Source organism: Salipiger sp. ABF4_146, from assembly GCF_056161345.1.
In genome coordinates this window covers 1-57,671 of record NZ_JBSWYX010000016.1, presented here as the reverse complement: position 1 = coordinate 57,671, position 57,671 = coordinate 1, and the positions used below count along the sequence as shown (strand labels likewise).

Genomic DNA, 57,671 nt, shown 5'->3' with positions numbered 1-57,671 from the left:
GGCAACAGAATGGGTGACCAGCACCGAGGTCGCGCCGCGCGCCTCCCAGAGCGGTGGCAGTTCAGCGTTGAGCCGGTCGCGGGTCAGCGCATCCACTGCCGCGAAAGGCTCGTCGAGCAGCAAAAGCTCCGGATCGCTGGCCAAGGCGCGGGCGATGGCGGCGCGCTGGCGCATGCCGCCCGAAAGCTCCGCCGGACGCCGCCGCTCGAACCCTGAAAGGCCGACCCGCGCGATCAGATCGGCGATCACCTCGGGGGCGCGCGGACGCCGCGCCAAGGCCCGTCCCAGCGCCACATTGCCCTCGACCGTGCGCCACGGCAGCAGCGCCGCGTCCTGAAAGGCCATCGCCAGCCCGGCGCGGCGGCGCAGCGCATCCGGGGTCTCGTGGCCGATGGTGATCCGCCCCTCCGACGGCGGCTCCAGCCCGGCGATCAACCGCAGCAAGGTCGATTTGCCACAGCCCGACGGGCCGACCAGCGCGGTCATCTGCCCGCCCGCCAGCACCAGATCGACGGGCGCGACCGCCTCGAGCGGATGCCCCGAGGCGTCAAAGCTCTTGGCGACGCCGGCAAGGCGGATGTCGGGCCGGGCGCTCATCCGTCGCGCGGCGCCCGCGCTGTGGCCGTCGTTCTAGCCATGCACCTCTTCCAGAATGGAGCGGTCCCACAGATCGGGCGAGACCGGCTTGCCCAGCAACTCCAGCGTCTCGACATTGGCGGCGATGGTCTCGTCGGTGAACCAGCCAAAGCCCTCGGCCTCGGTGAGATCCGAGAACATCAGCGGCACCTGCCGCGCGGCCTGCAGCTTTTGCGTGGCAAGGTCGAGCCCGGCGTCGGGGAACATCTGCACGGTCAGTTCGGCCGCGGCCTCGGGGTCGGCGTGATAGTCCTGCCAGCCCATCACCTCGCCCTTCATCAGCGCCACCAGTTGATCGCGGCGGTTCGCAAGGCTGTCCTCAGTGGCGATATAGGTCTGCGAGTGCACGGCATATCCATGGTCCGCCAGCAGCATGGTCACGCTCTCGACACCCTGAATTTCCATCGCCACCGGCAGATCGGTGGCCCAGCACAGCAGGCAATCCACCTGCCCCTGCACCAGTGGCGCGGCGTCATATTGCGTCGGCACCACCTCGATCTGGTCGATGTCGACATCGTTGACCGTGCACAGCGCCTCGAGCACCGGCGTGTTGGCCAGCGCCATGCCGATGCGCTTGCCCACCAGATCGGCGGGGCTGTTCACCGGGTTCTCGGGCAGCGAGGCAATGGCGAAGGGGTTCTTCTGCATCGCGACGCCGATGATCTTGAACGGCGCGCCTTGGTTCACCGCCGCGGCGGTGTAATCCGCCGCCGAGATGCCGACCAGCGCCGTGCCCGCCACCACCGGCGGCTCGACCGGGGCGTTGGGCCCGCCCGGCAGCAGCGACACCTCGAGGTCCGCATCGCTCCAATAGCCCTTGTCCTGCGCGATGTAGCTGCCGCCGAACTGCACCGAATGCAGCCACGACAGTTGCAGTGCAACGGCGTCCTGCGCCATGGCGCGGCGCGGCGTCAGCAGCGCGGCGCCGGCGGTGGACAGGGCGCCGCCGAGGAACAGGCGGCGTGTGGGTGTCAGAAATGGCATGGGACCCTCCCGGTTTGAAATGAGATTAGGCTATTCACGCGATGTGGCAATGCCGGCGGCGGCAGGCGGCGCATGCGGGGCGCGGCGCAGGAAGAACGCCCCCGGCAGCGCGGCGATCAAAGTGGCAAGGCCGAAGGCGATGCTGGCCGCCAGCCCGGCCTCGGCGCCCAGCCCCGCCAGCGGGAACAGCGCCGCTGCCGCGCCCTCGCGCCAGCCCCAACCGGCGACCGAAGCGGGCAGCAGCATGGCGGTTAGGATCAGCGGCACGATCAGCGCGGCGCTGCCCACCGGCAGCAGGCTGCCGCTGGCGCGCGCAGCGCAGACAAAGGCCGCTACCGTCAGCGCGGCGATGGCCAGCGACAGCGCCGCCTGCAGCGCAAACTGATCCCAAAGCGCCCGGCGTGCGGCGTCGCGCCAGCCCCCGGCCCGCCCCCTGCGCGCAGCCAGCAACAGGCCAAGCGCCACCAGCAGCAGCGCCAGCAGGGCCCCCGCCGCCCAGACACCGGCGGGGATCTGCGCCGTGATGGAAGGGCCGAAACCACCGAGCAGCAGGCCCAGACCCACCAGCGCCACCGACGCCATACCCGCTTGCCCCGCCGCGCGCTCCAGCACGACGGCCTGCGCGGCGCGGCTCAGCGGCCCGTCTTGGCGGCTGCGGGCGGCGCGCGCGGCATCGCCAAGCACGCCGCCCGGCAAGGTCTGGTTGACGAATTGCGCCATGTAATACTCGCGCACCGCCGCGCCGCGCGGCAGCACGAGGTCCAGCGCCGCCGCGGTCACACGCCAGCGCAGCGCCGACAGCAGCGTCACCGCGTGCAGCAGCGCCAGCGTTGCCAGCAGCCAGCCCGGCGACAGATCCGTGAGCCGCCGCAGCGCCGCGCGGCCATCGGCCAGCACGAGGCAAAGCGCGATCAGCGCCAGTGGCAGAACGAGACGCAGCGCCCTCATGACCCGTCCGCCCGCATCTGCCCCGCCGCGTCGCTCGTGGCGCTCAGGAACCGGTCTCGGAAGGCGCGCATCGGCCACGCCTGCAGCGCCGGATCGGGGGTCAGCCCCTCGGTCCAGCCCCAGCCCTCGAAGAGACGCAGCGCCTCGGGCGGGCCGATAAGGTGGATCGGCACCTGCTTGCCGCCCGCCTGCGCCACGAACTCGGCGGGCTGGTGATCGCCCAGCACGATGATCAGCGGCCGGTCATCGCGCGGCAGCGCTGCCCAAGACAACACCGTGCGCAGCGCATAGTCGAGCGAGCGGCCAAAGTGGTCGCGGATCCGGTCGGGGTCGGCCCAGACCTGCTTGGGTGTGGGGCCCGAGGTGGCCTCGGCGTCAAAGATGCTGCCATCGCCAACCGCCTCCCAAGGCACCATGCGCGGCACCGGGGTCCAGGGCGCGTGGCTGGAGATGAGCGCGATCTCGGCCAGCACCGGCCCCTGTTCGCGCGGCATGCGGTCGAAGGTAGACAGCGTGTATTGGTCGGGCATGGTCACCCAGTTGAACGGCTGGCCGGCATAGCCGAGATCGGCGGCGGCGCGGACCTCCTGAAACCCCAGCGCCGGGCCTTCGGGCCAATCCATGACGATCGCCGGAGCCACCGCCATCGTCCGGTACCCGGCCCCGGTGGCGAGGGTGAACAGCGTCTGCCGCGTGCTGGCCAGCAGCGCCCGATAGCGCCGCTGGTCACTGACCTCGACGCCGGCGGCCAGCGTCGCATGCGCCAGCCAGCTTTGCCCGCCCTGCACCGGCGCGCGCAGCCAGCCCGAGCGCATGGCCAGCCCCGCCTCGGCCAGCGCCGCCTCGCCTGCCGCCAGCGTCTGGCGCGTGCGCGGGCCGTAGAGCGGGTTGTCAAAGGCGGCGCGGCCATAGCTTTCGACAAAAACCAGCACCACATCGCGCCCGCCCAGCCGTGCCATCAGACCGGGCCTGTCGCGCCACGGGTCCGAGGCGGCGGCGCGCTCGAACTCGGCGAGCGCGGCGCGGGCGCGTCCGAAATCGCGGATGTTCTCTGCCGCCAGCCGCGCGGTGAAGGCACTGCCCGGCGGGCGCCAGCCCTGCCAGCCGTTGAGCGCGGTGCGGATCTCGGCGGCGCACAGCCCGGCGAAGACCAGCGCGACGCCCCCCGCGGCGATCCGCCAGCCGCGCGGCAGCCCCTGCCCGCTTCGGCCCCAGAGCCGCAGCGCCCGGTAGAGCAGCGCCATCGCCCCAAGCAGCACCGCCGCCGCCGCCGCGCCGACCAGCAGCGCTCCCGCCAGCCCGGCACTGCCGCGCAGCAGATGCGCTGCGGCGGGCAGCAGGTGCATGTCGGCCAGCGGATCGAAGCCGCGCCCGAAGGCCGTATAGGCGGCGAGATCGGCCAGTTTCAGCACCGTCACCGCGATCAGCGCCAGCGTCGCAGCCAGCGCCAGCGGGCGGGCACGACTCCCCAGCGCCAGCATTCCCAGTAGCAGCACCGGCAGTTCCAGCGGCACCATGGTCAGCGCCGGCCAGCGCATCGCGCCGGGGTGGTTGGGAAGGATCAGCAGCAGATCGACGAGCAGCGCCGAGAGGATCAGCGCCAGCCCGTGCTGCAAACCATGGCGCGCCGCCCGGTTCATCGGTGCCTCGCCAGCCAGACCACATCGCAGGCGAAGGACCACAGCAGCAGCGCCAGCGCCAGCAGCGCCGCCCATTCCGACCACGGTGGCGCGACCATCGGCACCAGCAACCCGGCCAGCACCGCGATCTGCACCACGCACACCAGCTTGCGCCGGAAGCGCTGCGGCAGCGGCGCGTCGAGCCATGGCCAGAGCCAGCCGGCGATGACGAAAAGATAGCGCAGGCTGCCCAGCAGCAGCACCCAGCCGCCCGCCGCGCCGCTGCGCCACGCCACCAGCGCCAGCAGCAGCGCGAAGGCGCTGTCGACCTCCATGTCGAAGCGCGCGCCCCATGGGCCGTCCAGCCCGCTGCGCCGCGCCAGCGGCCCGTCAACGCCGTCGAGCGCCAGCGTCACCAGCGCGATGCAGAAAAACACCCAGCCCGAGGCACCTTCGGTCAGGCCCGGCTGCGCCAGCGGCAGCAGCAGCAACGCCGCCAGAGCCAGCCGCCCAAGCGTCAGCGCGTTGGCATAGCCGAGGCGCGGCGCGCGCCAATGGCGGCTCAGGCACAGCGCCGAGACCCCAGCCCCCAGTCCGAAGCCCAGCACCGGCAGAAGCACGGGCAGCAACACCCCAGCGCCCGCCAACCACCAAGACAAGCCGAAAAGCGCCAGCGACAGCCCAAGCGACAGCAGCACCAGCGAGGCGACCGGGGTTCTCGCGCTGGTCCTGCCACGGCTCAGGGCCACGCCATGCGGCGAAGGATCGGACTGCAGGCTCATGCCAAATGAGATGTCGCCGCGCCGGCGCCTGTCAAGCGCAGCGCTTTACGCAAGGGCATGCGATGACTAGGCTGAACGGGCTCATCAGGGAGGATGGCGCATGGTCAGCACGTCTCGGGCACGCCAACCGATCCGCTATTCGCGCGCGGCGCGTCTGCTGCACTGGCTGACGGTTGTGCTGGTGCTCACCACCATCCCCGCCGGTCTGGTGATGGTGCAGGAGGGGCTGTCGCGGCCGGTGCAGGACAGCCTGTTTCTCTATCACAAGAACATTGGGCCGGTCGTCCTGCTGATCGTCATCCTGCGTTTGGCGCTGCGGCTGATCAGCCCGCCGCCACCGCTGCCGCAGAGTGTGCCCGCCCTGCAGGCGCTGATCGCCCGCGCGGTGCACTGGCTGCTGTATCTGACGCTGGTGGCGCTGGTGATCTCGGGCATCGTGCGGGTGCAGGCCGGTGGCTTTCCGATGGAGGTCTGGGACCCGCTGCTTGGCGGGATGATCGGCAAGGACGAGGCGCTGGCCGACACCGCCAGCGGCCTGCATGACCAGTTGAAGACGGTGCTGCTGGTGCTGATCACGGTGCATGTGGGGGCGGCGGCGCTGCACGGTCTGGTCAAGCGCGACGGCGTGTTCAGACGCATGTGGCCACCCGCCTGACCGCGCCCCGCCGCTTCGGCTTGCCAAGTCTCGCCCCACCACTGCGCCCCACCACTGCACCCTGTTATTGTTCGCGGAACGCTCGCGACATGCTGTCGAGGATCGGCTTGCTGATATAGGCGGCAAAGCTGCGCGACTGGGTCTGGATCATGATCTCCACCGGCATCCCCGGCGTCGGCGCGAACCCCGGCACCCGGCCCAGTTGCTCGGTGGGCAGCGCGACCCGCGCGATATAGATTTCCTGCCCGGTGTTCATCTCGGCGTCATGCAGCGAGTCCGCCGAGATATAGGTCACTTCGCCCTGCAGCACCGGCGTGGTGCGCTGGTTCAGCGCGATCAGCCGCACCGTCGCCTCCTGCCCGAGCATGACGCTGTCGATGTCGGTGCGGGGGATTGGCACCTCGATGATCAGCGGCGCATTGGAAGGCAGCAGCTCGACGATCGGCTTGCCGGTTTCGATGACCCCGCCGGAGGTGTGGTAGTGCAGCCGCACCACGGTGCCGGAGACCGGCGCGCGCACCACCGAGCGTTCCAGCACGTTGCGCGCCTTGCGGGCCTGTTCGGTGATGCTTTCCAGATCGGCCTCGATCGGCCCCAGCTCATCCAGCGCGGTCTGCCGGTAGACGGCGCGGGCAGCGCTGATCTCGCTGGTGTAGCGCAGCACCATCTGGCGGATCTCGTCGACCTCGGCCTCAAGCCGCGCCAGCTGCCCCTCGGCCTCGGCCTGTATCCGGCGGATGGCGTTCAGTTCGGACTTCTGCACCAGATTGCGCTCGAAGAGCTTGTTCTTGTCGGCGAACTCTTCCTTCAGGATATCCGCCCGCAGCCGCAGGAACTCCAACTGCGAGACATAGCCGCTTTCGCGCACCTTCAGCGCATCGATCTGCCGCCGCAGCAGGGTGACGTCGTTCTCCAGCGACTTGCGCGAGACGGCGTGGGCCAGCCGCTGGCTGTCGAGAATGGCGGCAAACTCGGGATCATCGGCTGCCTCGGTCAGACCTTCGGAAAACACCATCTCCGGCTCTTCGCGATACTCGGCGTAAAGCCGTTCGGCGGTGGCCTTCAGGCGATAGCGGCGCAGGTGCAACTCCCGCTCGCTGGCCTGCGCGGCGGTCCGGTCGAGGCTGAGAAGCTCTTCGCCGGCGCGCACCAGCTGGCCTTCGGAGACGTAGATCTGCTCGATGATCCCGCCCTCAAGGTGCTGCACGATCTTGTTGCGTCCGGTGGCGACGAAACTGCCCTGCGCGATCACCGCCGCCGCCAGCGGCGCGCCAAAGGCCCAAACCGCAAAGCCGCCGAAGGCCGCGACCATCAGGCTCAGCCCGAACACAGCAAGCTTGCCGATCTTGCACGGCACATCGGCGTACCACGGCGCTTCGGTTTCGATCAGGTCACTCATCGCGGCCTCCCTCGGTGCCGGGCACCGCTTTCGGCGGGGCCTTCGGGCCGTTGATCTTCGCCAGCACCGTCTCGCGCTCGCCGAACAGCGCGACGCGGCCATCGGTCAGCAGCATGATCTTGTCGACCACGCTCAGCAGGGTCGGCTTCTGGGTGATGACGACGACGGTGATGCCCTTGGATTTGGCATGCTGCAGCGCCTGCGCCAGCGCCTTGTCACCGGCGACATCGAGGTTCGAGTTGGGCTCGTCGAGCACCAGCAGGCACGGGTTGCCATAAAAGGCGCGGGCCAGCGCGATGCGCTGCTTCTGCCCGCCCGACAGCGGCGCGCCATCGGCGGCAACCACCGTCTCATAGCCCTGCGGCAGATTGGCGATCATATTGTGCACGTCGGCCAGAACCGCCGCCTCGTGGATCGCCGCGTCGGTGGCATCGGCGCGCATGCGGGCGATGTTGTCCTTTATCGAACCGGGGAACAGCTGCACGTCCTGCGGCAGATAGCCGATGTTCTCGCCGAACTGCCGCGGGTCCCAGTTGCGGATGTCCATCAGATCAAGCCGCACGCTGCCCGAGGTTGGCAGGATCGAGCCCACCAGCATCTTGCCCAGTGTCGTCTTGCCCGCGCCGGAATTGCCGATCACCGCCAGCGTGTCGCCGGGGCTGAGCGCGAAGGTGATGCCGTTGAGCACAACCTGCTTGGTGCCGCCGGGCACGTAGAGCAGCCGCTCGACGTCGAGCCGCCCCTGCGGATGCGGCAGGCGCAGCTTTTCGTATTTGGTCTGCGCCGACAGCAGCAGCCCGCGCACCCGGTCGCTAGCACCGCGCGTCAGCAGGAAGTTGTTCCAGCCCTCGATCGCCCCCTCGATCGGGGAAAAGGCGCGGCCCGCGATGATCGACGCGGCGATCACCATGCCGCCGGTGATGTCGCCCTCGATGGCAAGGAAGGCACCCCAGCCAAGCAGCGCGATCTGGGTCATCAGCCGCACCGCCCGCGAGATCGAGGCGAAGATCACGTTGCGGTCCTGCGCCCGCACCTGCGCCGACAGCGAGTGCGCGGTGTCGCGCCCCCAGATCCGCACTGCCTCGGGGATCATCGCCAGCGCGTTGATGATCTGGCTGTTGCGCGACATCGACTCGAGATGCTGGTTGGCCTTGGATTGGGCGATGTTGGCCTCGGCGAACTGGCGCGAGGTGGCGCGCTGGTTGGCGAGCGCGATGCACATCAGCAGCACCGCGGTGACGATGACGATCAGCCCCAGATCGGGATGCACCATGAAGATCGCCAGAATGAACAGCGGCGCGAAGGGCACGTCGAGAAACGAGATCAGCGTCGAGGACACCAGAAAGCCGCGCATCTGCTGCAGATCGCCAAGCGTCTGGTATTCGCGCCCGGTGCCGTGCAGCGAGGCATGCGCCGCGGCGCTCAGCACCGGCGCACCGAGGCGGGTTGCCACCAGCACCGCGGTGCGCATCAGGATGAACCGGCGGATGGCATCGAACAGCGACTGAAAGAGGATCGCGCCGGTGATGATCAGGGTCAGCATGACCAGCGTATCGAGCGACCGGCTGGTCAGCACCCGGTCGCTGATCTGGAACAGGTAGATCGGGATCGCCAGCAGCAGCACGTTGGTCGCGAAGGTCAGCAGGCCCACCACCGCGAGGTTGCGGGTCACCGCCCGGCGCACGTCGCGCAGGATCTTGTCGAACCGCTCCGGGTCCTGCCGGCGGTGAAATTTGGCCGGGGGTTTGCCGTTGCCGCCGCCCGCACCGGCCCGGCGCGGCAGCGGCGCATTGGCGCGCCCCTCGATGGTTGCGCCGAAGCCGCGCGGCGCGGCGCCGGACGCGGTTCCATCGTCGCGCATGACCGGCTCGGTGGGGTCGTCGTGCAGGCGCTCGGGCGGGGACTGCTTCGCCTGCCCGTCCTGCCCCGCGCGACCCGCCTGTCCGGTGTCGGGGCGCTTGGTCCCGGCCCGGATCTCGGCGGCCCGGCTCTCGTCGGCCCGGAACTTGTTGGCCTGCGTCTGGTCAGCCTGTGTCTGGTCGGCGGTCGCCTCGGGCGCAGCGTCGAAGGAACGGCGTGGCTGGGCGGTCATGCGCCCCTCCCGCAGGGGAAAATGCCTGCCGGGTCGGAAATGAAAGTCATGCCAGTCAAATCACTTGGTCCTTTTGAAAATACGTCGGTCTGGGGCGGAAAATCTCCCTTGGGACCTGCGCGAAACCGCGTCAGGTCATTGCCGCCGAAAGGTCGTCCAACTGCATCGCGGTCTTGATCTGCCCCATCTCGGCGGCGAAATCCTCGGCCTGCTGCTCGGCGGCGAATTCCTCTTCGGCAAGAAAAGCGATCGCCTCGGAAACCAGCGCATCCTTCTCGATCATCGGGTCTTCGATCACTGGCTGGTCGATCACTGGCTCGTCGATCAGCGAGGCCTGATGGATCAGCAGGTCCGAATAGGCGCCCTCAGCCGCCTTGATCTGCGAGTCGACACCGATGTCGTCGATCCGCGCCATGTTCATCAGCGCGTTCTGACCGATCACGATCTCCATATCCTCGGGCAGCGTGTCGGGCAGGCTAATGTCGTCATTGTCGCTCAGCGCCACCTGCTGCTCGACGATGCGCGACTGGATGAGATCGCCCTCGATCATCAGCACGCGGGCGTATTCGAGCCCGGCCAGCGCCGGATCGTGCAACAGTGTGTCGCGCACCGCCTCCATGTCGTCGTCCATGCCCGACACGATGTCCGACAGGCTCTCGGTGATCTCGGCAGAGGTGTCGAGCCCGGTCTTGGCGATCCGCGCCTCGTTCAGCAGCATGTTTCCCAGCGGCGCCTCTGCGCCCGTCTCGGCGGGCGCGGCGACACCCGGCGCAAGCGCATCCGACCCATCAGGGTCGGCGGGATCGGGCGCATCCGGCGGCTCCTCTGCATCGGGCGCGTCGGGCGCAGCACCTGCCTCCTCTGCATCGTCGCGGCTGGCCGGACCCTGAGCTTGCGGCTCCGCCTGCCGCTCGGCTTCGGCGCGGATATCCTCCGCGGTCGGCGTCTCGGCGTGCTCTTGCATCTCAACGCCGGCGGTCGCGGCGGCCTCGGCCCGCTCCGCCTCCAAAGCCTCTGCCGTCTGCGCGACGTGCGCTTCGGCCTCAACTTCAGCCCTGCCCACTTCGGGCGGCGCGGCGCTCTCCTGCGGCACCAAGGGCGTCTCGGAAACCGGCTCGGAAACTGGCGCGGCAGTGCCCTCGGTTGCGCCCGAGGTCTGTCGCTCGGAGATCTGTTCGGTCTCGGCCTGCGCCGTGCCGGAAGGCCCCTCTGACGTGATCGGCGTGCCATCCACCGTCCCGGCAAGCCCCGCCGGCGCTGCCTCCGGCCCGGCGGCAGAGGCATCCTGTGCGGCGGCTGCAACCGGCGCAACCTCGGAAACGGCGGGATCCGCAACCGGCGCCACCTCCGGCACGGGCGGGGTCTCGGGCGGGGACTCGGGCACCGGCTCCGGAGCCGGCAGCCCGTCGACCCGATCATCATCCTCGAGCGACAGGGTCTGGCTGATGGCGTTGATCTCGATGAGATCGCCGCCAATGAGGATCTGGTCGTAGGTGAGGCCGATGGCAAGCACGTGGCTGGCGTTGAACAGCGTGTTGTCGCCCAGCACAAAGGCGCTGGAGGCTGCCGAGATCGCAACGCCGAACACGTCGTTGTCAAACACCTCGATCTGCTGGTTGAGATGGTGCGAGACGATCAGATCACCCTCGATCCGGTCGATATAGAGCCACATCGGCGCCGTGGCCCCGTCGGAGAGTTGCTGCGCCTGCCGGACGATCGGCGCGGCGGTTTCGCTGATCTCGGCGATCTGGGTGACCGTGGTCTTCTCGATCTCTTCGAGGTGGGTGCCAATGTCGGTGTTCGACACCGCGGCGACCTGCTCGATCTGGTCCAGCTCGATCCACGTGCCGCCCGCGGCGATCACCGGCGCATCCACCCAACCGACCGAGACCGCCGCCTCGTTCACCGCCTGATTGCCGCCGGTGACGAGGCTGTGGCCATCTTCGAAATCGGGGTTCACCCCGGCCTCTTCCGGCAGATCGCGCGGGTCGAGCCCGCCGGGAAGGTCTGCATCCTCCTCCTCCGTGCGATGGTGCGCGGGCAGCAGTTCGGTCCAGTCGGGCGCTTGCTCGCTGCGCGCGCCATTGACGAACTGGCCCACGGCGTCCTCGCCATAGTGCACGGCCCGCTCGACGGTCGCGGGTTGCGTCTGCGCATCTTCCGGCTCCGGCGGGAGGTCGGACGGGGTTTGCACGGGGGCGATGTTTTCTACCGGCGCCCCGTCTTGGACGACGCCTGCCGGTGATGCGTCCTCGGCGGTCGCCAGGTCTGGCGTGTCTGGCGTGTCTGGCGTGTCGGCCTCTTTCGGGGGCGTCTCCGCTTCGGAAGAGCCCGCGCTTTCAGCGGTCTCCGATGGGTGCGGCTCCGCGTGCACGAGGGCGCCGTCAGGCGCTGACTGCGCCGTCTCAACCGGGCCTGCACTGACCTCTGCGGGCTGTGGGGCCGCCGTCTCTGCCGCCTCCGAAACGGCAACCACGGTCGCGGCGGGCGCATGCGGCGCGGTCTGCGATGAGGCTTCCCCCTCGGCAGGCGCCGCTTCGGCGCGCGCAGCGAGCATGGCTTCGGCCATCGCCTCGGCCTCTTCCAACCGGGGCACCTCGCCAAGCTCCGGCAGGCTGTCCGTCACCAGTTCAAGCTCTTCGGCGAGCGCCGCCATGGGCGGGCCATCGGGCAACCGCGGCGCAAAATCGGTCTCGCCCAGCACGTCGTTGTCGCTCAGATGGATCTGCTGGTCGATGATGTTCAGCACCGAGCCGGGAAACGGAAGCTGCGGCGGGAGGATCGGGCCTGAGACGATATGCACCGGCGGCATCTCGAGAGCGGGCAGACTGGGCGCATCACCGGCGATCTCGACGGTGGCGGTCTGCAGCGGCGGCTCGGGGCTTTCTGGCTCGAACGGCAGCACATAGGCCAAGGGGATCGGCGGCAGGTCCAGATCGAAGGCATAGCTCAGCGGCGCGACAGTGCTGCTGACCAGCTCGAAGCTGTGCTCGATCACCGGAGAGACCTCTTCCAGCCCTTCAAGATCGATATGTTTCGCGCGCAGTTCGAATTCTTCGTAGATGTCCCGGATGCGGGCTTGCTCGGATGCCAGACCGAACAGGCCGATGAAATGCGCGATGGTTTCCGTCGTTCTGTCTGCAAGCATCGATCCGGCCTTTCAAAGAACGCCGGGACCGCAGGGCTGCGGTCCCGGCAGGGGTCGCTCTTGGCGATCAGGCGTCGTCCTCGCCGACGTTGGTCGCGGTCATCGCGCCGCCGACCATGGTCATGTCGACGGTGTTGCCCAGCACGTTGGCGCCCATCACGATGGATTGGTTGAACGCACTGGTGTCGACGACCGAGGCGGCCGACGCGTAGGACTCGCCGGTGACGAAACCGTCATCGCCGTTGCCCGAGCCCCAGGACCCGGCGTCGCCGCCTGCCCCGCCCGCGCCCGAATAGGCGCCGCTGGCGTCACCGCCATAGGCATCGCCCGCGGTGCCGGCACCGCCGTAGGACATGCCCGACACCGCGCCGCTGTCACCGCTCATCGAGGTGGCTTCGCCGCCGGCGCCGCCCATTCCCGAATATGCCGTCCCTTCGGCGCTGCCGGTGCCGGTTGCGCTGGAGTCGTCGTCGGTGGACGCCGCGCCGCCGTAGCCGGCGATGGCCTCGGCCATGCTGTCAGCCGATCCGTCGGTTTCGGACTGCGAGAACACGTCGGCGTAGCCGCCATCGCCGCCACTGCCGGTCGCGGTGCCCGCGCCATCGGCGGCAGATTCAGCGGTTGTTGTCGCCGAGGACGTGCCGCCCGCGCCGCCGGTGCCCGCCGCCATGATGTCGGCAGACGCGTTGCCGTCGGCGGTTCCCGAAACGTCACCAGAGGTGCCGCCGGTGCCCGAGGTCATGGCATCGGCCATCGACGAGCCGTCGGCCATGCCGCTGCTTGCGCCGCCCGCGCCGCTGGTGCCGCTGTTGGCGGTGTCCTGCGCGATCGACCCGTCCGAGGTGCCATCGGCCGCCCCCGACGCGCCGCCGGTGCCGGTGTTCGCGGCATCATTCGCGCCCGACCCGTCAGCGGTGCCATTGGCGTCGCCAGCCGCGCCGCCCATGCCGGTGTTGGCGGAGTCCGCCCGTCCCGATCCGTCAGCGGTGCCCATCACGTCCGCCGCGCCGCCGGCGACATCGGTCGCCGAGTCTGCCGCGCTCGAGCCGTCGTTGGTGCCACTGGCGTTGCCGCCCGCGCCGCCGGTGCCGGTATTGGCCGCGTCAGAACGTCCGGAGCCATCCGCCATGCCGGTCAGATCGCCGGAATCGCCGCCGGCGGCATCGGCTGCGGCATCCGCCGCGCTCGAGCCGTCGTTGCTGCCCGAGTTGGAGCCACCGTCACCCCCGGTGCCGGTCGAGGCGGCATCGCCCGCGCCCGAAGCTTCCGAGGCGCCATCGACGTCGCCACCGGCGCCGCCTGCCCCTTCTGCGTTGGCATCAGCCGCGGTTTGATTGTCGGCGCTGCCGCTGACGTCGCCGCCACGGCCCACGGTGCTGGTGTTCTCACTCCAGCCGTCACCCGCGTCACCGCCGGTGCTGTCGGCGTTCTGCTCTCCGCCGCCAAGCCCCACGGTCTGGGTGTTCGGCCCGTTGTTGGCAGACGATCCGCCTCCTGTGGCATCGCCGGAGGCATCGCCGCCATCGCCACCATAGGTCTTGCCGGTGGTGTCGGCGTCCCCGTCAGCCCCGGCCAGCGCGCCGTTCATCGACTTGCCGCCATCCGACCCGCCGTAGGTTTTCGATGCGCCTTCGCCCTTGGCTGCGCTGAGGTTGTGGCTGTCACCGCCGTCGGCATCGACCTTGGTGTCAGCGTCGCCCGCCGAACCCGCCAGCGCCGCGCCATAGCCATCGCCGCCATCGCCGGTGCCGCCGTCGTTGTCGGCGGTGCCGGTGGCGTCGGACGCCGCCTCGCCATCGTTGTAGCCGCCTTCGCTGGTGTGGTCGCTCGCCGCCTCACCCGCCGCATCGGCATAGGTCTCGCCCGAGCCATCACCGCCATAGCCCTCGCCTTGGGTGTCGGCCTGACCGTCACCCGCTGCCGAAGACTCGCCCTCCACGGCGCCACCATAGCTGGTGCCGTCGTTCTGCGCTTCGCCGGTGGCATCGGCGTCGATCGTCGCGTCGGTGTCGCCGCCGTAGCCCGAGGCTGTGGTGGTCTCGGCGTCGCTTGTGGCATCGCCAGCCGCTTCGCCGGTGTTGTCACCGCCGTCGCCAGCGTCGGAGCCGTTGTCGGCATCGCCGGTGGAGTCGGCCGTGGTCGTGCCATCGGCGTCGCCGCCATAGCCCGAGGTGCCCGCAACGGCGGTCTCGCCGTCGACAGCGGCATCCACCGCCTCAGAGTTGTCACCACCTTCCGACGCGCTGCCTGCCAGACCGCCGAGCGCGCCTGAGAGGCCAAGCCCGGCCCCGGTCGCCTCGCCGTCGCCGGCTTCGCCGCCTGTGCCTTCGGCGTCGTTCTGGCTGTCGATGGTGTTCTCTGCGGTGCCGGTGTTGTCGGCATAGCCGCCGTCGCCGCCAGCCGCATCCGACGCGGTTTCAGAGGAGGTGTCGACCGCGCTGTCGACCGCGCCATCGGCATCGCCGGAATCGCCGGCGTCGCCGCCCGCTGCCTCGGAGACGGACTCGCCGCTCTTGCCGCCCATGGCGGTGGCAAGCCCGCCGATGCCATTGGCGCCCTCGGCGTCGCCCGCGATGGACTTGCCGCCCTCGCCGGACTCGCCACCCTGCGCATCCGCGCTGATGCCGTCGCCCGCCTTGGCGGTGCCGCCATTGGCGTCACCGTTCTGCTGGAAGTCCGCAGCGTTGGTCACCGTCGCCCCGTCGAGCTGGTCATTGTCTTCCAGCCAAGCGGATTGATTGTTGATCGACATGAAGTCGTTGCCGGCACCGGTCAGCGCGTCACCAACGGTGATGTTTTCGCCGACATGCAGATCATTGCCCGGGTCATAGTCGAAATCACCGCCCGCGGTCATGTCGTCGCCGGGATCATTGGTGATATCGCCGCCCGCGGTGACGTCGTCGCCAGGGTCGTAATTCAGATCACCGCCCGCCGTCAGCACATCGTTTACCGAGGCCTCGCCCGACAGGTCGAGATCGACCACATCATCGTCGCGCGGGATCCACTCGCCGCCGCCGAAATCGATGTTGATGTCATTGCCGTTGGACACGGTGTTGTCATTGTCCGCCGACTGCTTCTGTTTCTGGTCCTGACCTTGGTCCTGGCCCTGATCCTGCGCCTGTTCTTGGCCCTGATCGTTCTGAACCTCGGTGTTGCTGTCCTGCGACTGCTTTTGCTGCTGCGCGGTCAGGTCCGCTTCCTTGATCGAGATATCGCCGGTGTCGACATCGGCATTGAGGGTTTCAACCTCTGCCTTGCCGATCGCGACGGCATCCGACATTGCGCGCGGATCGCCGCCCATGCCGTGCATGTTTCTATTGCTAGCCATAATGCATTCCTTTTGCGAAAAGGCACCTTTGGCCGCCAGTCATCTAAAAGGCAGCATGAAGGGTGCGTATTGCGCCGCACATAGAAATTGCGCTCTGCCAAGGCAGACCTGTGCGACATCAGAGTGGAAAGGTATTTCCTGAGTAGGTCTTTTCCCTGCGGGACCCTCCTAATCGGGCTCGAAGGTGAATGCGCCGGTGCGATAAATGATCGACCCGGCCCGACAATCCTGCCCAGACACATCCGGAATGACTATCTAGCAAATCGGTCTATAACCCTCGCAAGAGGGGCTAAACCATCACTTAAACACTTGTAATGAAGTGCCTTTTCTGCGCGACCAACACACAGGCATTGCTCCTGGGACCGGAACAGGGCGCAAAAGAGGTTGCGAAGGTCTAGTTTCTCGGCCAAAACCTGAAAATGACAACCGCGGGCAAAAGACACGCCTAGGTTGTTGTTAAACCGACCAAATATTCACCCCAAGCCCACGATTCTGCTCAAGGATGAATCATTCTTGTCGATTTCCCCTCTACTTTTTGCTATAGTCCTTGGGTGAGGGGGCTGCTCCTCCTCGCGATTTGAATTTCAAAAGGGGGATCATTATTTTATGCCCCGAAAATCATTATAGCCGCGATTCTTTCTCACGCGGCGCCGATATATATCGGGCCGCAATCAATATTTTCACTCACCGTTCCGCCATAATTTCCGGAGGGGTTATTTTGCATACGTTGAATTCACTTATCCCCCAAGACTCCGACAGAGAACCTGACATTGCGTTCATCGGGAACGCCTTGTTCTACAACCACCACGTCATCAACAACGTCGAATCCGAATTCGGCCTGCGCGGCACCCGCTTCGACAGTCTCGAGACTGCGGGCAAATCCTGCGCCGCCTCCGCCTTTCATCTCGTGCTGGTCGATCAGGCACTGGCCGACGATCTGCTTCGGCTGAAAGCCGACGGGCGGTTCGATCCGGGCTCGGCCACGCTGGCGCTCACCTACCGCGACCCGGAGGTCGCGCGGCGCTTTCTCAGCCGATGGTACGCGAAACACGACAGGACCATCGGCTTTCTGCCGATGAACGTCTCGCTCGAGGTCTGGCTGTCGCTGGTGCGCCTGCTGCTGTATGGCCAGATGGTGCTGCCGGACGAGTTGACGGCCAACCGGCGCGCAACACCCGACCCGCAGCCCGCCCCGCCCGAGCCGCGGCCCTGCACCAGCGCCACCCCCGCAACCAGCCCCGGAACCAGCCCCGCGACCGGCCTCAAGCCGCTGACGTGTCGCGAGAAAGAGGTTCTGGAACTCATCGCCCGCGGCGAAAGCAACAAGCGGATCGCGGCGGAACTGGCGATCACCGTGCACACGGTGAAACTCCACGTCCATAACCTCGTGCGCAAACTCGAGGTGCCGAACCGGACGGCGGCGGTGAGCCTCTATTTCGAACTCATGCAGCAGGGCGCGCCGGCGCAACAGCGGAGCTGGGAATGAACGCGCAGGGCCCCGATCCGTTCTTCGACCGGCTTTTGCTGCAGATCGGGCGGCTAAACTATGTCTGGACCAACACCGAAAGCGTTCTGATCCACTTCATCGCCGGGCTTCTGGGCACCGGCAAAGAGCGCGCCGTCATCGTCTTCCTGACGCTCAACACCACGCGCGCGCGCCTTGATCTGGTCGAACGGCTGGCCAAGGCAGACGGTTGCCCGGCGACCGAGCGCGACGAGATCCTCGCCTGCACCGGCAAGCTGGGCGATCTGGCGCGGCTGCGCAACCACTACAACCACTGCATCTATTCGTTCGACAGCGACAGCGGCAGCTACAAGACCATCCTGATGCGCATCGCCGACCGCAAGACCGATATCCGCGTCGGCCGCAGCGACGCGATCGGCGAGCCCGAGGTCACCCGCATCCAGGACACGATCAGCCAGTTGCGCGCGGTGAACCTGCAGATGTGGGACCTGATCAAGCGGCGGGGTTTTCCGGTCTAGACGTGCGCGGGCCGCCCGCAGCGTCAGGACAGCGGGTGGAAACAGGCCACCTGCGTGGCGCCCTCCCCCGCCGCCAGCATCGGCACTTCGGCGCGGCAGCGCTCGGTCGCATGCGGGCAGCGCGCCGCGAAGGCGCAGCCCGGCGGCGGGTTCAGCGGGTCGGGCAGCTCGGTGCCCTTCGCCTCCGGCGCCTTGAGCGGGCGGCCCACCACCGGCGCGCTGTCGGCCAGCAGCTTGGTGTAGGGATGGCGGGGCGCGCGGAACACCTCTTCGGCCGGACCCAGTTCCACCACCGAGCCGAAGTAGAGCACCGCGATGCGCTCGCTCACCGCCTCGACCACCGCCAGATCGTGCGAGATGAAAAGATAGGTCAGCCCGAACTCCGCCTTGAGATCGGCCAGCAAGTTCAGCACCTGCGCCTGCACCGACACATCCAGCGCCGAGACCGGCTCGTCGAGGATCAGGATGCTGGCCTGCGCCGCCAGCGCCCGCGCGATGCCGATCCGCTGCGCCTGCCCGCCGGAGAACTCATGCGGGTAGCGGTCGAGGAACTCTTCGCGCAGGTTGACGCTCGCAAAGATCTCGGAAATCCGCCGGTCCCGCTCGGCCTTGCCCATGCCGTGCAGGCGCTTCAGCGGCGCCTCCATGATCTGCCGTATGGTCTTGCGCGGGTTGAGCGAGGAGATCGGGTCCTGAAACACATACTGGATGCGCTTGCCGAACACCGCCGGATCAGCGTTGTCCAGCGCCGCGCCCTCGATCTCGATGCGGCCCGTGCTGGGCGCGATCAGCCCCACCAGCAACCGCGCCAGCGTAGACTTGCCGCAGCCGCTCTCGCCGACGATGCCCAGCGTCTGGCCCTGCTGCACCTCCAGCGTGATCGGATGCACCGCGTGCACATGCCCCAGCGGCGCGCCGAACAGCCGCCGCCCCACCGCGAAGGATTTCGACAGATCCGTGAGTTTCAACGCGATGCTCATTCGGCGGCCTCCTGCAGCGGCGCTTCGGGATGGATGCAGCGCACGGCGCGGGCGCCGGCGCGCTGCAGGTCGATCTCGCCGGCGCGGCAATCGTCCTGCGCGCGGGTGCAGCGCTCGGCAAAGGCGCAGCCCTGCGGCAGCCGGTCGACCACGGGCGGCAGGCCGGGGATCGCCTCGAGCCGCCGCTTGCCGGTGCCGAGCTCGGGCACGCAGGCCATCAGCCGCGCCGTGTAGGGGTGCAGCGGCCGCTCGAGGATCGCCGTGGTCGGCCCTTCCTCGACAATGCGCCCGGCGTACATCACCGCCACCCGGTCACACAGCTGCGCCACCACGCCGAAGTCATGGGTGATGAAGACGATGGCCAGCCCGCGCTGGCGCCGCAGATCGTCGAGCAGCGCGAGGATCTGCGCCTGCACCGTCACGTCAAGCGCGGTGGTCGGCTCGTCGGCGATGATCACGTCGGGCTCATTGGCCAGTGCCATGGCGATGCCGATGCGCTGGCGCATGCCGCCCGACAGCTCGTGCGGGTAGTCGCTCAGGCGTTTTTCGGGGTTCGGAATACGCACCGCCGCCAGCAGTTCCAGCGCCCGCGCCTGGCCTTCCTTGTGCCCGATGGGGCGGTGCGCGCGGATCGCCTCGATGAGTTGGTCGCCGACCCGGTAAAGCGGGTGAAGCGTCGCCAGCGGGTCCTGAAAGATATAAGCCACATTGCGCCCGCGCATGTCGCGCAGCCGGCCATAGGGCGCGCCGATCAGGTCCTCGCCCTCGTAGCGCACCGCGCCGCCGGTGATCACCCCGGGCGGCGAGGCGACCAGCCCCATGACGCTCAGCGCGGTGACCGATTTGCCCGAGCCGCTCTCCCCGATAAGCCCGAGGCATTCGCCGGGCTTCACATGCAAAGACACGCCGCCCACCGCGCGATAGACCCGATCCTTGACGTGGAACTGCGTCTGCAGATCCTGAACCTCCAGCAGCCCCTGCCCGGCGCTTTCCGGCACCGGGCCTTTGCGGTCGACCCGCGTCGCCGCCATCGGCCGCGACAGCGCGCCGGACTTCAGACGCGGGTCGAGCGCATCGCGCACCCCGTCCCCCAGCAGGTTGATCGACATCACGATGATCAGGATCATCAGCCCCGGCACCACCGAGGTGTGCGGATTGGTGATCAGCGCCGAGCGCGCCTCGCCCAGCATCGAGCCAAGGTCCGCCTGCGGCGGCTGCGAGCCGAGGCCAAGGAAGCTGAGCCCCGCGGTCTCGAGGATCATCCAGCCGATGGTGGTGGACATGGCGATGACGATCACCGGGATCACGTTGGGCAGGATCTCCGACAGGATGATGCGGCTGTTCGACAGGCCCGACAGGCGCGCGGCATCGACGAACTCGCGGTGCGCAAGGCCGACGGTGATGCCGCGGATGTTGCGCGCGAAGAACGGCACGTTGACCGCCGCCACGGCGATCAGCGCGTTGAGCAGCCCCGGCCCCAGCGCCGCGACGATGGCCAGCGCCAGCAGGATGTAGGGAAAGGCCATGAGCATGTCGACGCCGCGCATGATCAGGTTGTCGGTGCGCCCGCCGTAAAACCCCGAGATGATGCCCACCGCCGCGCCGATGGTGGCCGCGGCAATGGCCGCGGCAAAGCCCACCGCCAGCGACAGCCGCGTGCCCCAAAGCAGCCGCGATAGCAGGTCCCGCCCCAGATGATCGGTGCCCAGCAGGGCGCCTTCGGAAAACGGCGGCTGAAACCGCGCGCCGGTGTTGGTGACATCGGGATCGGCCAGCGGCAGCAGCGGCGTGACCAGTGCCAGCAGCAGCACCAACGCCATCACGATGCCCCCGGCCAGCGCCAGCCGGTTGCGCGCAAGAAGTCTCAGAAACCCGCTCATGTCTTGATCCTCGGGTCGAGCAGGCTCTGCGCCACGTCCACCGCGATGTTGAACAGCACGTAGCAGGCGGCCACCAGCACCACGCCGCCCTGCACCAGCAGGATGTCGCGCTTGAGGATCGCGTCGACCAGCATCCGCCCGACGCCGGGCCACTGGAAGACGATCTCGATATAGACCGCGCCCGACAGCACGAAGCCCGCCTGAATGCCCAGCACCGGGATGATCGAGACCATCGCCGCCTTCAGCGCATGGCGCCAGATCACCCCGCGCTCATGCACCCCCTTGGCCCGCGCGGTGCGGATGAAATCCTGCCGCAGCACCTCCAGCATCGCCGAGCGCGACAGCCGCGCGATGACCCCGGTCGCCACCACGGCAAGGGCGATGGCGGGCAGCGTCAGGTGCCGGATCAGCGCCCAGAGGTCACGATCACCATAGATCGGCCACATGCCCGAGACCGGAAACCAGCGCAGCTTCACCGCGAAGATCAGGATCATCATCATGCCAAGGAAGAACGACGGGATGGAGATCCCCAGCAGCACCGCGAAGGTGATGCCCTTGTCGCCCCAGCCATATTGGTTCGCCGCCGAGATCACCCCGGCCACGATGCCGAACACCGAACACAGCACAAAGGCCGTACCCGCCAGCACCAGCGTCGCCCCGAAGCGCTCCACCACCTCGTCGAGCACCGGGCGGTTGAGCGAGAAGGAGGTGCCGAAATCCCCGCTCAGCATATTGCCAAGCCAGATGAAATACTGCTGCACCAGCGGCTTATCGAGCCCCAGATCGCGGTTCAGCTTCTCGACGTTCTCCGGCGTCGCGTAAGACCCTAGGATCGCCGTCGCCGGGTCTCCGGGGATCAGCGCCATGATCGCAAAGACGATCACCGTGATCCCCAGCAGCACCGGGATGGCCGAGAGCAGTCGCTTGAGGATGTATCCCGTCATGGCAGCTCCATCTGCGGCAGGCGCCCCGTGCCCTTCGGCACCCCGCACCCTTCATCTTTCGCAAAATACTCCGGGGGAGTCGCGGCCCGCAGGGGCCGCGACGGGGGCAGCGCCCCCTCTATCGCCCGCGCGTCAGTTCTTCACCACGTCATCCAGCAGCAGGAAGAACGACGGCTGCAGCGTAAAGTTCTCCACCCGCTCCGAGGTCACCGCGTTCTGCTTCCAGTTCGCCACAAAGACGCAGGGCGCGTCCTCTTGCACGATGGTCTGCATCTGCTTGTAGAGCTCGGCACGCTCGTCCTGATCGGTGGCCACACGGGCGGCTTCTAACAGCTCGTCAACCTCGGGGTTGGAGTAATAGCCCGAGTTGAACCCGCCCTTGTCGGGCCATGCGTCGGTGCGCAGCGCGAGGAAGGGCAGCGTGTCGGGATCGTTGGTCATCCAGGCCATCTCGGCCATGTCGGCCTTGCCCTCCAGCCCGGGGTTCACTTCGCCGAGGAAGGTGTTCCACTCGTAGGTCTCGATCTTGGTGTCGAAGCCCACCGCGTTCAGGTCGGCCTGAATGGCGGTGCCCATGGCGATGGGATCAAGCATGCCCGAGCCGCCTTCGGTGACGTAGAAGGTCAGCTCCGCGCCCTCTGCCCCGGCCTCCGCGAGCAGCTCCTTGGCCTGTTCGGGGTCGTAGGGATAGGGCTCGAGATCGGGGTTGTAGGCCCAGGCGAAGGCCGGCGGCGTCGGCCCGGCGGCGACCTCGGCGGTGCCCTCCAGCACGTCGTTGACCAGCGCTTCCTTGTTGATCGCGTAGTTCGCCGCCTGCCGCACCAGCTTGTCGGCGAAGGGGCCTTCCTTGGCGTTGAGGATCAGGAACCAGACGTGCGGCCCGGCCTGTTCGTGCAGCGTATAGGCCTCGCCCTGAAACTCGCTCAGCGCCACGGGCGGCACTTCGACCATCAGGTCGATGCCGCCGGCCAGCATCTCGGCGGTGCGGGTGTTGGCGTCGGTGATCGGGCGGAAAACCACCGCCTGCAACTCGGGCGCGCCGTCCCAGTAATCGGGGTTGGCCTCAATCACCACCGCCTCGTTCGAGCGCCATTCGGCAAAGGTGAACGGGCCGGTGCCCGCCGGGTTGCGCCCGTAGTCCGCACCGTATTGCTCGACCGCCGCGGGCGAGACCAGCAGGCCGGTGGGATAGGCGAGGTTCGACAGGAAGGGCGCGTAGGGTTCGTTCAGAGTGAACTTGACCGTCAGATCATCCACTGCCTCGACGCTGTCGACCGCCGAGAAGAAGAAGGCCAGCGGGAAGGGGCCGGTGTCGTGATAGGGGTGCTCTTCATCCAGCATCCGCTCGAAGTTGAACTTCACCGCCTCAGCGTTGAACGGCGTGCCGTCATGGAAACTCACTCCTTCGCGCAGGGTGAAGGTATATTCGGTGCCATCGTCGGAAATCGTCCAGTCGGTGGCCAAGGCGGGTTCGACCTCCAGCGTGCCGTCCTTGTAGCGCACGAGGCCATCGTAGACGTTCATCAGGATGCGGAAGTCGTTCACCGCGGTGACAGCCGCCGGGTCGAGCGATTTCGGCTCGGCGATCTGCCCGACGATAAGAACCCCCGGCGGCGTCTGCGCCTGCGCGCCGGTCAGCGTGCCGAATGTCAGGGTAAGCGCCGTGCCCGCAGCCAGAAGGCCCCGGCGGGTGAAGGACGTGATGGACATGTCGTGACCTCCCAGATGGTCAGGATGAATTATTTATCATGATAAATTGCATGACGCCAAATTTTCATGATAAATTCAACCCTACAGCAGACAGGACCCGAAAATGACCATTTCCATCCTCGCATACGACGAAAAATCGGGCAGCTACGGCGGCGCGGCCACCACCGGCAGCCTCTGCGTCGGCGGCTGGGTGCTGCGCGGCGATGCCGAAGCGGGGCTAAGCGCCTCGCAGGGGTCGCTGCCCTCGACCATATGGGGCACCGCGGTGCTGGACCTGATGCGGCAGGGGCTTTCGGCGCAGGACGCGGTGGCGCAGGTGGTCGCCCCCGACACCGGCAAGGAGCAGCGGCAACTGTCGGCGCTCGACCCGCAGGGGCGCACGGCGAACCACACCGGGGCCGAAAGCATCCCCTCCGCCGGGGTCCGCACCGCCAAGAACGTCATTGTCTCGGGCAACCTGCTGTCGTCCGAAGCGGTGCTAGATGCCTGTCTTGAAGGATTCCTCACCTCCGCCGCGCCCTTCGACCAGCGGCTGATCGCGGCACTCGACCGCGCCGCGGCCACGGGCGGCGACAGCCGGGGGCTGCTTTCGGCGGCGCTGCTGGTGGTCAGCCGTCACGCCGCGCCGCTGACCCTGCGCATCGATCATTCCGAGACGCCGCTGCAGGACCTGCGCACACTGCACGGCCATGCCACCGGCGGCGCCTATGCCGATTGGGCGGCGACGGTGCCGACGCTGGACGCCCCGCATCTCGGCGCGCCCTACCCCAAGATCGTCAGCCAGTAGGCGCTACTCGGCGATGAAGCGTTTCATCACCACGGCTTCCTGATCCTCCATCATGCGCCGCGCCATCTGCATGTGATCGCGCATGATCTCGCGCGCCGCCTCGGCGTCACCGGCCCGCAGCGCCTCGATCAGCTGCAGCTGATGCGTGCGCCCGCTCTTCCAAAGCTCGGCGTTCGGCTGCGCGTAAAGCTGCTTGTAGACCGTCAGGTCGGTGAGGATCTGCGCCATGAACCCGATGAAGAAGCTCAGCAGCGCATTGTCCGAGAACTCTGCCAGACAGGCGTGGAAGCGCAGCGAGGCGACATGCTGCGCCCGCTCTTCCTCGGCCGTCGCGGCGGGGTGTTCGTATTCGGCCATGATCGCCTCAAGCTGGGCGATCTGCGCCGCGTCCAGCTTGCCGGCAAGCGCGGCCGCCGCCTCGGGCTCCAGCGCGATGCGCATCTGGTAGATGTCGTCGATCGAGACATTGCGGAAATAAAAGTAGTTGGCCAGCAGGGCACGCGCGCGATCGGTGCTGACCTCGCCGACAAAGCTGCCGCCGCCGGGGCCGGTCTTGGTGACCACCAGCCCCTGCGCCTGCAGCAGCCGCATCGCCTCGCGGATGGTGCCCTTGGACATGCCGAAATGCGTGATCATCTCGGCCTCGCCGGGCAGCCGGTCGCCGGGCGTCAGCCCCTTCTCGACCACCCAGTCCTTGATCGCCTCGGCCACCCGCACCGGGCGGGAGCGGCGGGTCGTCCCGCCTCGTTCTGCGTCGCTCATGAGCCCATCTTTCGCGAAAGGCGCCCCGATATCCCGATGAGACCTCTCAGGCGCGTCGTCAGCGGCATTTATCATGAGAAATTCACCAGCCACAACACCGCGCGGCGCGCCGTTGAAGCTCCGCGCCGCGTCGGAACCGGTATCGACGGCGCTGCTGGCCGTCAGGGCCGGCTGCTGCCCCCACATCGCGACTTGAAGATATATCGTTTTAACGATTTGCGCGGCTTTTACGGCACCACGGTCTCTATGCGCAAATCAGCTAAAAAATTGAGCGGCAATCCCGATGAAATTGAAATTTTTGTAATTCGCCGCCGACCTGCCATTCCGAGACTTGCGAGATATTAATATCTGTGCATCTCTCGGCATCGTAAATTAGTAAAGTTTTTACCTTTTGGAGTGCCGAGTATTGTTGGGCAAGGGTATATGGTTGCGAATTCGCAATCACGGGTTGCAATGGCGATCAGCAGCCATGGTCGCCGCGCTGTTTCTCGCGGGATGCGAGACGTTTCCCCACACGACAACCGAATACGAGCGCAAACTGGCGCAGACGCCTTACGTGCTGCAGACGAAATCCTCGTCTTGGGTGGCGGCACCAGAGGCGAAAGTGGTTCTGGAGCGGAGCTTCCGCCGCACCTCCGAGCAGCGCATTGCGCTGCCCAACCGCACCGCCCTGCGCGGCGAGAATTTCATTCTGCTGAAGGCCCACGGCTCGCCCGCCGCAAACGTCGGGCGGTTTCAGCCGCTGACCCTCGTGCGGGCCGCCGGCGGCATGCCCTACCCGTTCAACAGCTTCTCTGACCTGACGCTGATGACCCGCCAAGACGCCCTGGGCACGCTGAACTGGGCGCTGTGGACCAACTACGCGGGGATGAACTGCGTTCTGGCCTTCCGGCGCTTCGACGGCGCCAACCGCACCGTTCCCAGAGGCGCGCACGTCATGGACATGATGCTGCGCAACTGCGTGCATGGCGATCTTGAAGAGGCGCTGGCGCCGATCGGACCGGATCAGACCAGCTACGCCGCCGTCCGCCAATCTCCGCGGAACGCGCCGCAGATGCTCTCGCCGCTCGCGGGGCCGCTGCCATGAGATTTCAACGCGCTTTTTCAAAGATAAGCTCGACCGTCCTGCTGGCCTTCTGGCTGATGGTGCTGCTGCCGGTGGTGTTCCTCGCCTCGGTGCCGACCTCTGTGGCGACGCAGGCGCTGGTGGCCTTCGCCACCTGCTGCCTGATCTACCTGCTCAAGCCGGCGGTCACGTCCAACATCGCGGTGCGCTTCGTGGTGCTGTCGGTGGCCGGCACTTTCGTGCTGCGCTACTGGCTCTGGCGCCTGTTCGAAACGCTGCCGTCCTTCGACGACCCAGTCTCGCTGATCGCCGCGCTGTTCCTCTTCGGCGCTGAAACCTTCACGGTTGGCCTGTTCTTCCTGACCGCGGTGGTCTCGGCCGATCCCGTCGACCACCCCAAACCGGCCCCGGTGAAGCTCAAGGATGTGCCCACCGTCGACATCCTCGTGCCGAGCTACGACGAGAGCCCCGAGCTTCTGGCGGTGACGCTGGCGGCGGCGAAGGCGATCACCTACCCCGAAGGCATGAAGACCGTGGTGCTGTGCGACGACGGCGGCACCGACGCGCGCTGCAACCACTCCGACCTAGAGATGCGCCGCAAGTCGCGCGCCCGGCGCGAGACGCTGCAACAGCTGTGCAAGGATCTCGGGGTGGTCTACACCACCCGCGCCCGCAACGAGCACGCCAAGGCCGGCAACCTCAACGCCGCGATGCAAAAGCTCGACGGCAAGCTCATTCTCGTGCTCGACGCCGACCACGTGCCGACCCGAGATTTCCTCACCAGAACCGTGGGGTATTTTGCCGAGAACCCCCGGCTCTTCCTCGTGCAGACGCCGCATTTCTTCACCAACCGCGATCCGATCGAGCGCAATCTGGCCCTGCCCGAGACCACCCCCTCCGAGAACGAGATGTTCTATTCGCAGATCCACCGCGGCCTTGACCGGCTGAACGGCGCGTTCTTCTGCGGCTCGGCGGCACTGCTGCGCCGTCAGGCGCTGGACGAGGTCGGCGGCATCTCGGGCGAGACCATCACCGAAGACGCCGAAACCGCGCTCGACATCCATTCGCGCGGCTGGGAAAGCATGTATCTCGATCACGCGATGGTGGCCGGGCTGCAGCCCGAGACCTTCGCCTCCTTCATCCAGCAGCGCGGACGTTGGGCGACCGGCATGATCCAGATGCTGATCCTGAAAAAGCCGTTCTTCCGCAAGGGTCTCTCGCTGTCGCAGCGGCTGTGTTACCTCAATTCCATGAGCTTCTGGCTGTTCCCGCTGGTGCGGACGACCTTCCTGCTCAGCCCGCTGCTCTATCTGTTCTTCGGCCTCGAGATCTTCGTCGTGTCGTCGCAGGAGGTGCTGGCCTACATCGTGCCCTACCTGCTGATCGGCTTCATGATCCAGAACGCGCTGTTCGGCAGCGTGCGCTGGCCGCAGATCTCCGAGGTCTACGAGATCGCACAGACGCCCTATCTGCTGAAGGCGGTGTTCTCGACCGTGCTGAACCCGCGCGGCGCGACCTTCAAGGTGACCGCCAAGGACGACAACGTCGACAACGCCTTCCTCTCGCCGATCTTCTGGCCGCTGACGGCGCTGGTGGCGCTGCTGCTGGCCGGGCTGGTGGCCGGCGCGCTTCGCTGGACCGCCTTCCCCGGCGACCGCGTGGTGGTCGAGATCGTCGGCGCGTGGAACCTCTACAACTTCCTGCTCGCCGCCTACGCCCTGCGCGCAGTGTTCGAACGGCCGCACCGGCTGACCCGGCCGCGCACAGCGGTGTCGGTCCCGGCACGGCTACGCTGGGAAAAGACCAACCTCGAGGATGAGGCGCAGGCCCCCGAGCTTGACGCCATCATCGTCTCGGCCAGCCCGACGCGGATCTTCCTGCAACTGCCGCCCGGCAGCCGCTCGGAAAGCGAGGCCCGGCTGCGCGACAGTGCCGCGGGCGGGATGACCGCAGAGGTCTGCCCGGTGCTGCCCAAGGCGCAGGATCTGGAAACGCCAATCAAGGTGACCGTGCAGACCCTGCGCAGCACCGTCGAGGGCAGCCAGATCGAGCTTGTCGTCGACGCGCCGCAGATGATCGCCGCCAGCCGGCTGACCGCGCATATCGTCTATGGCGACAGCTTGCGCTGGCACTTCTTCCGCAAGGTGCACCCGCAAAGCAGCACGCTGATCGCTGGCCTGGCCTATGTGATCGGCAAAAGTTTGGTCTCGGTGCCGAAAACCGCCTTCGATTTCCTGCGCGAGCCCACCCGGCGCGAGCGCAGCATGTCGGAAGATATCCTCACGCCCGACGAAGCCTTCGCCGCCGCCCCCGAGCCGCGCAAGGACCGCGAGGTCGAGCCGGTGCGGCTGGCCGCCGCGGGCGCCCCTGCAAGCGAATACCTGCGGATCGAGGAGTGAGCGGATGAAGCATATTTTCCTGCCCCTCGCGGTGATTGCCCTGTTGCAAAGCGCCCTGCCCGGCGCCGTTTCGGCGCAGCAGATCCGCATCGGCGAAGATCCCGAAGCCGCCACCAGGCCCGAGACCACCGCGCCCACGCCGTCCAGCCCGTCGGCGCGCCCTTCGGGCCTGCCGATCATGGAATGGCAACAGCCCACGCCAGAGGCCGCCGCGGCATCAGAGGCCGCGCCGATCCGGCTGCCGCTGCGCCCGATGGTGCCGCAGGCGGGCCAGACCGAATCCCACCGGATTCAGGGCCAGTTCGCCGAGGCGACATTCATCATGTTCCTGCCCCGCGCGCTGACCGGCGCGCAGCTTGAACTGACCACGCTCAGCTCGATCAACGTGCTGCCGGAAAGCTCGGTGGTCGAGGTTATGCTGAACGGGCTGACCATCGGCTCGATCACCCCCGACAATTTCACCGAACCGCAGCTTGACGCGCTGCCGGTGCCCGACGGGGCGCTTCGCGCGGGCCGCAACGAGGTCACGCTGAAGGTGAAACAGGTGCACCGGGTGTTCTGCGGGCCGGATGCCTCCTTTGGCGTCTGGACCGACGTTCAGCTCTCGCAGAGCGGCGTCGAGATCGCCCCCGACCAGCTTGGCGCCGATCCGCTGGGCTTTCTCGCCGCCATCTCGGCGCAGCTAGGCCGCGGCCAGCCGATGCAGGTGATCGACACCGGCACCGCGTCCTACATGCTGCAAGGCGCGTCCTTCATCGCGCAGATCGAGCACCTGTTCGAAGGGCTGCCGCCGCAGATCGCGGTCGACGATCCCTATAAGGTATCCTCCGGCACGCCGCAGCTGGCGCGGGTCACCGCGCTGCCGCCGGATCTGGCGCCGGACGGGCTGCCGCTGTTCCGCCGCGGCGGGGACGGCGCGATCGTGCTGCTGGCCAATGCCGACCGCCCCGAGCAGGTCAAAGACCTTCTGCTTGGCGCCGTCGGAAACCGCGCGCTGGAACGGCGGCCGCCGCTGATCACCCCCGGCGCGCCGCGCTCGCTGGATGATTTGGGCTACGAGCGGCTTGTCGGTCAGGGCCGCTACATCCATGAAACCGTGCCCTTCCGCCTGCCGTCGGACTGGATGCTGCTGTCATCGCAGCGCGCCGCGCTCAATCTCGACTATGGCTTTGACCAAGACCTTCCCGAAGGCGCGCTGCTGCTGGTCAAGATCAACGGCCAAACCGTGCGCCTGCTGCCTCTGGACGAGCCGGAAAAGGCCGGCAAACGGCTCGAGACGCTGCACATTCCGTTTCAGGTCAACCGGCTCAACCCGGACATCAACCAGCTGACCTTCGAGGCGCTGGTGCCCGGTGATCCGCCCGATCAGGCCTGCGTGCCGCGCGACACGCCGATCTTCGAGGTGTTTGAAACCACCTCTCTGGACATCCCCAAGGCGCCCAGCATGACGGTGCCGCGCCTCGACCGGGTGCTGGCCGCGCTCGATCCCGCCGGCATCAGCTTCAGCGACGCCGGACAGACCACGCTGCCACTGGGGCTGCTGCCTCAGGTCGCCTCGATCTTCGTCACCGAAGACACCGCGGCCCGCCGCGCCACGCGGCCCGTCTCGCTGACCATCGGCATCCCGTCGGACCTGTCGTCGCTGCAGGGCGACGTCATCGAGGGCAACGCCCCCATCCTGCAGGAGTCGCTGCTGCGCACCACCGAGGCGCAAGAGCCCGAGATTGACACATGGGCATCGATTGACGATGGTCGCTGGTGGAACCTGATGGTGGACCGGGATCGCGCGATGGAGGCGCTTGGCAACTTCCGCGGGCGGCTTATGTCGTTCTGGAGCGGGCCGCAATCGGAGCTGAATTCGTGGATGGAGGGCAAATCGGCCGAGGCGCTTCTGCTGCAGCCGAACATGCAAAATCCCGGAGACCTTTGGCTGATCGTACGTCCCAACAGCTCTTCCGACCGGCTGGTCGCCTCGCTCATCGCGATGCGTGAAACGCTGGACGGGCCACAAGGGCAGCTGTCGATCTTCTCTGCCGAACGCGGCTGGGAAAGCTGGCAGGCCTCAAGCCAGCCGGTGCAACTGCTCGAGCCGCTGAGCCTGTCGAACGCGCGCAGCGTGGTGGGCAACTACGCATCGCTCGCGCCAGCCGCGCTGCTTCTGCCAATGTTCCTGCTGTCCATCATCGCCGCCGTTCTGGCGATGGGGTTCATGATCGTCAGCCGACGGGGAAAGAAATGAAACGCAGAGACTTCCTGTCCCGCCTCACCACGCTCGCCGGGCTTGCGGCAATCACCGGCGCCCCGAGCGCCGCGCAGAGCCTCAGCCTCGGCACCCGCCTCGATGATGTCTGGGCGGCGTGGGTCGCGTCGAACATGGACGCCAGTGGCCGGGTGATCGACGAGTTCCAGCGCAATTCCAGCCACTCCGAGGGCCAAGGCTACGGCATGCTGCTGGCCGCGACGGTGGGCGACCGTTCGGCCTTTGACCGAATGAACGCATGGAGCCGCCTCAATCTGGAAGTGCGCGGCGATCACCTGATGGCGTGGCGCTGGCTACCCGACGCCCCCGAGCGTGTGCCGGATCTCAACAATGCCAGCGACGGAGACCTGTTCCGCGCATGGGCGCTGCTGCGCGCCGCGCGGCGGTTCGACGCGCCCGAGTATCTCGAGGCCGCCCGCAACATCATGGTCGACCTCGCCAATACGTGCATCGCCCCCCGCGACGGCGCCGACCCGCTGCTGCTGCCGGCGGTGGACGGGTTCGAGACCGACGCGGGCTTCATGTTCAACCCGTGCTACTCGATGCCGCTCGCGATGACCGAACTGGCCGCCGAGTTCGACCTTCCGGTGATCGCCGCGGCGGCACGCGGCGCGGTCGAGGTGTCGCGGCAACTGGCGCTTGGCGGCGTGGTGCCCGATTGGGTCGAGGTGACACCCGGCGGCCTGCGCGCCGCAGACGGGTTCTCGTTCAACGCCGGCTACGAGGCGATGCGCGTGCCGCTCTATTACGTTTGGTCCGGGCTGCGCGATCACCCGGCAGTGGAGCGCTTTGCCGAAGCCCAAGCGCGCGTGCCGCAGGGCATGGCGGCGATCGAGATCGAGCGCGAAACCGGGCGCGCGCTGTCGACCAGCCCCGAACCCGGCTACCGGGCGATCGCCGCGCTGGCGACCTGCTATGCCTCGGGACAGGTGGGCTCGGCCATGCCGCCCTTCTCGCCCAACGCCCCGTATTACCCGGCGACCCTGCAAATGTTTGCGATGATCGCCCAGGCCGAAGCTTCCCCGATGTGTGTGCCCATATGAAACCTGTAAAGATTTTCCTCGCCGCCCTCGCCCTGTCGCACGCCAGCTTCGCCGCGCCCGCGCTGGCGCAAAGCCCCAGCAACAGCGATCTGCAGGCGCTTCGTTTTTATCTGTCCGAAGGCAATGATCAGGCGGTCAGTTCCGAGATCCGGCGGCTGCAGCTGCGCTATCCCGATTGGGTGGTGCCCGACGACATGAGCACGCTGCAGTCGAGCACGCCGCAAGACGTGATCGACCAGATCTACGCGCAAATCGAGGCCGGCGATCTGCCGCAGGCCCGCGCGCTGCTCGATCAGGCGGACCAAGACTATCCCGACTGGTCGCCCTCGTCGTCGCTGCTGTCCGATCTCGCGCTGGCCGAGTCGCAGGCCAGCTTCGATCAGGTGGTCAGCATGGGCGACGCCGAGGCCGCGATCCGCATCGGCACGGCCAACCCCGACCTGCTGCGCTGCGAGCGGGTCAACAACGCCTGGCTGCTGGCCGAACAATATGCCTCGGTCGGCGACAATGCCGCGGCGCTGCAGGTGCAGAACGGCGTGGTGCGCAGCTGCACCGACCCCGATATCCTTGTGGCGACGCTGGAGAAATCCGCCGCCATCGCCAATGCCAGCCAACTTGGTGCGATGGCCGATGCCGCCCGCGCGCAGGCGCCGGGCGCCGCCGAGCGGCTGACCGCTGTTGAAGAACGGCTGCAGGCTGGCATGGGCGCCACCTCGGCCGAGCAAAGCTCGACCCAAAGCGCCAGCGCCGACGCGCCCGCGGCCAGCAAGAAACCCGCGACCCAGCCAAAGCCGCGCGCCAGCGCGCAAAGCAGCTCCGCCGGGATGACGCGGGCCCGGCAGGCGGCGCAACGCGGTGATTGGGGCACCTGTCTTGCCGCCACCGCAAGCGCCACCCGCGCCGACACCGTCGCGCAGCGCGGCTGGTGCGCGTTCAACGCCGGACGGCCGATGCAGGCCTTGGAGGATTTCCGCTCCGCCGCCTCGCGCGCGCCCTCGGCGCAATCGCGGCGCGACGCAAGCTACGGTCTGGCCTTGGTGCTGCTGCGCCTGAACATGGTCAACGACGCAGCAAGCGTGGCCGCCAACACGCATTTCAACGCCGAACAGCGGCTGGAGATCGAAAGCCAGATCCTCGACAAGCGCGGCGTCGCGGCCTACCAGCAACGCCAGTATCGTCGCGCCATCGCCTATTTCGACGAACTGGAGCGGCTGACCGGCGTGGTGCGGCGTGACCTCGCCCTGCTGCGCGGATACGCCTATCTGAACTCGGGCAACCGCGCACGCGCAAGACGTGAGTTCCAAGCGCTGCACAACCAGATGGCTACCCCCGCCTCGCGCCGCGCACTGTCTGAAGCAAGCCACTGATTTCCCGAAACGATTCGCCCGTGCAGTATCGCACAACGACACAATGCCCGAACCCGACCTGAGATTGTCGCAAAGTGGGTCATAACTAAGGCGCGGATCGTTTCGTGCCGAAAATTTTTCTACAGCAATATTAACGAATTATTAAATTTCACCCCGCCTCGAGCTGCGTTATCGCTCGAAAAAAGGCGAAAAAATGTCTACATTGAGCCTCGAAGGTGGGCGGCGTCTGCTGCTGCCCGATCTTCTTGTACGCGTTTAAAAGTCTGTCAGGATTTCCACCATGACCAAACACGAAATTGAACTGGAACGTTTTCAGAATACCCGCCGCCGTCGTCGCGCTCAGATTCTCGAGCTGGTCGCCGGCATCGCCATTATGGTTTGGGTGGTCGCCAATTTCGGCATCACCACCTAAGCGGACCGTCTGCTGATTGGCCCTCTGTGGGGGCAGCGCTTTGCCAATCGACCCTTCCAAGCAGACGATATCCAGCATCATCTAAAATTCAACCATGGCCGTTAAATCGGCCATGGTTTTTCCATTTATGGGCGAGATAATCTCCGCGTCCGCCGGCCCCCGATACCCCGGCCACAATTACCCCGGCCACAACCGCCTCTCAGGCGCCGCGCAAAAACTCCGAGAATATCTCCACGGGTGGCATCCGGACCGAAGCCTCCCAACTGCCCAGCAGCCGGTTCGTCATCCGCTCTTCGAGCTGCAGCCGCGCCTCCAGCATCTCTCGCCCGGCGGCAAGATCGCCCGCGGCGCTAAGCTGCCGCGCCTGCGCCAGCACCACCCAGCGCATGCGCCACGCGTGCTGCAGCAGATCGACGGTCATCTCGGTGTCAACCACATCGAACGCCCCCTGCCCCGCGCCTTCGTCAACCAGCGCGCGCATCAGCGGAGTCGCGCGCCGCCGCGCTTCTTGTTCCAGCTTCAGGAAAATAGGCTCGTTGCCCGCCTTCAGCGCGATGCGGATCACTCCCAGAATTTCATCGGCATGCGCAAGCTCCCAGCGTGTTGTCCCCTCCAGATACGCGGTGAACCGGGCCACCGCGCCGCCTTCGCTGCGCTCGTACACCGCCTGTCCCGCGGCGGTGCTGGCATCGCTGAGCCGCAGCAGCACCGCCTCCAGCACATCGTCCTTAGAGGTGAAGTGATGGTAAAAGCCGCCCTTCGAGATGCCCGCCGCCCGCAGCAGCAGCGCCACCGTCACCTCTTCCCACGGGTGCGTGGCCAGCAAACCTGTCGCAACGTCAAGGATCGCTGTCTTGCGCGCGTCGGCGGACATTCTGGACCGTTTGGTGTTCACGATTACGTTCTCCGATGGCTGTGTCCTTGATTACCGACCGTTGGTCGGTATGTAAACACGCACGCGCCGTAACCCGATCACGCCCTGATGAGCGAGAGTAGCACAGCATGACCGACCAACCCGCCACCCCGGCGCAGACCGAAAGCCTGCGGTTCGAAACCGACCGCGGCTCATCTCGGCCGTTCTGGATCGCGATCGCGCTGGTGGCCGCCATCGCCGTGTGGATGGGCAGCGGCTTTGTGTTTCCCGGATCCGAACCCGCCGCCGAGACCGCCGCCAGCGAACCGCAACCGCCGTCGGTGATGACGCAGCGCTCACAGGCGCAGCCGGTGACGCTCAGCTACCGCGCCGAAGGGCAGGCGCTGCCCGACCGCGACACCGATGTCATCGCCGAGACCGCCGGCACGGTGATCGAGATGCCGTTTGCCAAGGGGGACCGGGTGGTGCGCGGCGACATTCTTGCCCGGCTCAACTCGGACCGCGCCGAGGCGGCGCTGGCGCAGGCCCGCGAGCAGCGCGCCAACGCGCAGCGCGAGTTCGACAACGCCTCGCAGCTGTTCGAACGCGGCGTCGCCACAAATGACCGGCTGTCGGACGCCCGCGCGACGCTGGCCGCGGCAGAGGCCGATGTGGCCAGCGCCGAAGAAGCGATGAAAAACCTCGTGATCGAGGCCCCCTTCGCGGGCCGGATCGAAACCCTGCCCGCCAGCGAAGGCGAATACGTGCCATCCGGCGCCACCATCTCGCGCGTGGTCGACAATGACCCGCTGACCGTCGCCATTCAGGTGCCGCAGCAGGCGCTGAGCCGCATCCGCGAGGGCCAGAGCGCGCAGGTGCGCTTCATCACCGGCCAGACCCGCGACGGCCGGGTCAGCTTCGTCGGCGCCGCCGCGGCCTCCGAAACCCGCACTTTCCTCACCGAGATCGAGGTCGCCAACCCCGAGGGCGTGGTGCCCGCAGGGGTCTCGGCGCAGATCACCATTCCCACCGGCGAGGCCACCGCGCATCGCGTCCCGCCATCGATCATCTCGCTCGACGCCGCCGGGCAGATCGGCCTCAAGACGGTCGAGGACGGCCATGTCGCCTTCCATCCCATCCAGATCGTCAAGACCGAGATCGACAGCGTCTGGGTCACCGGGCTCGACGACACGGCGACGATCATCACCGTCGGGCAGGGCTTCGTGCGCGACGGCGAAGCGGTCCGCGCCGAGCCGCAGCCAGAGGCCGCCGAACAGGTCTCGGCCAGTGCCGAAGCGATCCCCCGTGCGCGGGCGGAGGAGCAGGCGGAGGACACGCCGTGAACAGCCTGATCGACGCCGCCTTTTCCCGCGGCCGCGCGGTGATGATCCTGCTTGTGATGATCCTCACCTTCGGCGCCGTGGCCTATGTCTCGATCCCCAAGGAAGCAAACCCCGAGGTGCCGCTGCCGCTGGTCTATGTCAGCACCACGCTCGACGGCATCAGCCCCTCGGATGCCGAGCGGCTGCTGATCGAGCCGATGGAGGCCGAGTTCGGCGCCATCGAGGGGCTGGAACAGATGTCGGCCGAGGCCACCGAGGGCTTTGCCAGCGTGCAGCTTGAATTCGCCGCCGGCGGCGACATCGACGAGGCGCTCGACAAGGTGCGCGAGGCCGCCGACACCGTGCAGGGCGATCTGCCCGAAGACGCCACCACGCTCAACGTCACCGAGATCAACACCGCGCTGTTTCCGATCATCACCACGGTGCTGTCGGGCCCCCTGCCCGAGCGCACGCTGAACGACATCGCCGAGGCGGTGCAGGATGAACTGGAGGCCCTGCCCGGCGTTCTGGAGGTGGACATCGGCGGCGCGCGCGAGGAATTCCTCGAGGTGCTGATCGACCCGACGGTGTTCCAGACCTACAACCTCAGCTTTGAAACGCTGACCAGCCAGCTGCAGCGCAACAACCAGCTGATCGCCGCGGGCGCCATCGAAACCGGCGGCGGGCGCATCGTGCTGAAGGTGCCCGGCCTGATCGAAGACCTCGAAGACGTGATGGCCATGCCGGTGAAGGTCGACGGCACCACCGTCGTCACCTTCGGCGATGTCGCCACCGTGCGCCGGACGTTCGAAGACCCCACCGGCTACGCCCGCATCGACGGCCAGCCCTCGCTGGCGCTGGAGGTCACCAAACGGTCGGGCGCCAATATCATCGACACGGTCGCGGCCACAAAACAGGTGATCGACGAGATGAGCGCCGACTGGCCCGAAAGCCTGCGCGTCACCTACCTGCAGGACCAGTCCGAGCAGGTGAAAACGCTGCTGTCGGATCTGGAGGCCAACGTCATGGCCGCCGTCATGCTGGTGATGATCGTCATCGTCTTCGCCCTCGGGTTCCGCTCGGCGATCCTTGTCGGTCTGGCGATCCCCGGCGCCTTCCTTGCCGGGGTGGCGGTGATCTGGGCGATGGGCTTCACCATGAACATCGTGGTGCTCTTCGCGCTGATCCTCGTGGTCGGCATGCTGGTCGACGGCGCCATCGTCACCGTCGAACTGGCCGATCGCCGCTTGCAGGAGGGCGACGCCCCCAAAACCGCCTACGCCCATGCCGCGAAACGCATGGCCTGGCCGATCATCGCCTCCACCGCCACCACGCTGTCGGTGTTCTTCCCGCTGCTGTTCTGGACCGGGCTGATCGGCCAGTTCATGAAATACCTGCCGATCACCGTGATCCTGACGCTGGGCGCATCGCTGTTCATGGCGCTGGTGTTCATCCCGGTGCTGGGCGGCATGATCGGCCGCAACCAGCCGCAGACCGCCAAGGCCAAGGCCGCGCTGCATGCCGCCGAACGCGGCGACCCGCGCGAGATTCACGGCCTCACCGGCGCCTATATGCGGCTGCTCGAACGCGCCATCCTGAGGCCGTGGACAACCGTGGTTCTGGCGCTGGCGCTGCTGCTCGGCGGCTTTGCGCTTTACGGTCAGTTCGGGCGCGGCATCTCGTTCTTCCCGTCGGTCGAGCCCGAGTTCATGCAGCTGCAGGTGCGCGCCCGCGACAACCTGTCGATCTACGAGCGCGACGATCTGGTGCGCAAGGTCGAGGACCGGCTGGTCGGCACCGAGGGCATCGAGAGCGTCTACGCCCGCTCGACGATGAGCGCCGGCGGCGGCGAAGAAGACGTGATCGGCACCCTGCAGCTTGATCTGGTCGACTGGCAAGAGCGCCGCACCGCCGACGAGATCGGCGCCGAGATCCGCGACAAGATGGCCAGTATCGCCGGCATCGACGTGCAGGTGGAAACCGAAAGCGGCGGTCCTTCAAGCGGCAAGCCGGTGAACCTGCGGGTCTCTGCCGGTGACGTCTCGCAGCAGAGCGCCTCGGTGGACGAGGTGCTGGCGGCGATGGAATGGGTCGGCGGGTTCACCGATATCACCGACACCCGCCCGCTGCCCGGCGTCGAGGTGGCGATCAACGTCGACCGCGCCGAGGCGGCGCGCTTCGGCGCCGACGTCAGCCTGCTGGGCCAAGCGGTGCAGTTGCTCACACAGGGCATCACCGTCACCGACTACCGCCCGCCCGACGCCGACGGCGAACTCGACGTGCGCGTGCGCTTTCCCAACGACTCGCGCTCGCTGTCGGAGCTGACCAACCTGCGCGTGCCGACCTCGGCGGGGCTGGTGCCGATCTCCAACTTCGTCACCTTCGAGCCGGTGGAGCGCGTCGGCGTCATCCGCCGCATCGACGAGCAGCGGGTCACCACCATCGAGGCGAATGTCGCCCCGGGCCTGCTGGTCAATGATCAGGTGATGGCGCTGCGCGCCGAGCTTGAGGCCGCCGACCTGCCCGACAGCGCCAGCTACGAGTTCGCCGGCGAGGCCGAGGACCAGCAGGATTCGATGACCTTCCTCGCCATCGCCTTCGTCGCCGCCATCGGGCTGATGTTCCTGATCCTCGTGGTGCAGTTCAACAGCTTCTACCAATCCTTCGTGGTGATGAGCGCCATCGTGTTTTCCATCGGCGGCGTGCTGCTGGGGCTGATCGTCACCGGGCGGCCCTTCGGCATCGTCATGGGCGGCGTCGGGGTGATCGCGCTGGCCGGGATCGTGGTGAACAACAACATCGTGCTGATCGACGCCTACAATGATCTGCGCAAGGCCGGGCTGTCACCGCTCGAGGCGGCGCTGCGGACCGGCGCGCAACGCCTGCGCCCGGTGGTGCTGACCTCGGTGACCACGGCGCTTGGCCTGATGCCGATGGTGCTGGGGATGAACATCAACTTCATCGAGCGCGAGATCGTCTTCGGCGCACCCTCGACGCAGTACTGGACGGAACTGTCGAGCGCCATCGCCGGCGGGCTGGTGATCGCCACGGTGCTCACCCTCGTGGTCACCCCCGCCATGCTGATGCTGCGCGAGAAGCGTGCCGTGCGGGCCCAGCCCTCCCCGCCAGCGCTGCCCGCCGCGTGAACGTTCCGGATCACGGTGCGCAGAGACTGATCTTGCGACAGGCCCCAGAAAACAAAGCGCCTTGGCGCCAGAAGGCCGCCAAGGCGAAAGGTCCTAAAAATAGGTGCGACGCTCCCACTCAAGGATACTAGCTCACAAAACACTCGCTAAATATCGCCGCGAAGGAGGCGTAACACGACACGCCTCAAGTGCAAAGAGATTATCATTTTGATAATATACCCCGTGTTCGGACCGTGACATTTATTGACGTCCGGCCCGCCCTGTAGGAAAAACGTCGTCATGGACAAGCTCAACTCCATCCTTCACCTGCGCGAAATGCTGCGGCAGCTTGAACGCGATTTCGGCCTCGAAGACCTCAGCCGGTTCGAGCGCGATGTGCTGCTGGCCGCGCACGGGCTGTGCGAAAACCCCGGTGACGTGGTCAGTTCCGAGCAGATTCGCGCGCATGATCTTGTCCGACCCGCAGCGCAGGCGACCTTTTATCGCGCCATCCGCACGCTGCTCGAGCGCGGGCTGCTGGAGCGTGCGGCGGACACCAAGGCCAAATCCTACATCGTGCGCAGCGATCTGGTGGGCACACCGCTGCCGCTGCCCTGATCCGACCTGATCGGGCCTGATCTGGCCTAGCCTTTCCGGATCGTCACGAAGAGAATTGCACGTTGCGTCAAGATGCCCTACCGAGGGCCTGCCGAGCCTTGGCCTCCCGCATGCGACCTTTCTGAGACCCGGACGTGACACACTTCCTGAACATCGCAGTTGTAGCAACCGCATACGTCTTGGCACATGGGCTGACCGCGCTGCTGATCACGCCGCTGCAGTCGCAAGCGCTGCCGGACATCACCGCCTTTGCCAGCCTCGCCTATCTGCCGCATGGCGTGCGCGTGCTCTCGACGTGGCTGATGGGGCCGGTGGCCTTCATCCCGCTGTGCCTTGGCGCCTTCGCCTCCGAAGTGCTGTTCACCCCCGCCGAGATCAGCACCGCCACCGACCCGGTGATCCTGGCGTCGATCGCCGTTGGGGCGGCCTCGGCGCTGCTGGCCTTTCAGGCGCTGGCGCTGGTGGGGTACCGGCTCTACGCTTGGCAACAGCGCGTCATTCACTGGAAGTGGCTGCTTCTGGCGGGCGCGCTGGCCTCGGTGATCAATTCGGTAGGGCAGTCGCTGGTGTTCTCCGGCGTGGTGCTGCCCGATCATTCCTTTGCCGTGCTCGCGGCCTATGCGCTCGGCGATCTCATCGGCCTTATCCTCACTACCTTCGCCCTGATGCTGGTGTTCCGCTGGTTCCGCATCTCCGCCGCGCGACGCTGAGCCGCTGACACCGCGCCGCGCATCGGCGCCGCTTGGCGCATGGCTGCCCTGCCTGCATCGACCATTCCCTTTTGCCGGTGAAAGAGGCTATGGCCGCGCCCAACACGAGGCTTCCGAGGAGAGAGAGATGTCGTATTTTCCCAAATGGCGCCCCAGCACCGGCGCGGTGGTGCTGCCCGACGAGAGGCTGCCCGGCGCGGCCTCGGTGCCGATGGGCATCCAGCACCTGCTGGCGATGTCCGGCTCGACCATCGTCGCGCCGATCCTGATGGGCTTCGATCCCAACGTCGCGGTGTTCTTTTCCGGCATCGGCACGCTGCTGTTCTTCCTGATCACCGCGGGCCGGGTGCCCAGCTACCTCGGATCGTCTTTCGCCTTCATCGCCGTGGTGCTGGCGGTGCTGGGACAGGAAGGCGCGACCATCGCCCATGCGCTTGGCGGGATCATCGCCTGCGGCGCGCTCTACGCGCTGATCGGTCTGATCGTCATGGCCATCGGCTACGACTGGGTGGAAAAGCTGATGCCCCCGGTGGTCACCGGCACCATCGGCATCGCCATCGGCCTCAACCTCGCGCCGGTGGCGGTCGAACAGCTCAACGCCTTCGGCTCGCCCACCCCGGCGCATCTGACCATCGCACTGCTGACGGTGCTGTGCATGGCCATGGTCTCGTGCTATGGCCCGCCGCGCAGCCGCCGGCTGTCGGTGCTGCTGGCGCTGATCTTCGGCTACGCGCTGGTGCTGATCCTCGGCAACCTCATGGGGCTGATGGCGCCGATCGACTTCTCCGCCGTGGCCAACGCCGCATGGTTCCGCCTGCCGAAATTCCAGACGCCCGAATTCCACTGGTCGGCGATCACCCTCATCGCCCCGGTCGCCATCGTGCTGGTCGCCGAGAACCTCGGCCACATCAAGGCGCTCGGCGCGATCACCGGCAAGGACATGGACCCCTACATCGGCCGCGGCTTTCTCGCCGACGGTCTGGCAACGATGGTCGCGGGCTCGGGCGGCGGCACCGGGGTGACCACCTACGCCGAGAACATCGGCGTCATGGCGATGACCAAGGTCTACTCCACGCTGGTCTTCGTGATCGCCGCCGTGGTGGCCATCTGCCTCGGCCTTTCGCCGAAGTTCGGCGCGCTGCTGCAGACCATCCCCGCACCGGTGCTGGCGGGCCTGTCGGTTGCCGTTTTCGGCCTTATCGCTTCGGCCATGGCGCGCATCTGGATCGACAACAACGTCGATTTCTCGGACTCGCGCAACCTCTTCACCGCCGGCGTGGCGCTGATCTTCGGCGCCGGGGATTTCACCCTGCACATCGGGCAGTTTTCGCTCGGCGGCATCGGCACCTCGACGCTGACCGCGCTGCTGCTCTACCAACTGCTCGGCATCGGCCGCAAAGGCTGACGCCCCTCGCTCCGCGCGGCCCGTGTTTCTCCAGACCCGCGCGGAGCCCTGCCCGTGCCTGCCTAGCCGGTGCGCCTCAGTCGCGCGCCAGCAGGCGCAGCAGGATGCCGCTGTCGTGATCCTGCCCACCGTAGAACACCGCCAGCACGCGCAGTTCTTCGGCCTGATCGTCCACATCGAAATAAAAGATCGCCCGGTCCTTGGTGACATGGCGCAGCGCCGCGCCCAGTTCCGGCCGCCGGGTGCCCTGATGCGGCGCCTGCCCCAGCGCCTCCATCGCGGCAAGGATCGCCGCCAGCCGCCGCTCGGCAAGATCAAAGGCCGCCGCGACCGGCTCGCCAAGCGCCTCGGCGCTGTCGGCGATGAAATCGAAGATCAGCTCAAGATCGCGCTCGACCGCCGCCGCGCGCAGAACCCTATAGGCCACGCGCGGCCCGTTTGCGCGCGATCATCGCCGCGGTTCTCTCGCGCCCCGCCTCCACCGACACGAACGCCCCCGCGCGCCGCGCGTCGAGCAACTGGCGCAGCGCCTCGGTCTGTTCGCTTTCCTGCCGCATCAGTTCAATGCCGTGCTGCAGCGCCGCGCTGACCGAGGGAAACCGTCCGTCCTGCACAAGACCGCGCACATAGGCGTCCTGCGCTTCGGTGAGAGAGATCGAGGATTTGACGCTCATGGAAAGGGCTCTCATATGCTACTGGGTAGTATATGGCCGCGTGGCGCGCGCAGTCAACGCAGCGCGGCCCAGCCCCCCTGCCCTACCGAAGAACGCCCTCTAACCCATTGTTTTTCATAATCTGGATACCGCAAAAGAAGACCGGCCGCGCACTGCGCGACCGGTTTCCGGGGGTGCGGTGCCCCCGTCCCCGCGTGGCCTCGGTTCCGCAACCGGGGCCCCGCATTCGGTGTCAGCTTACCGGCAGGTCTCCGAACTCGCCCGCCTGAACCCGCGCGTAGGTCACCGGCCACGTGACCTCAAAATCGTCCAGCCCGGTCGGCACGGCGGCGAAACGGCCCGCGCCGTCGTTGAGCAGCAGGAAGCTCTCGCTGATGCCGGGCTCGGCGAAGGTCTCGAGGGTCGTGGTCAGAATGAGATCGATATCGCCATCGCCGTCGAAATCGCCCTGCGCGGTCAGCTGTCCCTCGAGGTCGGGATCAAGCGAGGCCACCTCGATCGACAACGCCCCCTCCTCAACCGGGAACTCGAATACCCGCAGCCCCGGATCGAGCCCTAGGAAACCGTCCTCGATGCCCGCGCCAACCATCTCGACCCTGCCGTCGCCGTCAAAGTCAGCGATCTGCAGCAAACCCACGCCGCTTAGCTCATCTTGCGGAAACTTGGGCGCTATCACCGTCTCATCGGGCGCGCCGGTGCCGTCGGTCAGATAGGTGTAGATGCCGCCGCCGTCGCTGACCGCCACGTAGAGCACATCAAGATCGCCATCGCCATCGAGGTCGGCAGGGATCTCGGTGCTGTTGCCATCATCGCTTGCGCCGTAGCTGCCCACCGGATCGAAACCGCCCGCACCGTCGTTAAGCATCACCAGCGTGCGGCCAAATCCGAACCCCACATTGAGCAGCATATCAGGCTGTCCATCGGCGTTCATGTCGGCGAGGCTGACATCGTTGCTGCCGAAGCTGAGTTCATAGAGATCATCGGGCAGCGGCACTTCGACGACGTCGAAGGTATCGTCCCCGGCGTTCTCCAAGATCATGATCTTGTTCGCCACGAAGGACGCGCCGACCACGTCCATATCGCCGTCACCATCGATGTCACCGACCTCCCCCGCCTCAAAGATGTCCCAAACCTGATCGGCGGCGGCGCCCGGATATCCCGAGATATTCGCGGTGAAGCTGACGCTGTCACCCGTCGTCTCGGTGAACTGGCCGCTGCCGTCGTTCTCGTAGACCGTGGTGGTCACCCCGAAGATGAACTCATCGATCCCCGAGCCCGCTCCGGGCAGCGGGAAGGGATCGACCACCGCCACATTGAGGAAATCCAGATCGCCGTCGCCGTCCATGTCGGCGGCGCGCAGCCTCCCGGTCTCTCCGGGCGCGATGCCCGTGGCCATCTCGGCAAAGCCGCCGCTGCCATCGTTCAGCGCCACATAGACCTCGCCGCCCCGTTCGTACCACAGGTCGCGCGTGGCCGGTGCGGTCGTCTCGGGCGCGACGCTGGTGAACTGCAGGTAGTCGGTGCGCAGCGGCTCGCCGCCATCGCCGTCACCCACCAGTTCGATAACGTCGCCGGCCTCCAGCGCCAGCCCCTCGATCACCTCTTCCACAAGGCTCGCGGTGCTGGCGATCACGTCGCCCTCGGTGCTGTCCCAGTCGAACCGCGCCACCTCTGCGCCATTGACCAGCACCTGCATCCACGACTCGCCGTCGGTCTCGTCGAAATAGCCGATGGCCAGATCGAAGGTGCCGCTTTGCTGCATCGTGTAACTCGCCCGCGCCTCCTCGGCAGAGACCTTCTGCAGCATCTCGCGCCCCGAAGCGGCGCCGTTGGCCACCACGCCAAACCCCGAGACGATCTGCAGGTCTTCCGCCTCGACCACAAAACTCTCGCCCAGCGACGGCGGCGGCGCGGCGGTGATCTCGATGTAATCGGTGCGCAGCGGCTCGCCCCCGTCCTGCGCGCCGCGCAGTTCGATCACATCGCCCGGTGCCAGCAGCAGCCCGGTCACCGTATAGTCTGCTTTCGACGCGGCGGTGACGATGGCGTCGCCCTCGGTGCTGTCCCAGTCAAAGCTGGCGACGACCGTGCCGTTGACCAGCACCTCCATCATCGACTCGCCGTCGCTCTCGTCGAAATAGGCAACGGTCAGCGCATATAGCCCCGCCGCCCCGGCGAACACGCCCCCGGCCTGCGAACTGGCCGCCGTGGCCTGCAAATAGGCGTCACCCGAGGGATGCGGGTTAGACGCGACGGTAAACCCCGCGCCGATGCTCAGCGTTTCGGCTTCGGTCAGACCGAGACCGAGCGTGGCGGTGGGGCTGAAATCGGGGAAACTGAATACGGAACTCTGCGAAATGGCAGCGGGCATGAAGATGCCTCCAAGATCTGCTGGAATGACTTGGGCGAAAACGCGTTTGAAATAAATATGGCCGGAAATTGGCCTACCAAAAGAATGACCACAGATTGCGCGTCTCTGGCAGCGACGTCAACTCGTCGCGGCAGATCGGCATAACTTTGCGCGAAGCGCGCCTTGCCCGTCGCGCCCCGGTGCCCCGGCGCTCAGGTGATCACCAGCACCTCGTCGACGCCCGCATCCACCGTCCGGCAGGCGCTGAGCAGCCGCGCCCCCAGATGGCCCGACACGTAGCTGGCGTGGAACCGCGACGGCGCCGACAGCACCAGCCGCCCCCCTGCCCGCTCGCGCCGCTCCAGCGCCGCGAACCATGCGGCATAAAGCGCCGGGTCCTCGCCATGCAGCACCGCGCGGGCCAACCCCCATTCGCTTTCGTCCGACAGATCCGGCGCGGGAATTTTTCCCTTGATCGGGAGAGGCACCACTTTCTCATCCACCGGCGCGCTGCCGCTCAGCCGCTGTTCCAGATCGGGGCCCACATCGCCCCAGCGCGTCCGGCTGTCTTCGAGGATTCGCTCGATCGCCAGAGAGTATTCGCTGACCCGTCCGCGAGCGCCCTGCCGTTTCACCTTCAGCCAGCCCATGGCGCGCAGCTTGGCCATCTCGCGTTTCACCGTGCGCTCATCGACCAGCCACAGCCGCGCGATCTCGCGCTGGCCCACCGCCAGTTCGTCGCGGGCCCAATTGTAGCGCGCCGTGACCAGCGTCATCAGCCGCAGAACCAGCCGCTGACGGCCCTTGTCCTGCGCTAACGCATAGGCGCCCATGACCGTGAGCAGGTCATATTTCATCGCGGCGGCGTTGCGCCCGGCCGCTTTCGTGGCAAGCATGTCCCTGCCCTCGTGTTTCCTGCCGCCTGTCTGCGGTGCCTCGAGTATGCGGGCTCTTTCGGCCCGTTGCGTCTTTGCTGGGGACAACGTGCGGTGTTCGGAGTGAAAACGCAACGCTCTTTCCCGAGCCTGTGTCATTTGCGTCCGGTTTCTCGATTCTGTCAAGCGGCGGGCTGTTTCGGCGCCAGACCCATACCCATTTTCGAATGAAAATTTCGGTAGTCTGGTATTGGGGGACAGTTAGGGAGTCCCCTATTACGCCAAAAATGTCCCCCAATATGTGGGGGAGCGCCGGAAGCTGTCCCCCATTATCCGATCCGGACTCCCAGCGGCTCGCGGCAACTCGTTGGGGATTCGCCGAATCGATGCGGCCTTGCTGCATGGGCGCGCGGCGCAGGGGACACAGGCAAAACGGTGATTTCCGCGAATGCCTTATAATAGAGTATTTGCTTTTGCCTTGAATGCAAATTCAGCGTAAATTCCAGCCCATCGGAAATTTGCGTCCCGCAGTTTCGCCGAACCGCGATCTTCACGACCGCCCGGCGCAACGGCCCCTCCCGGCAGCATGGGGCGCAGATGTCCCCGCGGGGACAAATCCAGAAGCGTCCCCGTGGGGACATGCGCAGAGGTGTCCCCGCGGGGACGGGTCCGGAAAGACAGATCGGACCAGCCCGCAAGCGTCCCCGTGGGGACAGGGACCGTGGCACATGTCGCCGCAGGGACAAACGACACAGCTGTCCCCGCGGGGACAGGCAGGCAAAGCGTCCGAAGCGGCGCGACATATGAAAGCGTCCCCGCGGGGACAGGAGGCAGGATGTTTACACACGAAGACCTTGCGCGGCTGCAGGCGCAGTCGCTGAAGATGCAGGGCTGGATCCGGCAGCAGACCTTCTCGCCCGAGATGGAAAAGACCCTGCGCCGCTTCTCCAGCTGGGAGGTGGCCGAGCTGATCCTGCAGGTGAACCAGTCGACCCTGCGTGGCCGCATGGCCGCCGATCCGCATCTGCCGCAGGGACAGGTCGAGGAAGATGGCCGCCAGCGCTGGTACTCGCTGGAAGAGATCAACGAGATCCGCCGCAAGCTGAAGGTCAACCGCAAGAGCCTGATGCCCCCTCGCCCGGCCAACAAGCGCGCGTTCCGCGTCGCCATCTCGAACTTCAAGGGCGGCGCCGGCAAGTCGACCGTGGCGCTGCACTTCGCCCATGCCGCGGCGCTTGATGGCTACCGGGTGCTCTGCGTCGACTTCGATCCGCAGGCGACGCTCAGCCACTCCATGGGCCTGTCGGACATCACCGAGGAATACACCGTCTGGGGCATCATGGCCCGCGACCTGATCCGCGAGACCGACCGAATGAACGCCGCCACCCGCGGCGCCGAAAGCGGCTCCGCCCTGCCCGAGCGCAAGCTGCCCGAGGCGATCACCTCGATGGGCCTGCGCGACCTGCGCGCCGCCGATTTCATCAAGGCCACCTCCTGGCCGACCATCGACGTGATCCCCTCCTGCGCCAACGCCGCCTTCGTCGAGTTCGCCTCGGCGCAGTACCGGCACCTGAACCCCGAGTGGTCGTTCTTTGCCGCGGTCAGCCGCTACCTCGACAGCCTGCCGCCCGATGCCTACGATCTGGTGATCTTCGACTGCCCGCCCGCCATCGGTTACCAAAGCATGAACGCGGTCTTCGCCGCCGACATGCTCTATATCCCCTCGGGGCCGGGCTATTGGGAGTACGATTCCACCACCTCCTTCATCGGCCAGCTTTCCGAAGCGCTCGGCGATCTGTCCGGCTTCGAGGGGGTTGTCCCCGCGGGGACACTGACCTTGCCCAAGGCCTTTCTCGACATCCGCTTCCTGCTCACCCGCTATGAGAGCGGCAACGATCTGCACCGCGCGATGCGGCAAGCTTTCCAGAAGGTCTGGGATGAAAGGATGACCGAGCACCCGATCGAAATGACCCGCGCCGTCGAACAATCCGGCCGGTTCCTCAGTTCGATCTACGAGATCGACTATCGCGAGATGACGCGAGAAACTTGGCGCCGGGCGCGCGCCTCTTTCGACCGCGCCTATGAAGAGTTCCGCGGCCACGTGCTGACCGCATGGGACCAGCTGGAGGATGAGGCATGAGCAAGCGACGCGGTTTCGACATCGACTTTCCCGAAACGCCCGACGGGGTCTACACCGGCGGTGGGCGCAAGCCCGCGGCCGAGACGCCCGAGAAACCCGCGGCCCGGCGGGGACCGATGGCGGCGGCGATCTCTGAAAACGCCGAGGCGCTGCGCGACCGCGCCGAGGCCGAGCGGGCGATCCGCGAAGAGAACGACCGGCTGGCGCATGACTATGTGCGGCTGAAGCGGGCAGGGCTGATCACCGATCTGGTGCCGATCGACGCGGTGCAAACGACCAAGCTGACGCGCGACCGCGCCGCCGGGCCGGACCCCGAGATCGACGAGCTGAAGGCCTCGATCCGCGAGGTTGGCCTATCGAACCCGATCCGCGTCGAGCCGGTGGGTGATCACTTCGAACTGGTGCAGGGTTTCCGCCGTCTCTCGGCCTACCGCGAGCTTTACGCCGAAACCGGCGACGAGGCCTACGCTCGTATCCCCGCGGGGCTGGTCGCCTCGGGCGAGGCGCTGGTCGGGCTCTATCGCAAGATGGTCGACGAGAACCTCGTGCGCCGCGGCATCTCCTTTGCCGAGATGGCGCAGCTGGCGCTCAGCTTCGCGCGCGACCCGAAGACCGACACCAATGACATCGAGGGCGCGATCACCCTGCTCTACGCCTCCGCCGGTCGGCAGAAGCGCAGCTACATCCGCCATTTCGCCACGCTGCTCGAAGAACTGGGCGACGATCTGCATCATCCCGAGGCGATCCCGCGCAAGCTGGGTCTCGATCTGGTCAAGCGCATGGGCGACGAGCCGGAGTTCTCGGCGGGGCTGAAAAAGATGCTGGCCGGGCAGGGCGAGGTCTCCTCCGATTACGAGGTTGCGCGGCTGACCGACGCGGTGAAATCCGCACCCAAGGCGGCGCCGAAGCCCAAGGGCGCCAGCGCCAATGCCGCCGCCAAGACCACGCTGCGCTGCACTGTCCCCGCGGGGACAGTCCGCTGCGCGGCGCGCGACGGCAGGGTCGAACTGGCGATGGAGCGCGATTTTTCCAGCATCGACCGCCACAGGCTCGAGGCCGCGGTGGCCGCTTTCATGCGCGAGCTTGACGAGTGAGACACGCCACATCGCACACAGGGCCAGCCCCTGTCCCCGCGGGGACAGGGGCTTTTTCGTGCGCGGACGGCAAGGGCCGTGCAGGCTTGTCCCCGCGGGGACACCCTCGCCAACAGCGCATATCGGCGCTGACGTGTATCGCCCGGCGAAGCGACCGGCGGACAGTCCTCCCGTTTCGACCTTTATGCTGGGCCGCTTGTCACGCCTGTCCCCGCGGGGACACTTTGGTCTGTTGCCCACATCGCTGCGCACGAGTGTTGTCCGCGCAGGCGCCCGGCAGAAAGCTCCCACGTTTCGACCCTAACGCGGATCGCTTGCCGCTTCTGTCCCCGCGGGGACACCTGCGTCCGCTGCGCAAATCGGCGACGACGAGTCCTGCCCGGCGCAACGAACGGCAGTCAGGTCTCATAGTCCGACCCTAACGTGGGGCCACCTGCTGGTCTGTCCCCGCGGGGACAGACCAGCAAACCCACCATCCTTGGCCCGCTGGACTCCATGCCGAGCGCTCATGATTGCCCATGATGGCGCGACCCAATCAGCCCTTCGTCCCCGCGGGGACAGAGACGAAACACGCGCTTAGACTTGAGGTCAGACCCAGTCAGCGGCGGCGACGGGCGGAGCAAATGGCGCATGAGACATCACGTCTGTCCCCGCGGGGACAGGCTCTTTGGCTAGGCTGATGCATGGCTTTTCCGCGGCCCTTTTCTCAACCCCGAACAGGGCCGACGTCCGGCAATGGACGTACCTCGCCCCCGGTCTGTCCCCGCGGGGACACCAGATAAATCGGTCTGGCACGTAGAGACCGGCGCCCGCTCAAGGGACCGACGCTGGCCGACTTCGGCGCCTTGCGTGCCGCCTGTCCCCGCGGGGACAGCCGCGATCACCCGCAGGGATTTGTTTTGGACTCCGCGGCCACAGCTGTCCCCGCGGGGACAAGCGCCAGAGGTGGGGGGTGTCTGATGCGTGGGCGCAAAAGGGGCGGGGCCTCTCTGCGCTGGGTGTCCCCGCGGGGACACCTCTTGAGAACACGCCGCAGGCACTGATGGTTTCAAGAGTTTGCAGGTCCATAGGGCTCGCGCCATGGCGGCCTCGGTTTTGCGCCGTAGAGTGGGCTGTGATGGACACTAACAAAAGGCTTTAGGCTGTCCCTGCGGGGACACATCCGGACCCTGTGTCTGCGACTTGGAGAGACTGTATCGGTGGGGTCCGCCATCTTTGGACGACGGCGAGCCTCGCGCCTTTTATGGACGGTAACGCCGCGCCACCAAAGTGCTGTCCCTGCGGGGACAGGCAATCACTGTAGTATTATGTTAAATTATATCGCAGCGGATCTGTCCGCCTTCTCGCCCTGAAAGGCATAGATGAGCGGCAGGGCCGACGCGCCGAGATAGCCCAGCGTTGCGATCGAGGGAAAATCGCCACGTGCCGAAAGCCCGGCCATAAGAGTCTCAAATCGGCCCGGTATCATCGCACCGAAGACCGCGAGGCCGCTGGCACACCAGCACAACACCCAAAGGCCGACGCGCCCCGCGGGCCCGGCGAAACGCGCGGCATCGGGCAGCAGCAACGCCAGCGCCATGGCCGTCGCGCAGAGGTCATAATCGTAGTTGTAGGGGCTGACCGAATAGCTCGCCAGCAGCGCCACGCCGAGCAGCCGTCGCGGCTGCCAGCGGCGCAGCGCGAGGCCCGCGACCAGCGCCAGCGCGGCCAGCGCCACCGCGCCTTGCATCGCGAAGGCCAGATCGGCGGAGGCGCCGGAGTTGCGCAGACCGGCGTAGACCGAACTCATCCGAAAAAGGGGATAGCGGCCCGCGGTGAGATAGCTGCTGGAGTCGGACGCGCTTTGGGCCACGGCGGCCCAGATGCCGGGGCCGAAGGCGAGCGTCGCGGCGGCCACGGCACCCAGCGTGACGGCCAGCGCGATCCCCAGAACTTTCAGACGCAGCCGCAGCGGGCCGGTGAGCAGCGCGTGCACTCCCAGCCCAACGGCGAGATGCGGCTTGATCGCCATGAGCCCGAGCGGCACGCCCGCAGCCCCGCGCCCTTGCAGCGCCAGCAGCGCGTAGCCGCCGACCAGCGCAGCGGTCATCATGCCGTTTTGGCCGGTCAGCAGGGTCACCATCAGCGCGGGCAGCGTCAGCGTCAGCGCGGCGTCGAAATGCGGCCCGGCGAGGCGCCGCAGCACCCACAGGAAGGCCGCCAGCGACCCGCTGGCAAAGACGACATACGCCAGCCAGCGCGGCACCAGCGCGAGGAGAGCGACCAGCAGGTTCATCTGTGCCGGGTAGGTCCACGGCATGAAGCCCTGATCCGGACCGTTCACCGCGTCCTGCGCAGGTTCGAACAGGCCGAAATCGTAAGCCTCCGCCACGCGGCCTTGCCAGACATACTCGCCCACCATGTAGAAAACGTTGAAATCGAGAAACAAAATGTCTTTCCCGAGGTGATCGGCAAAGTGGTACGCCGTGACAAACAGCAGCGTCATCACCAGCAATGCCAACAGTACCGCGCGGCTGACCGGGCGCAACCGGAACAGCACCGGCTCGGCGGTGCTGCATGCGGCGGCGGGGCGCGGGTCGGCTTTGGTGGGCGGCGCGGCGTCATGGGGCTGGGTGGTGCTGGCGGTGTGGGGCATCGGCAGGGTCCTCAAGGTGCGGGCTGATCGGGGTGCGATGTGCGGTTCAGGGGCGGAAGCCGCCAAGGTGGGCAGTCAGCGGATCGGCAGGGCAGGGGGGTCACAGGCTGAGCTTTTTGAACACCCGTTCGGGGATGGCGCGGATCACCGCCATGATCGCGCGCCAGATCGGGCGCACGTAGATCACGTCGCGGCCTTTTGCGCAGCCCTTGGCGATGGCGTCCGCGACCTCTTCGGGGGCGGCGGTGAGCTTTTGCGGCAGGTCCATGCCCTCGGTCATCCGCGTGGCGACAAAGCCCGGCAGCACGGTGAGCACCTGCACGCCACGCTTGGCCAGCCGGTTGCGCAGGCCCGACAGGTAGGCGGTGAACCCGGCCTTGCCGGCGCCATAGACATAGTTGGTCGCCCGCCCGCGCTCGCCCGCGACCGAACTGATGCCGACCAGCGTGCCGCTGCCGCGCGCCTCGAAGCGGTTGGCGAGATGCGCGAGGATGCTGGCGGGGCCCTCGAAGTTGCTGCGCAACACGGCGATGGCGGCGTCGGGGTCGGCTTCGCTTTGGCTCTGCGTGCCCATCAGCCCAACGGCGCAGACGGCGATGGCGGGCAACTCGGGCAGCGCCGCGACGAAGGCGGCGTGCGTGGCGGTGTCGAGCGCGTCGAACTCATGCAGGGTGACCGTGACGCCGTGGCGCAGGGCAAGGTCGGTGCGCTCGGGCTCGAGCGTTTGGGCGTGGCGCGCGGCCAGTTGCAGCGGATGTCCGTCGGCGGCAAAGCGATGCGCCACCGCCAGCCCGATGTCCGAGCGCGCGCCGAGGATCAGGACAGGGGAAGGGCAGGTCATAGCGAAAGCCTTTGCGACAGGGCCGATTGCAGCGACGCGGCCATGCCTGAGCGGGCGCGCAGCGCGGCGAGATCCGCGGCGCGCGGGTCGGCGCGGTGGAGGGTCTCGGCGCGCATCCGGGCGTCCTTGGCCAGATAGAAGCGCCCGCCGTGGGCGAGGGTGATGGCATCAAGCCGGTCGAGCAGCGCCAGCGCGCGGCGGCTGGCGGGGAAATCCATCGCCAGCGTGTAGCCCTGCATGGGGAAGGAAAACCCAGCCTCCTGCGTGCCGAAGCGTTTGAGCACGGCGAGGAAGGAGGCGCAGCCGGTTTCCGCGGTGGCCTCCAGCAGTTCGGCCAGACCGGCGCGGGCGCTGGCGTCGGGCAGCACGCATTGGAACTGCACAAAGCCGCGGCGGCCGTAGATGCGGTTCCAGCCGAGGATCGCGTCGAGCGGGTAGAAATAGCTCTGCCAGTCGGTGACGCTGTGGCCCGCCGCGCGCAGGCCCTGCCGGTAGTAGAGCGCGTTGAAGGCGCGCACGCTGTGGCGGTTGAGGGCAAAGGCGGGCAGGTCGACCGGCAGTTTGCGGGCGCCGCGTTTGGCGGTGGCGAAGCGATCGGCGGCCTGCGCTGCGGTCAGCTTGGCGCGGGGCAGGTGATGGCCGAGGGTCAGCAGCGCGCGGCCAAGCGCGTCGCCGCGGGCGAGGCAGTCGATCCATGCCACGGAATAGGGCGCGGTCTCATGTTCTTCGAAGCCGCGCAGCACCGCGTCGAGGTCGGGGCAGGGCAGGGTGGTCTGGCCGATCCAGCCGCTGTCGACCGGGCGCAGCCGCAGCGCGAGGCGCAGGATCACGCCGGTAAGGCCTATGCCGCCGAGCGTCCAGTCGAACAGTTCGGGGTTCTCGGTGCGGCTGCAGCGACGGGTCTTGCCATCGGGGCCCATGAGGTCGAGCCAGTCGACGCAGGCGCGAAAGCTGCCGTCCACATGGTGGTTCTTGCCGTGCACATCCGCCGCCGCCATGCCGCCAAGGGTGACGTAGCGGGTGCCGGGGGTGACCATGGGAAACCAGCCACGCGGCAGGAAGGCGTCGATCACATCCGACAGCAGCACCCCGGCCTCGGCCACCAGCTGGCCGGTTTTCGGGTCGAAGGCGATCATGCGATTGAGGTGCCGGGTGGACAGGGTGGTCTGCGCGCCAACCGCGGCATCGCCGTAGGCGCGGCCATTGCCGCGGGCGATGGCGCCGCCTGTGCTGTCGGCGCGGGCGAGCCGGTCGCGCATGGCCTGCGCATCGCGCGGGGCCTCCAGCGCGGTCTCGCGCGGGGCAAAGCGCCCCCAACCGGTCAGTTTCACGCCGCCTGCTCCTGCCCCTGTTGCGGGGTCTCGGTCACATCCTCATCCGCTATAGCTACGGCAAAGACGAAGCGCCGGTCGAGACGGTATTTGACCACATAGCCCACGGTCAGCCCGAGTGCGGCGCCAAGCTCACGCATGGCATCGCTGTGCCAGATCAGCCAGAAGGCGGTTTCCGTGCCCCAGAACAGCGCCGTCGTGGCGACGCCCATCAGGCTGTAGAGGGCGAACTGCCGGGGCCTCGCGCGGGTTGAGCGGTCGTGGAAGATCCAGCGCTTGTCGAGCGCGTATTTCACTGCCAGCCCGATGAGCGTGCCAAGCGCGATGGCGGGCAGCAGCAAGCTGCCCGGATCGCCCCCCTCTGACTGCCCGAGGGCCAGCACCGCGCGCTGCGTGCCGAGATTGGCCGCCATCGCCAGCAGCGCGAAACCGGCGTAGCGCAGGACCAGCGCGGGCAGGCTCATGTGAGGGCTCACGTCAGGCTCATGTCAGGGCGGCCAGCGTGGCCCAGAGCCTGTCGCCGAGGGCGGCCCAGAGGCCGAAGCCGAAGATCGCCAGCGCCGACAGATGGCTGGCGCGGTCGCGGGCGGCAAAGACCACGGGATCGTCGTGCATCTGGCCGCGCTGGGTGAGCAGCACCATACGCGTCACCCAATAGAGCAGCACCGCGCAGATGCCCCACAGCGCCTGCGGCTGCGAATAAAGCGACAGCACGGCAGGGGAAGTGATGTAGAGCGCCATCACCAGCACGGACAGATAGCCCGCGCCGAGGCCGACCATGGTGATGATCGGCAGGTCTTCGGTGCTGTAGCCGCGTCCGGCGGGGGCGGTCTTGCCGCGGGTCTTGTGGTCGACCAGTTCGGCCTGCCGTTTCACCGCCGCCAGCGCAAAGAAGAAGAACAGCGAGAAGGCGGCGAGCCATGCCGAAAGCTCGATCCCCAGCGCCACGGCGCCCGCCACCATGCGCATGGTGTAAAGCCCCGCCAGCGCGAGGATATCGATCACCGCGGTGCGCTTGAGATAGAGCGAATAGGCGGTGGTCAGCGCCATATAGCCGGTCATCACCGCCAGCATCTGCGGCCCCATGGCCAAGGCCAGCCCCAGCCCGCCGCCGCCAACCGCCAGCAGCATTGCCGGGCCGTGGGCGATCGGCAGGCGGCCCGAGGCGAAGGGCCGGGCGCGCTTGCGCGGGTGGGCGCGGTCGGCGCCGAGGTCGAGCAGATCGTTGAGCACGTAAACCGCGCTGGCGACGAGGCAGAAGGAGGCGAAGGCGGCCAGCGCGGTGCCGAGGCTGCCGGGGGTGATCTGATGCGCCGCCAGCATCGGCAGGAACACCAGCAGGTTCTTCAGCCATTGGTGCGGGCGCAGCGCATCGAGATAGGGGCGCAGCGCAAAACCGCGGGTGCGCACGTGTTCGGTGTGCCGGGCGACGCGCTCGGAGCGGCGGCGCAGCGCGGCGGGGGCGTTGACGGTGATCGCGCGGCTGGCGTGCTGCCAGATCGGCAGGTCGGCGGCGGCGTCGCCCATATAGGCAAAGCGGCTGGCGCCCCAGCGCGCGGTGATGAAGGCGGCCTTGCGCGCGCCCTTGAGGTTGGTCTGCCCGTCCGAGCCATGCGCCTCGTCAAACAGGCCGGTGTGGGCGGCGACCGCGTCGGCGATGCTCTGGTCGGCGGCGGTGACCAGCACCGCGCGGCCGCCTTCGGAGCGCCAGGCCTCGATATAGGCCAGAACCGCCGTGTCATAGGGCAGATGCGCCGCCTCCAGCCCGGCGGCGCGGGCGAGGCTGTGCTTCACCGCGGCGCGGCCGCGCAGCAAAGACCGGGCGGCACCGAGCGCGCCGCGCCAGTCGCGGCCAAGCGCCGACCAGAAGCTTTCGAACAGCGTGTCGGTGTGCACCAAGGTGCCGTCGAGATCGACCACCAGCAGGCCGGGGCCGGTTCGGGGGCCGGTTTGGGGGCCGCTGGCAGGGGAGGGGGCAGATGACGCGTCCAGAGCCTGCTTCGGCGCCAGCGCGCCGCGCAACGCAACCACATTGGCCTCGTCGCCGCGTGCCAGCGCCGTGATTGGATGTGCGTCCTGTATCTGTGACCCTTGTGGGTGGGCATCCTGCGGCTTTGGTGCCGCCGTGAACCCGGTAACCTGCGAACCAATCATCTTTTAAAACCCTCACACTCGTAGGTCACAACCAATGGGGGAAATGGGGCAAAAATTGGCCATCCGCGGGATAATTCCGCGAAGTGTGCCGCGTGGGCTGCCACCTGTGGCGGGGCTGCCGCGCCTCGCGCGGGGCAGACGCGGTCGGCAGAGCGCCGCTCGTCATGCGCGAAATATGGCCAAGTCGCTCGCCCTGCGGCATTTTGGGCGCTAGTCTCGCGGCATTGTTTGCGGTTCAGGCCTTTTCCATGTCCAGATTTGCCAGATACCCCGCCGGGCTGCCCGCCCTCTTCCTTGTCGAGATGTGGGAGCGGTTCAGCTTCTACGGCATGCGCGCGATTCTCGTGCTCTATCTCATTGATGCCGTCGAGATCGGCGGCATGGGGATGGAGACCTCTGCGGCGGTGGCGATCTACGGCATCTATTCGGCGGCGGTCTATATCCTCGCGCTGCCCGGCGGCTGGATCGCCGACCGGTTCTGGGGCGCGCGGCGGGCGATCACCGTGGGCGGGCTGGTGATCATCCTTGGCCACATCCTGTTGGCGGTTTCTGGCGCGACGGCGTGGATCTTCCTGGCCGGGCTGGTGTGCATCGCGGTGGGCACCGGGCTGCTGAAGCCGAACATCTCGACCATGGTCGGCGAGCTGTATCCCAAGGACGACGTGGGCGGGCGCGACGCGGGGTTTTCGTTCTTTTACATGGGCATCAATCTTGGCGCGATCCTCGGCGGCTTCGTCGCCGGGTATCTGGGCGAGGTCTGGGGCTGGCACTATGGCTTTGGCGCGGCGGCGGTGGCGATGCTGCTGGGGCTGCTGAATTTCCTGCACGCCGGGCGCGGCTCGCTGCGCGGCAAGGGCGCGCGGCCACCGCAGAAGGCGGCGCAGGGCGGCGGGCGCGACCGCATGGTCAGCCTTGGGATCACCGCGGCGGTGGCGCTGATCCTTGGCGTGCTGATTGCCGCCGGGGTGCTCGATGTGACCAGCGCCGAGGGCGTGGCGCAGGCGACCGGAGTGCTGATCGTCACCGTTGCGGTGGGGTTCTTCCTCAATATCTACGTCGCCGGGGACCTGTCGCGCGACGAAAAGAAGCGGATGATCGTGCTGGCGGTGTTGTTTGTCGCCGCGGCGCTGTTCTGGTCGCGCTTCGAGCAGGCGGGCTCGTCGCTGTCGATCTTCGCCGCCGAGCTGACGCGGCGCGAACTCATGGGCTTTGAGGTGCCGGCCTCATGGTTCCAGAACCTCAACCCGTTCTTCATCATCGTGCTGACGCCGCTGTTTGCATGGTTCTGGACGCGGGCGCAGGACAGGGGCTGGGAGATCTCGGTCTTCGTCAAGTTCGGGCTGGCGCTGGTGCTGGTCGGCCTCGGCTTTTGGCTGCTGGTGCCGGCGGCGCAAGTGGCGATGACCGGGGTGCGGGTCTCGGCGCTGTTCTTGATCGGCACGTTCTTCATCCACACCTGCGCCGAGCTTTTGCTCAGCCCGGTGGGGCTGTCGACCTTCTCGCGGCTGGCGCCGGAGCGGTTCACCAGCCAGATGATGGGGTTCTGGTTCCTCGCCGCCTCGCTGGGCAACCTGATCGCCGGGCTGCTGGCGGCGGGGATGGACACTGAAAGCCCGTCGGAATTGCCGGGCCTGTTCAACGGGCTGTTCACCGGTAGCGCGGTGGCGGGGCTGGTGCTGATCGCGCTGGCGCGCCCGCTGACCCGCTGGGCGCTGTCGGGGCACGAAAGCCTCGCCGCCGCCGAGGACAAGGCGCGGCATGGGTGAGGGCGGCGCAGCTTTGGCACCTCAGGGGGTGAAATAGCCCACCTCGCGCGCGAACCTGAAGCGCAGCTTTGCCTTCAGCGCCTGCAGGTCGGACGGGTCATCGAGCCTGTGGATCATGCGATGGCATGTCGGGCAGAGCACCATGAAGTCTTCTGGCACGCGGTAGCGGCGGGTTTCTCCTTCGGCGAGGCCCCGTAAAGGCGCTGCATGATGCACATCAAGCGGCATTTCTTGGGCAGGGCCTTTGAAGCAGTAATCTAGTTTTGGGTCGAGCCCGCAGCACTCGCAGAGAGGTGCTTTGGACTTGAGGACTTCTTTGCGTACTTTCGATGAGCGTTCGATCCGCCGCGAGAGGATGTAACGCCGGGTTTCCTCGATCGTTTTTCCTCCTGCCTCTTCTTGCATTGCTTCGCTAGGCGTCGTGCCGCCGCGGTTTACAAGCGTTTCGTAGGCGAGGAGCATCTGATGAAGGTCCTGCCGGATCTCGTCATCCGTGCAAGAGTAGGCCTTCTGTAATGGGGCGTCCTATGTCAACTGAGAACTTAGAACGCCATGGCATCGCGGTACGAGATTATCATACGGCGGCCTAGGCGA

44 protein-coding genes (1 of these 44 running past the window's edge) are annotated in these 57,671 nt (G+C 67.1%); 18 read left to right on the top strand and 26 right to left on the bottom strand.

Annotated elements, in window-relative coordinates:
• The 5 genes in view from ACXAJT_RS20445 to ACXAJT_RS20425 are tightly spaced (at most 33 nt apart) and all read right to left on the bottom strand, a layout consistent with a single transcriptional unit that may run on beyond the window.
• Positions 1-597, bottom strand: the 5' portion of a protein-coding gene (locus ACXAJT_RS20445) for an ABC transporter ATP-binding protein (protein ID WP_475238271.1). It extends 195 nt beyond the left edge of the window; the window shows 597 of its 792 coding nt (coding positions 1-597); the start codon lies at positions 595-597; its stop codon lies beyond the left edge, outside the window.
• A 33-nt stretch (positions 598-630) separates the two neighbouring features.
• Positions 631-1,620 carry an ABC transporter substrate-binding protein gene (locus tag ACXAJT_RS20440; RefSeq protein ID WP_475238266.1) on the bottom strand — a complete coding sequence of 330 codons (990 nt, stop codon included), beginning with the start codon at positions 1,618-1,620 and terminating at the stop codon, positions 631-633.
• A gap of 30 nt (positions 1,621-1,650) precedes the next feature.
• Positions 1,651-2,568: a lysylphosphatidylglycerol synthase transmembrane domain-containing protein gene (locus ACXAJT_RS20435; RefSeq protein WP_475238265.1), complete on the bottom strand. Its 918-nt coding sequence runs from the start codon at positions 2,566-2,568 to the stop codon at positions 1,651-1,653.
• Positions 2,565-4,208, bottom strand: a complete 1,644-nt coding sequence (locus ACXAJT_RS20430) for a sulfatase-like hydrolase/transferase (RefSeq protein ID WP_475238262.1) — start codon at positions 4,206-4,208, stop codon at positions 2,565-2,567. Before ACXAJT_RS20430 ends, ACXAJT_RS20435 begins: the two co-directional genes overlap by 4 nt.
• Complete coding sequence (locus ACXAJT_RS20425; protein WP_475238259.1) at positions 4,205-4,969, bottom strand: CDP-alcohol phosphatidyltransferase family protein; 765 nt, start codon at positions 4,967-4,969, stop codon at positions 4,205-4,207. The genes ACXAJT_RS20430 and ACXAJT_RS20425 overlap by 4 nt, the downstream gene beginning before the upstream one ends.
• 100 nt (positions 4,970-5,069) lie before the next feature.
• Here ACXAJT_RS20425 and ACXAJT_RS20420 point away from each other — a divergent pair, with 100 nt between their 5' ends.
• A complete protein-coding gene (locus tag ACXAJT_RS20420) occupies positions 5,070-5,624 on the top strand; it encodes a cytochrome b (protein ID WP_475238255.1) in 555 nt (184 codons plus the stop codon).
• 64 nt (positions 5,625-5,688) lie between these two features.
• Here the strand turns inward: ACXAJT_RS20420 and ACXAJT_RS20415 are convergent, their stop codons facing one another.
• The 4 genes from ACXAJT_RS20415 to ACXAJT_RS20400 all read right to left on the bottom strand — a co-directional run bounded on the left by ACXAJT_RS20415 (position 5,689) and on the right by ACXAJT_RS20400 (position 15,591).
• Positions 5,689-7,023 (bottom strand): HlyD family type I secretion periplasmic adaptor subunit, encoded by a 1,335-nt coding sequence (locus ACXAJT_RS20415; RefSeq protein ID WP_475238249.1) that lies wholly within the window; start codon positions 7,021-7,023, stop codon positions 5,689-5,691.
• On the bottom strand, positions 7,016-9,115 hold the full coding sequence (locus ACXAJT_RS20410; protein WP_475238246.1) for a type I secretion system permease/ATPase: 2,100 nt from the start codon (positions 9,113-9,115) through the stop codon (positions 7,016-7,018). Before ACXAJT_RS20410 ends, ACXAJT_RS20415 begins: the two co-directional genes overlap by 8 nt.
• A gap of 130 nt (positions 9,116-9,245) precedes the next feature.
• Positions 9,246-12,263: a hypothetical protein gene (locus ACXAJT_RS20405; RefSeq protein WP_475238243.1), complete on the bottom strand. Its 3,018-nt coding sequence runs from the start codon at positions 12,261-12,263 to the stop codon at positions 9,246-9,248.
• Positions 12,264-12,330: 67 nt separating this feature from the next.
• On the bottom strand, positions 12,331-15,591 hold the full coding sequence (locus tag ACXAJT_RS20400) for a beta strand repeat-containing protein (RefSeq protein ID WP_475238241.1): 3,261 nt from the start codon (positions 15,589-15,591) through the stop codon (positions 12,331-12,333).
• A gap of 790 nt (positions 15,592-16,381) precedes the next feature.
• On the opposite strand from ACXAJT_RS20400, the gene ACXAJT_RS20395 reads away from it, so the two are divergent.
• Together ACXAJT_RS20395 and ACXAJT_RS20390 are read left to right on the top strand one after the other, a co-directional pair.
• Entirely contained in the window at positions 16,382-17,077 is a 696-nt protein-coding gene (locus ACXAJT_RS20395) for a helix-turn-helix transcriptional regulator (protein WP_475238238.1), read from the top strand.
• Entirely contained in the window at positions 17,074-17,574 is a 501-nt protein-coding gene (locus ACXAJT_RS20390) for a hypothetical protein (RefSeq protein WP_475238236.1), read from the top strand. Before ACXAJT_RS20395 ends, ACXAJT_RS20390 begins: the two co-directional genes overlap by 4 nt.
• Before the next feature lie 23 nt (positions 17,575-17,597).
• Here the strand turns inward: ACXAJT_RS20390 and ACXAJT_RS20385 are convergent, their stop codons facing one another.
• The 4 genes from ACXAJT_RS20385 to ACXAJT_RS20370 all read right to left on the bottom strand — a co-directional run bounded on the left by ACXAJT_RS20385 (position 17,598) and on the right by ACXAJT_RS20370 (position 23,088).
• A complete protein-coding gene (locus ACXAJT_RS20385; protein WP_475238234.1) occupies positions 17,598-18,554 on the bottom strand; it encodes an ABC transporter ATP-binding protein in 957 nt (318 codons plus the stop codon).
• A complete protein-coding gene (locus ACXAJT_RS20380; RefSeq protein WP_475238232.1) occupies positions 18,551-20,434 on the bottom strand; it encodes a dipeptide/oligopeptide/nickel ABC transporter permease/ATP-binding protein in 1,884 nt (627 codons plus the stop codon). Before ACXAJT_RS20380 ends, ACXAJT_RS20385 begins: the two co-directional genes overlap by 4 nt.
• Positions 20,431-21,378 (bottom strand): ABC transporter permease, encoded by a 948-nt coding sequence (locus ACXAJT_RS20375; protein ID WP_475238230.1) that lies wholly within the window; start codon positions 21,376-21,378, stop codon positions 20,431-20,433. Before ACXAJT_RS20375 ends, ACXAJT_RS20380 begins: the two co-directional genes overlap by 4 nt.
• 132 nt (positions 21,379-21,510) lie before the next feature.
• On the bottom strand, positions 21,511-23,088 hold the full coding sequence (locus tag ACXAJT_RS20370) for an ABC transporter substrate-binding protein (RefSeq protein WP_475238227.1): 1,578 nt from the start codon (positions 23,086-23,088) through the stop codon (positions 21,511-21,513).
• A gap of 103 nt (positions 23,089-23,191) precedes the next feature.
• Between ACXAJT_RS20370 and ACXAJT_RS20365 the strand changes: the two genes are divergently transcribed.
• Complete coding sequence (locus ACXAJT_RS20365) at positions 23,192-23,875, top strand: DUF1028 domain-containing protein (RefSeq protein ID WP_475238225.1); 684 nt, start codon at positions 23,192-23,194, stop codon at positions 23,873-23,875.
• 3 nt (positions 23,876-23,878) lie between these two features.
• Here the strand turns inward: ACXAJT_RS20365 and ACXAJT_RS20360 are convergent, their stop codons facing one another.
• Positions 23,879-24,637: a FadR/GntR family transcriptional regulator gene (locus ACXAJT_RS20360; protein WP_475238223.1), complete on the bottom strand. Its 759-nt coding sequence runs from the start codon at positions 24,635-24,637 to the stop codon at positions 23,879-23,881.
• Between the two features lie 36 nt (positions 24,638-24,673).
• On the opposite strand from ACXAJT_RS20360, the gene ACXAJT_RS20355 reads away from it, so the two are divergent.
• The 6 genes from ACXAJT_RS20355 (at position 24,674) to ACXAJT_RS20330 (ending at position 32,772) form a co-directional block, all read left to right on the top strand.
• Positions 24,674-24,982 (top strand): hypothetical protein, encoded by a 309-nt coding sequence (locus tag ACXAJT_RS20355; RefSeq protein ID WP_475238221.1) that lies wholly within the window; start codon positions 24,674-24,676, stop codon positions 24,980-24,982.
• Positions 24,983-25,106: 124 nt separating this feature from the next.
• Positions 25,107-25,724 carry a hypothetical protein gene (locus tag ACXAJT_RS20350; RefSeq protein ID WP_475238220.1) on the top strand — a complete coding sequence of 206 codons (618 nt, stop codon included), beginning with the start codon at positions 25,107-25,109 and terminating at the stop codon, positions 25,722-25,724.
• Positions 25,721-28,102 (top strand): UDP-forming cellulose synthase catalytic subunit, encoded by a 2,382-nt coding sequence (gene bcsA / locus ACXAJT_RS20345; RefSeq protein WP_475238218.1) that lies wholly within the window; start codon positions 25,721-25,723, stop codon positions 28,100-28,102. The genes ACXAJT_RS20350 and bcsA overlap by 4 nt, the downstream gene beginning before the upstream one ends.
• A gap of 4 nt (positions 28,103-28,106) precedes the next feature.
• Positions 28,107-30,341 carry a cellulose biosynthesis cyclic di-GMP-binding regulatory protein BcsB gene (locus tag ACXAJT_RS20340; RefSeq protein WP_475238216.1) on the top strand — a complete coding sequence of 745 codons (2,235 nt, stop codon included), beginning with the start codon at positions 28,107-28,109 and terminating at the stop codon, positions 30,339-30,341.
• On the top strand, positions 30,338-31,405 hold the full coding sequence (locus ACXAJT_RS20335; protein ID WP_475238214.1) for a family 8 glycosyl hydrolase: 1,068 nt from the start codon (positions 30,338-30,340) through the stop codon (positions 31,403-31,405). Before ACXAJT_RS20340 ends, ACXAJT_RS20335 begins: the two co-directional genes overlap by 4 nt.
• The gene (locus ACXAJT_RS20330) at positions 31,402-32,772 is read left to right on the top strand and encodes a hypothetical protein (protein WP_475238210.1); all 1,371 of its coding nucleotides are present in this window, start codon (positions 31,402-31,404) and stop codon (positions 32,770-32,772) included. The genes ACXAJT_RS20335 and ACXAJT_RS20330 overlap by 4 nt, the downstream gene beginning before the upstream one ends.
• Positions 32,773-32,920: 148 nt before the next feature.
• Here ACXAJT_RS20330 and ACXAJT_RS20325 read toward each other — a convergent pair whose 3' ends face one another.
• Together ACXAJT_RS20325 and ACXAJT_RS20320 are read right to left on the bottom strand one after the other, a co-directional pair.
• Complete coding sequence (locus ACXAJT_RS20325) at positions 32,921-33,265, bottom strand: hypothetical protein (protein WP_475238208.1); 345 nt, start codon at positions 33,263-33,265, stop codon at positions 32,921-32,923.
• A 118-nt stretch (positions 33,266-33,383) separates the two neighbouring features.
• A complete protein-coding gene (locus ACXAJT_RS20320) occupies positions 33,384-34,079 on the bottom strand; it encodes a TetR/AcrR family transcriptional regulator (protein ID WP_475238206.1) in 696 nt (231 codons plus the stop codon).
• A 107-nt stretch (positions 34,080-34,186) separates the two neighbouring features.
• Here ACXAJT_RS20320 and ACXAJT_RS20315 point away from each other — a divergent pair, with 107 nt between their 5' ends.
• The 5 genes from ACXAJT_RS20315 to ACXAJT_RS20295 all read left to right on the top strand — a co-directional run bounded on the left by ACXAJT_RS20315 (position 34,187) and on the right by ACXAJT_RS20295 (position 41,217).
• Positions 34,187-35,380 (top strand): efflux RND transporter periplasmic adaptor subunit, encoded by a 1,194-nt coding sequence (locus tag ACXAJT_RS20315; RefSeq protein WP_475238203.1) that lies wholly within the window; start codon positions 34,187-34,189, stop codon positions 35,378-35,380.
• On the top strand, positions 35,377-38,505 hold the full coding sequence (locus tag ACXAJT_RS20310) for an efflux RND transporter permease subunit (protein WP_475238198.1): 3,129 nt from the start codon (positions 35,377-35,379) through the stop codon (positions 38,503-38,505). Before ACXAJT_RS20315 ends, ACXAJT_RS20310 begins: the two co-directional genes overlap by 4 nt.
• A gap of 279 nt (positions 38,506-38,784) precedes the next feature.
• Positions 38,785-39,102 carry a hypothetical protein gene (locus ACXAJT_RS20305; RefSeq protein WP_475238195.1) on the top strand — a complete coding sequence of 106 codons (318 nt, stop codon included), beginning with the start codon at positions 38,785-38,787 and terminating at the stop codon, positions 39,100-39,102.
• A 134-nt stretch (positions 39,103-39,236) separates the two neighbouring features.
• A complete protein-coding gene (locus ACXAJT_RS20300) occupies positions 39,237-39,812 on the top strand; it encodes a hypothetical protein (protein WP_475238193.1) in 576 nt (191 codons plus the stop codon).
• 127 nt (positions 39,813-39,939) lie between these two features.
• Complete coding sequence (locus ACXAJT_RS20295; RefSeq protein ID WP_475238190.1) at positions 39,940-41,217, top strand: solute carrier family 23 protein; 1,278 nt, start codon at positions 39,940-39,942, stop codon at positions 41,215-41,217.
• Positions 41,218-41,293: 76 nt separating this feature from the next.
• Here the strand turns inward: ACXAJT_RS20295 and ACXAJT_RS20290 are convergent, their stop codons facing one another.
• From ACXAJT_RS20290 to ACXAJT_RS20275, 4 genes are all read right to left on the bottom strand, one after another.
• Positions 41,294-41,644: a type II toxin-antitoxin system RelE/ParE family toxin gene (locus ACXAJT_RS20290; RefSeq protein ID WP_475238188.1), complete on the bottom strand. Its 351-nt coding sequence runs from the start codon at positions 41,642-41,644 to the stop codon at positions 41,294-41,296.
• Complete coding sequence (locus ACXAJT_RS20285) at positions 41,634-41,891, bottom strand: ribbon-helix-helix domain-containing protein (RefSeq protein ID WP_475238183.1); 258 nt, start codon at positions 41,889-41,891, stop codon at positions 41,634-41,636. Before ACXAJT_RS20285 ends, ACXAJT_RS20290 begins: the two co-directional genes overlap by 11 nt.
• A gap of 232 nt (positions 41,892-42,123) precedes the next feature.
• Entirely contained in the window at positions 42,124-44,262 is a 2,139-nt protein-coding gene (locus ACXAJT_RS20280; protein ID WP_475238181.1) for an FG-GAP-like repeat-containing protein, read from the bottom strand.
• Between the two features lie 191 nt (positions 44,263-44,453).
• The gene (locus tag ACXAJT_RS20275; RefSeq protein WP_475238179.1) at positions 44,454-45,137 is read right to left on the bottom strand and encodes a hypothetical protein; all 684 of its coding nucleotides are present in this window, start codon (positions 45,135-45,137) and stop codon (positions 44,454-44,456) included.
• Positions 45,138-45,951: 814 nt separating this feature from the next.
• Between ACXAJT_RS20275 and ACXAJT_RS20270 the strand changes: the two genes are divergently transcribed.
• On the top strand, positions 45,952-47,256 hold the full coding sequence (locus tag ACXAJT_RS20270) for an AAA family ATPase (protein WP_475238174.1): 1,305 nt from the start codon (positions 45,952-45,954) through the stop codon (positions 47,254-47,256).
• Positions 47,253-48,350: a ParB N-terminal domain-containing protein gene (locus tag ACXAJT_RS20265; protein WP_475238172.1), complete on the top strand. Its 1,098-nt coding sequence runs from the start codon at positions 47,253-47,255 to the stop codon at positions 48,348-48,350. Before ACXAJT_RS20270 ends, ACXAJT_RS20265 begins: the two co-directional genes overlap by 4 nt.
• A 1,315-nt stretch (positions 48,351-49,665) precedes the next feature.
• Here ACXAJT_RS20265 and ACXAJT_RS20260 read toward each other — a convergent pair.
• The 5 genes from ACXAJT_RS20260 to ACXAJT_RS20240 all read right to left on the bottom strand — a co-directional run bounded on the left by ACXAJT_RS20260 (position 49,666) and on the right by ACXAJT_RS20240 (position 55,311).
• Complete coding sequence (locus tag ACXAJT_RS20260) at positions 49,666-50,985, bottom strand: glycosyltransferase family 87 protein (RefSeq protein WP_475238168.1); 1,320 nt, start codon at positions 50,983-50,985, stop codon at positions 49,666-49,668.
• A gap of 100 nt (positions 50,986-51,085) precedes the next feature.
• Positions 51,086-51,826 carry an SDR family oxidoreductase gene (locus ACXAJT_RS20255; RefSeq protein ID WP_475238166.1) on the bottom strand — a complete coding sequence of 247 codons (741 nt, stop codon included), beginning with the start codon at positions 51,824-51,826 and terminating at the stop codon, positions 51,086-51,088.
• The gene (locus ACXAJT_RS20250; RefSeq protein ID WP_475238163.1) at positions 51,823-53,157 is read right to left on the bottom strand and encodes an FAD-binding oxidoreductase; all 1,335 of its coding nucleotides are present in this window, start codon (positions 53,155-53,157) and stop codon (positions 51,823-51,825) included. The genes ACXAJT_RS20255 and ACXAJT_RS20250 overlap by 4 nt, the downstream gene beginning before the upstream one ends.
• Positions 53,154-53,621: a GtrA family protein gene (locus ACXAJT_RS20245; protein WP_475238160.1), complete on the bottom strand. Its 468-nt coding sequence runs from the start codon at positions 53,619-53,621 to the stop codon at positions 53,154-53,156. Before ACXAJT_RS20245 ends, ACXAJT_RS20250 begins: the two co-directional genes overlap by 4 nt.
• 19 nt (positions 53,622-53,640) lie before the next feature.
• Positions 53,641-55,311, bottom strand: coding sequence for a UbiA family prenyltransferase (locus ACXAJT_RS20240; RefSeq protein WP_475238156.1), 1,671 nt, complete (start codon positions 55,309-55,311; stop codon positions 53,641-53,643).
• A 248-nt stretch (positions 55,312-55,559) separates the two neighbouring features.
• Here ACXAJT_RS20240 and ACXAJT_RS20235 point away from each other — a divergent pair, with 248 nt between their 5' ends.
• Positions 55,560-57,077 (top strand): peptide MFS transporter, encoded by a 1,518-nt coding sequence (locus ACXAJT_RS20235; RefSeq protein ID WP_475238154.1) that lies wholly within the window; start codon positions 55,560-55,562, stop codon positions 57,075-57,077.
• A gap of 21 nt (positions 57,078-57,098) precedes the next feature.
• On the opposite strand, the gene ACXAJT_RS20230 is transcribed toward ACXAJT_RS20235, so the two are convergent.
• A complete protein-coding gene (locus ACXAJT_RS20230; RefSeq protein ID WP_475238151.1) occupies positions 57,099-57,539 on the bottom strand; it encodes an HNH endonuclease in 441 nt (146 codons plus the stop codon).
• Positions 57,540-57,671 lie beyond the last annotated feature (132 nt).

Excerpts from the sequence above, each read along its gene's own strand:
- ACXAJT_RS20440 (WP_475238266.1), bottom strand. The coding sequence starts at position 1,620 with ATGCCATTTCTGACACCCACACGCCGCCTGTTCCTCGGCGGCGCCCTG.
- ACXAJT_RS20435 (WP_475238265.1), bottom strand. The coding sequence starts at position 2,568 with ATGAGGGCGCTGCGTCTCGTTCTGCCACTGGCGCTGATCGCGCTTTGC.
- ACXAJT_RS20430 (WP_475238262.1), bottom strand. The coding sequence starts at position 4,208 with ATGAACCGGGCGGCGCGCCATGGTTTGCAGCACGGGCTGGCGCTGATC.
- ACXAJT_RS20425 (WP_475238259.1), bottom strand. The coding sequence starts at position 4,969 with ATGAGCCTGCAGTCCGATCCTTCGCCGCATGGCGTGGCCCTGAGCCGT.
- ACXAJT_RS20420 (WP_475238255.1), top strand. The coding sequence starts at position 5,070 with ATGGTCAGCACGTCTCGGGCACGCCAACCGATCCGCTATTCGCGCGCG.
- ACXAJT_RS20415 (WP_475238249.1), bottom strand. The coding sequence starts at position 7,023 with ATGAGTGACCTGATCGAAACCGAAGCGCCGTGGTACGCCGATGTGCCG.
- ACXAJT_RS20410 (WP_475238246.1), bottom strand. The coding sequence starts at position 9,115 with ATGACCGCCCAGCCACGCCGTTCCTTCGACGCTGCGCCCGAGGCGACC.
- ACXAJT_RS20405 (WP_475238243.1), bottom strand. The coding sequence starts at position 12,263 with ATGCTTGCAGACAGAACGACGGAAACCATCGCGCATTTCATCGGCCTG.
- ACXAJT_RS20400 (WP_475238241.1), bottom strand. The coding sequence starts at position 15,591 with ATGGCTAGCAATAGAAACATGCACGGCATGGGCGGCGATCCGCGCGCA.
- ACXAJT_RS20390 (WP_475238236.1), top strand. The coding sequence starts at position 17,074 with ATGAACGCGCAGGGCCCCGATCCGTTCTTCGACCGGCTTTTGCTGCAG.
- ACXAJT_RS20385 (WP_475238234.1), bottom strand. The coding sequence starts at position 18,554 with ATGAGCATCGCGTTGAAACTCACGGATCTGTCGAAATCCTTCGCGGTG.
- ACXAJT_RS20380 (WP_475238232.1), bottom strand. The coding sequence starts at position 20,434 with ATGAGCGGGTTTCTGAGACTTCTTGCGCGCAACCGGCTGGCGCTGGCC.
- ACXAJT_RS20375 (WP_475238230.1), bottom strand. The coding sequence starts at position 21,378 with ATGACGGGATACATCCTCAAGCGACTGCTCTCGGCCATCCCGGTGCTG.
- ACXAJT_RS20370 (WP_475238227.1), bottom strand. The coding sequence starts at position 23,088 with ATGTCCATCACGTCCTTCACCCGCCGGGGCCTTCTGGCTGCGGGCACG.
- ACXAJT_RS20365 (WP_475238225.1), top strand. The coding sequence starts at position 23,192 with ATGACCATTTCCATCCTCGCATACGACGAAAAATCGGGCAGCTACGGC.
- ACXAJT_RS20360 (WP_475238223.1), bottom strand. The coding sequence starts at position 24,637 with ATGAGCGACGCAGAACGAGGCGGGACGACCCGCCGCTCCCGCCCGGTG.
- ACXAJT_RS20355 (WP_475238221.1), top strand. The coding sequence starts at position 24,674 with ATGAGACCTCTCAGGCGCGTCGTCAGCGGCATTTATCATGAGAAATTC.
- ACXAJT_RS20350 (WP_475238220.1), top strand. The coding sequence starts at position 25,107 with ATGGTCGCCGCGCTGTTTCTCGCGGGATGCGAGACGTTTCCCCACACG.
- bcsA (WP_475238218.1), top strand. The coding sequence starts at position 25,721 with ATGAGATTTCAACGCGCTTTTTCAAAGATAAGCTCGACCGTCCTGCTG.
- ACXAJT_RS20340 (WP_475238216.1), top strand. The coding sequence starts at position 28,107 with ATGAAGCATATTTTCCTGCCCCTCGCGGTGATTGCCCTGTTGCAAAGC.
- ACXAJT_RS20335 (WP_475238214.1), top strand. The coding sequence starts at position 30,338 with ATGAAACGCAGAGACTTCCTGTCCCGCCTCACCACGCTCGCCGGGCTT.
- ACXAJT_RS20330 (WP_475238210.1), top strand. The coding sequence starts at position 31,402 with ATGAAACCTGTAAAGATTTTCCTCGCCGCCCTCGCCCTGTCGCACGCC.
- ACXAJT_RS20325 (WP_475238208.1), bottom strand. The coding sequence starts at position 33,265 with ATGATGCTGGATATCGTCTGCTTGGAAGGGTCGATTGGCAAAGCGCTG.
- ACXAJT_RS20315 (WP_475238203.1), top strand. The coding sequence starts at position 34,187 with ATGACCGACCAACCCGCCACCCCGGCGCAGACCGAAAGCCTGCGGTTC.
- ACXAJT_RS20305 (WP_475238195.1), top strand. The coding sequence starts at position 38,785 with ATGGACAAGCTCAACTCCATCCTTCACCTGCGCGAAATGCTGCGGCAG.
- ACXAJT_RS20295 (WP_475238190.1), top strand. The coding sequence starts at position 39,940 with ATGTCGTATTTTCCCAAATGGCGCCCCAGCACCGGCGCGGTGGTGCTG.
- ACXAJT_RS20285 (WP_475238183.1), bottom strand. The coding sequence starts at position 41,891 with ATGAGCGTCAAATCCTCGATCTCTCTCACCGAAGCGCAGGACGCCTAT.
- ACXAJT_RS20280 (WP_475238181.1), bottom strand. The coding sequence starts at position 44,262 with ATGCCCGCTGCCATTTCGCAGAGTTCCGTATTCAGTTTCCCCGATTTC.
- ACXAJT_RS20275 (WP_475238179.1), bottom strand. The coding sequence starts at position 45,137 with ATGCTTGCCACGAAAGCGGCCGGGCGCAACGCCGCCGCGATGAAATAT.
- ACXAJT_RS20270 (WP_475238174.1), top strand. The coding sequence starts at position 45,952 with ATGTTTACACACGAAGACCTTGCGCGGCTGCAGGCGCAGTCGCTGAAG.
- ACXAJT_RS20265 (WP_475238172.1), top strand. The coding sequence starts at position 47,253 with ATGAGCAAGCGACGCGGTTTCGACATCGACTTTCCCGAAACGCCCGAC.
- ACXAJT_RS20260 (WP_475238168.1), bottom strand. The coding sequence starts at position 50,985 with ATGCCCCACACCGCCAGCACCACCCAGCCCCATGACGCCGCGCCGCCC.
- ACXAJT_RS20255 (WP_475238166.1), bottom strand. The coding sequence starts at position 51,826 with ATGACCTGCCCTTCCCCTGTCCTGATCCTCGGCGCGCGCTCGGACATC.
- ACXAJT_RS20245 (WP_475238160.1), bottom strand. The coding sequence starts at position 53,621 with ATGAGCCTGCCCGCGCTGGTCCTGCGCTACGCCGGTTTCGCGCTGCTG.
- ACXAJT_RS20240 (WP_475238156.1), bottom strand. The coding sequence starts at position 55,311 with ATGATTGGTTCGCAGGTTACCGGGTTCACGGCGGCACCAAAGCCGCAG.
- ACXAJT_RS20235 (WP_475238154.1), top strand. The coding sequence starts at position 55,560 with ATGTCCAGATTTGCCAGATACCCCGCCGGGCTGCCCGCCCTCTTCCTT.
- ACXAJT_RS20230 (WP_475238151.1), bottom strand. The coding sequence starts at position 57,539 with ATGCTCCTCGCCTACGAAACGCTTGTAAACCGCGGCGGCACGACGCCT.